This window comes from Okeania sp. SIO1H4, assembly GCF_010672695.1.
Lineage (GTDB): Bacteria > Cyanobacteriota > Cyanobacteriia > Cyanobacteriales > Microcoleaceae > Okeania > Okeania hirsuta.
On sequence record NZ_JAAHGB010000006.1, the window covers coordinates 552173 to 609843 of the forward strand.

A 57671-nucleotide genomic window follows, 5' to 3' on the forward strand; every position below is an offset into this window, starting at 1 on the left:
GTACATTAACAGGGTTATTAATAGCTCCTAGAACGGGCAAAAAAACAAGACAGTTGGTGAAAAAATCTGCATCTGCTTTTGCCCTACTTGTAACAGACTTGTCTACCAGTGTCAAATTTCAAGCAGACCGCTTTTCAGGATCTACTGCTAATTCTTGGGAGGAAACTTTAGAAAGACTAAGAGAGGCGATCGCTGCTGGATTAGAAGCTAGTCAAAAGGAGAGAGAAATATTATCTCAACTAGAAGCCAAAAACTCTGAAGTTTCAGTAGTTATAAACAGGGAAAATTAAAACAAAAAGCTTTTTTTTAATCTTAAAATACTCTACAATAGCACCTATTATTGTTAAGATTATCCAGGAATAGGAAGTTATCATTCCCCTGTTTAGGCGAAATACCTGTGAACAACCCCTTGTTTTGGCTTGGATTGTCCCTTTTCCTGGTTGCATTGAGCCTCACTACTGTTTTAATTGTCACCTTACCTGCGATGTTGGCATTAGCAAGAGCTGCTCGTAGTCTAGAAAAGTTAGCAGACATCCTAGCTCGCGAATTACCACCAACTTTAGAAGCAATTCGTCTCACTGGCATAGAAATTAGTGAGTTAACTGATGATGTTAATGATAGTGTCCAGAGTGCAGGAGAAATTGTTAAGCAAGTCGATCGAAGTATTGGTAATGTCCGTCAACAAACCAAGGAAGTTAAAACTACAACGAAAAGTATTTTTACTGGTATTAAAGTAGCCTGGAAAACATTTAATTTAAAACCAAAAACAAAAGAAAATACGAGGAGACCATTAAAGCATTCTTTATCATCTTCTCATAAAAATGTCGCTCAAAGCCATCTTTACAAAGATATTCCTCCTGCTTCTGCAACTGAGGATTCTACTCTAGATGATAAACCTTAGACAGAGAAAAGTTTTCTCCCCTGTACCCTATAGCAATGTGCGCTGACTTATGTACAAAAAACAAGAACTGTCCAATAGCTAATAGTTTTATATTATCGGTTTTTTTATTCCCCCTGTTGCCTGTTGCCTGTTGCCTGCGCACAGCACTATAGTTAGGTCTTGCTGATTAAATATCAAAGCATTGACTGATATTGGTTTTAGCATTTTTTGGTCTCAAAGAGTATCAGCTTTTCAGCGGAAGAAGTTCATGCATGCTAGTATTTTAGGACGATTATGGCAGAAAAATCACTCTTACAATTTTTCCGACTACCTCCTCTATAATTCCCATTTCTCCTGTCTCCTGTCTCCTGTCTCCTGTCTCCTACCCCTACTAAAATACTTTTTCAGCAAACCCTAGTTAAAAGTTATTAACTGCCAAACTACTTACTATCATTGAGCCAACTCCAGAATCTGTAAAAATTTCCTGTAAAAGTGTATGGGGAACTCTACCATCAAGAATATGGGCAGCTCGAACTCCCTGAGCTAAACTCCGCACACAACAATTTACTTTAGGAATCATTCCACCAGATACAATTCCTTTTTCAATCAATTGTCTAGCTTCCTGGATATCTAACTTAACAATTAAACTATCTGGATTATGATAGTCTTCCAAAATTCCCGCTGTATCTGTAAGGAGAATTAACTTTTCTGCATCCATCGCAGCAGCAATTTCACCCGCAACAGTATCTGCATTAATATTGTAAGCTTGTCCTTTTTCATCTGCAGCTACACTAGATACCACGGGAATATAGCCATTATCAACTAGGGATTCTAGAATATCTATTTTGACGTTACTTACTTCCCCAACAAAACCAATACCTTCTCTTCCTTCGGGACGTGCTTTTATTAAGTTCGCATCCTTGCCACACAGACCCACAGCACGGCCACCAGCTTGATTAATTAAAGAAACAATTTCCTTATTAACCCTTCCCACTAATACCATCTCTACTACTTCCATAGTGGGCGCATCAGTAACTCGCAAACCATCCTTAAACTGCGGTTCAATTCCTAATTTACCCAACCAAGAGTTAATCTCTGGGCCACCACCATGAACCACAATCGGACGTATACCCACACAAGATAGTAGTACAATGTCCCTAATTACTTTATCTTTGAGGTTACTATCTTTCATGGCCGCACCGCCATATTTGACGACGATTTTACGACCTGCAAATTTTTGAATGTAAGGTAGTGCTTCACTTAACACTTTGACTCGGTTTATTTCTGATTGATTTTCAAAATCTGTACTTTTTAGCATAGACAGTTACTCTTTTGAATTTATAATTTGAACAATATCAATATATAGTTTATTTCAATTTAAAAGTTAACTACTTAGTTATTTTAAGGTTTCCACAATTGACTGAGAGGAAAATAAATAACAGGAGCCCAAAGACTACTAATAACAGCAGAACCCAAAGCAACTTGCTTATAGTAAACCCAAATTTCTCCAAAGGTTTGATTGCCGATTAATCCTAACTGAATTGCCATGAAAGTTTCTGCAATAATTGCCAGAATAAATGTTACTAAAGCTATGAAAATAAAATCTTCTTGAATAAAGCGTTGCTTCTGTAAAAACACTATGATAAATCCTGCAAAAACTAAAGGAATAACATGAGTGGGATAGGGAGCTGTGATGCCATCTTGAATTAATCCTAAAACTAAGCCAGCGACTAAAGCTTCTATAGTTGAACTCTGGCTACTCCAAGCAACTACCCAAATTAATAACCAGTTAGGTCTTATGCCAAAAATCTCCATTCCTGGAATACGGGTGAACAATAATAGTGCACAAACTAGTGCAGAAGCAATAGTGATTAATGATTTTAAAATAGCTTGCTGAGATATATTAGACATCTGAATTAAGAAAATAAATTTAATAATTTGAAAGTTGTTGAGGATAAGTTAATTTTTCAATTTTTAACCAGGAGAAAATTTTTAGGCTCTTGGTAATTTATACTATTTTTTTTTGCTGCAAAAAACACCTATAGAGTTTCTCAAATTACTGAGGTAAAGTTGTTTTTATTCTTTTGATTTTATTTTCCCGAATTATACCAATTTGGAAAAAGAATGTTACGAATAATCAGGGCAGTTAAAAGACTTTAAAAGAGATGCCCCTTGGACTAAAAAGATAAATTACAACCTAATAAATAGTATCAAAGCTATTCATTCTGTACGTCGCTAATCCGACGGCTCTCCTACCTGACTCGGTCCTCGGTCCTCCTAAGAAATAACCTAATTATTTGTAGCAAATATTTATCAAATTGGTATTACTCAGACCTACGGACGTTGCATGCAACGTCTCTACCTAAAACAAACGAATTTTTTGCCTCACGCTTCTTGGGAATTACTATATAGAGTTTTTTCCAAGTCAATGATAATTTTCATTTGTCTTATGTAAAAGATAATTAGGTAAAAAGAGTCTTTGTAACAGAAGAATTACCATTATTGAAAATTAATAAAAATGGGAAATCAAATAACTGTGAGCAGAATGAGACTGATTTCCTAATAATTTTAGGTCGTGCAAATTATGAATATTTTTGCATGATTTTAATTATGGCAGTCTTAAATTAATTGTCAAAAATTGGAAAGCCTTACCCCTATTCCCTAATTCCCAGATATTTTCTGCAAAATTAAAGTATGACTGCTATATATACTGTCTCTGTTGAATAAAAAATTGACCAATCAAAAGCTTTTAATTTTTATTAAATACATCCAATAACCAAATAACTCAAGAAAGACAACTAAAGAAAAATTAAAAAGTCGATCATTGATAGTTGAATTACTTTTCTGTTTCACTTTGTTTATTTTGATAAACAGTCACCCATTCCAAAGTATTAAGTGGTGCTGATAATTTAACCTTAGCTTGTGGAGCAGGAGTATTATTCAAATTAATAGATTCAACTTTTCCGATAGCCAAACCTGCCGGGAATAATTGACTATAAGCAGAAGTAGATACAAAATCACCAACCTTAACATCAGGAAGATCGTTAAAAAATTCTAAGACAACTGTATCATTACCCTGACCCTTCATAAAACCCATCTGACGACTGCGAATAATTCCTGCGCCAACTTTACTGGTAGAGTCACTTACTAATAATACCTGGCTAGTATGGGGTGTAACGCTAGTTATTCTACCTACTATACCACCAGTTCCCATCACAATAAAATCTTTTTGAATACCATCTTTACTACCTCTTCCTAGAGTTACTTTTTGCCACCAATAGTCTGCACTTCTACCCACTACAGGAGCTACTATTCCTTTTGTTTTTTTAGTTTTTGTATAATTAAAAAGTTGCTTGAGAGTATTATTTTGTTTCTCTAATTCTTGTAATTGAATTTCTAGTTCTTCTATACGAGCATTCACTAATACTTCTTGTTGAACAGGACTAGGTTGAAATGGTAAACTCAGCCAATTATAAATTTCAAAAAGTAAAGAACCTTGAGTTTGTCTAACCCAAAAAGCTGCACTTACTGCTAAAATTAATAATGCAGCTTTTCTGATGATTTTTAAGCTTCGACGACGCAATGTTTGCATTGGTAAAACCTGAAAATTTGCTACTACTTTAAACTTTATTACTACTAATTTATATTCAAAACAGAAACTTCTGTATAAGGAGTCAGAAGTCAGAATTCAGAAGTCAGGAAAAATGGGAATTATAGAGGAGGTAGTTGGAAATTGTCCCCTGATTTTTCTGCCCAACTCTTGCCCAAAATGCTAACATTCATGAGCTTCTGAGCAACCGAAAGCCTTGTAGCTTTTTTCACTCCAAAAAGGCACTTGCCTTTATCTGTTAATGCTTTGATAGTTAATCAGCAAGCCCTAACTAGCTAATATTTGATTATTGAAATCGCAATTAACCATGAGTTATTAGTAATTAATCTTCTTACTGAATTTCGAGATTTACTAATTTACTAATTTTAAAAATACAGAGTTTTAGAGAAATTAGGAAAAATGGGTCAGTGATTAAACTTGTATCTCACAGTTCTCAAAAGTTCTGTAAAATTATATATCTATAGGTTATTATCATCAGAACGCTTTTCAATAGGTACTCAAATATAGCAGTACTCACAAAAGTTAGGAATTATAAATCAAGACAAAACTAGGAAATACAAATAATTAACCTTCTACCCCCTATAATTTGGCTACAAAATAACTGAATTTTAGCGCATCTGTCCACTGAAAACCCTTTCCAGTTGTTTAAAATTCTCCAAGACACGACCAGTACCCAAGACTACGCAGGAAAGTGGGTCTGCTGCAATATGAGTGACAATTCCAGTTTCATGGCTAATTAAAGTATCTATCCCATTTAATAAAGCACCACCACCAGCTAGCATAATACCTCTATCTATAATATCTGCTGCTAGTTCAGGAGGAGTACGTTCCAAAGTTCGCTTAACTGCCTCTACAATTATTGATAGAGGTTCTGCCATACTTTCTCTCGTCTCTGCAGATTTGACAGTAACAGTTCTGGGCAAACCTGATAATAAATGTAAACCCTTAACTTCCATCGTTGCCTCATTGTCATCCAAAGTAGGATAAGCTGAACCCAATTTCATCTTGATATCTTCAGCAGTTCGCTCGCCTATTACCAAGCTATGGACTTTTTTCATATACTGAGTAATAGCATCATTCAATTCATCTCCAGCTACACGGACAGATTCACTAAGAACTGTACCTTGTAAACTTAGAACAGCAACTTCTGTAGTCCCCCCACCAATATCCACAATCATATTACCTGTAGGTTCAGCCATAGGTAATCCTGCGCCAATAGCAGCAGCAACTGGTTCATCAATTAATCGTACCTCTCTAGCACCAGCATGAGCTGCAGCTTCCATTACAGCTCTTCTTTCTACACCAGTTACTCCGCTCGGAATGCCAATTACAATTCTTGGAGATACCAAGGTTTTTCCTTCATGAACTTTTCTAATAAAATGCTTTAGCATTAATTCTGCTATATCAAAATCAGCAATGACCCCATCCCGTAAAGGTCTGACCGCAATTACATTAGCTGGAGTTCGCCCCAGCATCCTTTTCGCTTCTTCCCCTACTGCTATAGAAGTTTTTTGCTCCTGGTCAATAGCTACCACAGATGGTTCTTGAAGAACAATACCTTTACCAGATACATATACAAGGGTATTTGCAGTACCCAAGTCAATTCCCATGTCCCGAGACAAAGAAAAGCGATTTATCCAACCCACTGACTTTTGACCCCCAAAATTCAATCTTAGTTTGTGTAATAATTTATCTAGATATATTGCTGAGGTATTCTATTTTGTTTTTACTCCTCAGTCTATCAGGACTATACAAAAATTGATGCAAGCAAATTTAGCTGTCCTTGATTTTATACTGCAACAGGATAGGGACAGAATCTGGAGGAAGTGTTAGATTTAATCAATGGTTGAATAATTAGTCCTCTTGAGATATTCTTGTAGATAATCAGACTAGAATTTAATTAATCATATAATCATATATATAATCATATATATAATAGTTTATGAGTCTAAATATTGTTACTTTGGTTGGTAGGGCAGGTGGAGACCCTAATGTTAAATATTTTGAGTCTGGTAGTGTGGTTTGCAATTTAACTTTGGCAGTAAATCGTCGTTCTAGCAAGAGTGAGCAACCAGACTGGTTCAATTTAGAAATTTGGGATAGAACTGGAGAGATTGCTGCTGACTATGTTCGTAAAGGTAGTTTGATTGGGATAAAAGGTTCTCTAAAGTTTGATTACTGGCAAGACCGTAATACAGGGACAAATCGCTCTAAACCAGTAATTAGAGTATACCAATTAGAATTATTAGGCTCTAAACGTGACGATGCACAAAATTATGATGAATTTTAATTTGATAGGTCAACGAGTCAGGAGTCAGGAGTCAGGAGTTAGGAATTAGGAGTTAGGAGTTAGGAGTCAGGAGCGGGGGAGTAGGGGAGTGGAGGAGAAGTAAACATCAGAATAATTAATACTAACTGGGGTGCTAATTATCAAAAATTCGATCCTGTTTGTGTTAATTACTTAATAATTAAAGTGCTACTTAATTTAAGCATTAATGGATGGTAATTGGTATTAGCAGTAGAGGATAGCCAAAAGACAAGTCGCTCCCCTTGAGCAAACCCCAATTTTAGCAGCGGTCGGTACTGATAATTGATAACTGAAATGACGGTGGGACTTTAAGTTTTCCAGATAAGCAAGGATAGAAATTATTAGACATAGGCGTGAAAATCCAAAATAAAATCAACAGGACTTACGCACAGACTCTACATATAGCGAGAGCAAATACCATTCGTCCCTACAAATGGTGCTTTAAAAGTCAATTTGCGTAAGTCCCGATCAATTATTATCTATAAATTATCAATTATTTCCCCATACTCCCTATTCCCTCTTTTGGAGGAGATGTCAATATGAGTGAGTCTACTCTAGAGCAAATTCTTAAATTAGCTACTCAGAAAGCTGAAGCTGTAGAAATTTATTATTTGTCTACTCAGGAAACACCAATAAAATTTGAAAATAATTGTTTAAAGTCTCTACAAACTAAGGCTCAACAAGGAGTAGCTCTCAGATTAATTTATCAAGGTAAATTAGGTTTTGCTAGTTCTACAGATTTGACAAGAATTGAGGATTTAGTTGAAGGAGCAATTCAAACAGCAAAAGTTAGTGAGACTGCACAATTTAAATTTGCTTCTTCATACAATTTTAATTACCCAAAATTAGAGTTTAATTTACCTCAAGTTAATGAATTAATTACTTCTGGTGAAGAAATTATTGAAAAGATTCATAATTATAACCCCGATATTCTAGTCAATATAGACTTTAATATTCAGAACAAAAATATTAAAATTTTGACTAATACTGATGTTTATGCTCAAAGGTTTAATCAATTAGTTAATGTGAGTATTTCCGGTAACTTAGTTCGGAATGAAGACTTTCTGCAAATATCTACTTCAGATGCAATAAGCGATCGAACCTTAGATATCAATAAACTACTAGAAAAATTAATCCAAAAATATCGATGGGCAGAAAATTCAGCTAAGATTACTACTGGAAATTTTCCCGTATTTTTTACTCCCACAGCAGTAGGAAAGACGATCGCTAGATTATTTAAAACTGTTTTATCTGGACAGCTTGTGGTACAAAAAGCTTCCCCTCTTACCAATAAAGTGGGAGAAACTATGTTCGATCCTCGTTTTACTCTCTTTGAAGACCCAAATATAGTCCTTTATGCTTGTCCCTTTGATGACGAAGGTATCCCAACTACGGTCAAGACTTTTATAGAAGCAGGCACTTTAAAAAGTTTCTATTGGGACCAACAATGGGCTGCTCGTGCTGGACGTAAGTCCACTGGGAATGGTTTCCGAGATGGACTATCTCAACCAACTCCTAGTTTAGTAAATTTGAGTATTAATCCTGGCCAAGCTTCTCCAAGAGAATTGATTAGTAATATAAAAGAAGGTCTAATTATAGACCAGGTATTAGGAGCTAGTAAATCTAATCAATTAGCAGGAGAATTTTCTGTCAATTTAGATTTAGGTTATAAGGTAGAAAAAGGTGAAATAACGGGTAGAGTTAAGAATACAATGGTGGCAGGTAATATTTTTGAAGCATTTCAAAATTTGGTAGATATAGGCAATTTTCCTGAATTAGTTGGCAATAGTTATTATTTGCCATGTATTGTATTTCAAAATTTAGGTGTAGCAACAAGGGAGGCTTAGATATGAAAGTCCTTAAAGTTATTTTGATTAGTTTTTTAGCAGTTTTACTATTGAATGGATGTGTTCAATATGAAGTTGGAATAAATTTTGAGAGCCAAAACCATGGTGAAATTGTGCAACATATTAAATTAGCAGATGAGTTAAAGAATTTCAGTGGGAAGATAGTTTCTGAATGGTTAAGAAGTATAGACACTAGAGTTAATCAATTACGAGGAAAAACTCAAAAAATATCTTCTCAAGAAATTTTAGTTACAATTCCTTTTAATAATGGTGCGGAATTAGAAGAAAAATTTAATCAATTTTTTAAACCTATAGATCCACAAGAATCTAATAATTATGCTGCCGATGTTACAGCAGATTTACCTAAATTTGAATCTCAGATTGAAGTAAGTCAGAATAATTTCTTTTTAGTACTGCGGAATAAATTGAGCATTAATTTAGATTTGCAATTATCTACATCTAATAGCAAAGTTATAGTTAATCCAGATGAGTTATTAGATTTAGAGTTTCAGTTAACTACGCCTTGGGGTTTTAACAACATTCAAGCAACTGAAAATGATGCAATAACTTATCTAAGCGATCGACAAATTGTCTGGAAATTAAATCCAGGAGAATCAAATTCATTAGATGTAGTCTTTTGGATTCCTAGTCCCATAGGAATAGGTACAATCTTAATTGGTTTATTTGTTTATTTAGGTATAGCTTTAAAATATCAAGTACTGCCCGCTTTAGGAATTATTAAAAAATAGATTAATCAATATTGATTTTTATACTATATAATATTGCCTAAAATTTGAGGATTAAAAAATTAAGCTACTGCATCAAAATTATAAAATATATGTAAGCATTTCCTGCGGAATGCGCAAACAACTATTAGCAGTCAGCTAGCTTACTGGGTCGGAACTACATTAACAGCAATTAATAACAAATAATTACTTCTAAGGTTTGGGAAGGATACTTTGACAGTAACTTTTTATTCTTTCTCAATTTCAAGGGTTGCTTTTACCGAAAAGTCCTGGTATAAAGCCTCCCTTTTAAGGGGATAAAAAAAGATAATATTCCTGATGTCAAGCCTCCTTATTGGAGAGGTACTGATAACTGAAATGACCATCCCCAAAATTAATAGCTGATAGCTAATAGCTGACGGCTGTTTGCTTACAAATATATTGTTGTCAATCTATACTTTATCTGGTATAAATTAAGTATCGGTAGTTGTCAAAATAAATCAAAACAAAAATAATGAGACCGATTAATTTTTTGCTAATTTTTTTAGTTTGTTTAGCTTTGGTTATATTCAGTTTACAGAATACCCAATTAACTACAATCAAACTTATTCAAGGCATTGAATTTGAAGCCCCTTTATCTGTAGAACTTGTAATTGCCACAGGGTTAGGAGCTATTTTGGCATGGCTATTTAACTTGTGGTCAAGAATGCAACGTACCATCACAACTTTGGGAGAAATGCGAGAAATTCGTACCAGAAATAAACGCATTAAAGAATTAGAAAAAGATATGGAACGCTATCAAGAGGAACTGATTCAAAGAGCTAGTTTACCAGCGGCAGAAACTTTATCTGAAACAGGGAAATCTACTGAAGCAGAAACTTCTAAATAAAACCATAATTAGTTAAGGTAGCAGAAATATAGTTTCAGATTGATTGAAATATTTTTCTATATGGATATTTGTATTTGAATCATACTAACCTTCCCATTGTTCAAATTAGTTACTCTAATATAGTCCTGCGCTTACTAGAAAGTGTGAGTTCTTAGGTTAACAAGTTTCCAAGTTAATCTGAGAATTATTTATATAAAATATAGGAAAAAACGATAGACATGACAGTTGGAGTTCCTCAAGTTTCAGAAACAGTTTCAGAAGGAATTGCTTTACTCACAAACTTAGCAGAAAAGGGAGAAATTAATCCTTGGGATGTTCAAGTAATTGACGTAATAGACCGCTACTTAAGTAAACTAACTCCTGAATCAAATATTTCTGCAAGTGATGACTTTACAAATTTGTCTCAGTCAGGCCAAGCATTTTTATACGCATCTATTTTAGTATGGCTAAAAGCAGATCACTTAGCTAATTCAGAATCATCTGAAACAAATTCAGAGATATCTGAAGAAGTCCAAATTCCAGAAGCAGAAACTTTTGAAACACCAAAAATACCACTGAAATTAGAACAACAATTGCGTCGTCGTGCTGTTGCTCCTTCTCAGCGCAAACGTCGAGTCACCCTTCAAGAATTAATCGAGCAGTTACAACTGATCAAATCTACTATAGAAGATAGAAAAGTACGTCCCCGTATTCGCAAAACTAGCTCAAAAGCAAGAGAGCAAGCAGCTAGAGCAATTGCAGAATTAGCCCACCAGGAAAATTTAGTAGATACAGCTAGTGACTTAGAAAAGTTCCTTCTAGAAAAATCATCACAGAGCAGTGAAGGTTGCTTTGAATTCGATCGCCTTTTGGAATTGTGGTCTTCAGTATTACAGTCTAAAGCTGAAAATGAATGTACTAATGTCCAAGTAAACTATGACCGAGTAGGTGTATTTTGGGCATTACTACTCCTTTCTGCTCAGTCTAAAGTTGAATTATCCCAAGAAGAATTTTATCAAGATATTAGAATCCGTACTATTTCATCCACTTCCGAGGGGCGATCGGTTTTAGAGAAGAATATTTAATGCCTTCTTTCCTAAAACTCAAAATTTGGAACTTTAATTTATATCTGAATAAAACTCTTATTTATTAACTTTTCTCTGAAAAAAAAGCGTAGTATAATGATGTACACTTAAAATCTCTATCTTTAAAAGAAGTAAGAAGTAGGAAAGAAGTTGACAGCATATAGTTGTGGTTAGTCCATAACGATATTTAATCTAATTTAAAAAGTTGGAGATTGACCCCCTTGCTCTCCTAAGCTTCTACCTAAGGATCAGGTTACACGGTGTCAAAAATATTACTCAACCTTCTTCTTTTTTCCCTCTTTCTTACTTCCTCCTAGTTAAATTAAAACCATCAAGCTGAAAATTAGAAAACATCCAAGGAAAATTATTTCTCCGGTGTTTATTTATATATCAGCGAGAAAAATGTGTCCATTAGTTCAATGTTTAGCCAAAGATAAATAAAATATTGGTAGATAAAAATTTATCGATCTACCTTTAAATAGGGAAAGTGAAAAATTCTCATTTTGCTCTTCTCTCTGTTAATCTGAGATTTTAACGGAGTGAATTGTGTTAATTGAAAACACAGATATAAGTATTTTTGATATTTCAAAGGTGGAGGAAACTTAAATGAAGGCCATGATTCTGGCAGCCGGTAAAGGAACTCGTGTTCGTCCAATTACTTATCGCATTCCTAAACCAATGATTCCTATTCTGCAAAAACCAGTAATGGAATTTTTGGTAGAGTTGCTTCGTCAACATGGTGTTAACCAAATTATGGTCAATGTTAGCCATTTAGCAAAGGAAATAGAGGATTATTTTCGTGATGGTCAAAAGTTTGGGGTAGATATTGCTTATTCTTTTGAAGGACGAATTGAGGATGGAAACTTGATTGGGGAGGCACTGGGTTCTGCTGGTGGTATGAGGCGAATTCAAGACTTTTATCCTTACTTTGATGATACTTTTATAGTCCTTTGTGGTGATGCTTTGATAGATTTGGATTTGACCGCAGCACTCAAATGGCACAAAGAAAAAGGATCGATGGCTACCGTTATTATGAAATCTATTCCTCGCGAACAGGTTTCTAGTTATGGTGTTGTAGTGACAGATGAAACAGGGCGAATTCAATCTTTTCAGGAGAAGCCAAAAGTTGAAGAAGCTCTTAGTACCGATATTAATACTGGTATTTATATTTTTGAGCCAGAAGTGCTTGATTATATTCCGTCTGGTGTTGAATTTGATATTGGTAGTCAGTTATTTCCCAAGTTGGTGGAGATAGGAGCGCCGTTTTATGGTGTGGCAATGGATTTTGAATGGGTGGATATTGGAAAAGTTCCAGACTACTGGCGAGCAATTAATGATGTACTTATGGGGCAAGTCAAAAATGTTTCTATTCCTGGTAAGGAGGTATTTCCAGGAATTTATACAGGCTTAAATGTAGCGGTTAACTGGGATAAGGTGGATATCCAAGGGCCTGTATATATCGGTGGTATGACCAGAATTGAAGATGGAGCAAAAATTGTTGGGCCGAGCATGATTGGTCCGAATTGCTGGATTTGTAGTGGAGCTACTGTTAATAGCAGTGTAATTTTTGAGTATTCTCGCTTAGGCCCAGGAATTCGTTTGATTGATAAGTTAGTATTTGGTCGCTATTGTGTGGATAAGACTGGAGCATCTATTGATGTTCAAGCTGCTGCTCTTGATTGGCTAATTACTGATACTCGTCATCCTGATCCTCCTCAAGAACATATAGATATTAAGGATTTTTTGCAAGAAAATGGTGGTTAATTTCTAATGAAGAAGGAAGGGTTGATAATTTTTTTGACTGTGTGTTACCTCTTCTATAGATGAGAATTCTAGGAAACAAGAGTTGTTCACTTATTGAGTTTAAACTTTAGAAATTAGCAGAATATAGTTTATATCCACAATAGTATATGAGCAATATTTTCCTGGCTGTACAGCTGCTGTTTGCGGAGTATTGTATCAGTAAAGTCACTACTGGATTATTCAGAAAGAAGTGGCAATTTCTAATAGATTCAAACTGTGAAAACAATAAAAAACCTAATTCTCAGAAGTTTTTAGGGGAGATAATAACAAGCTAAACGGTTTAGCTAATGTTTGTTATTGTCAAGAAAAATAAGTAAGTTGCTTCATTCAACTTTCTAAAGTTTATAACATAAGTTAAGAAGTAAGAAGGAAGAAGGAAGAAGGCCTTTAGTTATCTAGGCGATTAGTTATCTAGGAGAGGACTGAAGTTGAAAAAATCTGGCGTTGTCTGAGTTTTAAGCTTTTGATATGTCTTAACCTTTCTTTCGACTGCTATATTTCAATTGCTGCCCTTTGCACGACTAATTGGGGTTTGCTGAAAAAGTCTTTTGGCAGGGGTAGGTGTTAGGAGGAACGACTCAGGAGTAAGGAGGAACGGGGAATTTAGAGGAGGTAGTCGGATATATTTATCCCTTTATTTTTTTTGCCATAGTTAGCCCAAAATCCTAACTTTTTGCTTGCTCAAGCTTAAAAAATTGCACTTTGTTTCGCTCTAAAAAGGCTAAAACCTTTATCTATAAATGCTTTGAGATTTAATCAGCAATCCCTAATTGGTACAGTAAAAGAGTAAAAGTATTGAGTAAATAATAAGATTTCATTTTGATCTTTGCTTATTGCTTTGAGCATTTTACCTAATCGTTCTACAAAGTTCTATATATTAGTTTCTGAGTAGTATAATTCCTAAAGTTAGTATGGGCAAAAGGTATTTTACTCCTACTATATTAACTCTTATTACTAAATGCTGAATTATATCAATGCTAGGGGATTTGATATTAGTTCGTAGAGTTTAAGTTGAAGGAAGAGGGAAAGAGGTTGATTAACTTTTTTTTGACTTTTGAATTCTGTGAAGTAATTGTCTGAAATTTACTCTTAATATCATGTCCGTTTAATAGCGCTCAGGAAAAACTTTTTTCTTCTCTTCCTTATTCTTCCCTCCTGACTCATTACTCCTTCATCTTTGATTTATAAGTATTTAACCGGACATAATATAACTTCTTCCTTCTTGCTTTTTAATTCCTTTTAGTAGTCTTTCCGATCCAAATCATTCCTTAGATTAGATAAGTGTAACTGCTGAGACTATTCTCATAATTTTGCAGCAGCATTCGCGACTCTTTAATGGTAATTTTCTCTTCTTGTAAAGCTTGCTCAGTTTGACGACGAATACTTTCTACTAAACCATCAGAATTATACTGAACATAATTTAATACTTCTGTCATTGTGTCACCTTTAACAACGTGTTCGATTTTGTAACCTGAAGGGGTTAATTTAATATGCAAAACATTAACATCACCAAATAGGTTATGTAGATTACCCATTATTTCTTGATAAGCACCTCCAAGAAACATTGCTAGATAGTAAGGTTTAAAGATAGAAGCAATTTCTTTTGAGGAATTTTCTAATGTTTGACTTGCGAAATGTTCAGAATATTTCTCACTAACTTGAGTTTGAAGAGGATGTAATTCTAATAATGATTTGACATCTCGTAAATCGATAAATTTCTCAATTTTTCCATCACTATCGCAGGTAAGGTCAGCTAATATAGCTCTTTCTGTAGGTTCTTCATCTAACCTGTGAATAGGCATAATTGGAAATAATTGATTAATCGCCCAACTATCAGGAGCAGATTGAAAAACAGAAAGATTAATGTAATAAATAGATGCCATGATTTTTTCTAGTTCTTCTAAATCATCTGGAATATATTCAGAACCTTTTAATATCTCTTGAATTTTCCGAAAACATCCCCAATACAGTTGTTCTACTTTGGCGCGATCGCTAATACTCAGATATCCAAAATTAAATAGACTTATAGATTCTTCTTTGAATTGAATTGCATCGTGATATGCTTCCTGGTAATTATTTTTGTTAATAGATTGATAAGTTTCGTAGAGGTTTTGTAGAATTAAATGCTCTTCTTTTCCAACAATTTTAGGTTCTTCTTTTGGAACTTGACTAACTCCTAAAACATCAAAAATAAGAACTGATTGATGAGATGCAACAGCTCTGCCACTTTCACTAACTAATATTGGTGGTAATATATTTTTCTCTTCACAAGCTTCTTTAACTTCTGCCACAATATCATTGGCATAGTTCTGCATATCATAGTTTTTGGAAGCATAAAACTTACTTTTTGAGCCATCATAATCAACTGCCAAACCACCGCCGACATCTAAGTATTTCATATTAGCTCCTAGTTGAGCTAATTCAACATAAATTTGACTTGCTTCTCTAATAGCATCTTTAATTACACTAATTGAAGAAATTTGAGAACCGATATGAAAATGTAAGAGCTGCAAAGAATCTAAAATATCTGCATTTTTTAACTGATTAACAACTTGAATTATTTCCGGAATACCAAGACCAAATTTAGCGCGGTCGCCTGTAGTTCCTGCCCAACGACCGATACCTTTAGTGCTGAGTTTTACTCTAACTCCTACTACTGGTTTAATATTTAATTTTCGACTAGCTTCTATTACTAACTGTACTTCTTCTACCTGTTCAATCACAATTATTGGTGTTTTTCCTAATCTTTGAGCTAGCATTGCAGTCTCAATGTATTCTCGGTCTTTATAACCATTACAAATTATTAGTGAATCAGGAGTATTCAAAGTCGCGATCGCAATTAATAATTCAGGTTTTGAACCTGCTTCTAAACCAAATTTATGAGGCTTACCAAATTTAACAATTTCTTCTACTAATTGACGATTTTGATTACATTTTACTGGAAATACACCACGATAAATATTTTTATATTTATAACGAGCGATCGCCTTAGAAAAACAAGCATTTAAGCGCTCAATTCTATCTTCAAGGATATCGGAAAATCTAATAATTAAAGGCAATCCTATATTTCTTTGTTTAATAGATTCAATCAGTTCAAATAGGTCTATTGAACCTCCTAGATCGCCTTTAGGAGAAACTGTAATATGACCAGCAGAATTAATTGAGAAATAGGGATTACCCCATCCTTGAATTCTATATAATTTCTCACTATCTTCAATAGTCCATACTTTTTTTTGTTGAGAGTTTATCCGCTCGATTTCTGTTTTAGAAGTATTAGTTAATGATGTGTTATTTGAAATATCAGAAGTATTTTGATTTATAGTTGACTGTAAATCCATGATGTGTTTTACTTTTAATATACTAAGATTGCAATAATTGTAACTTAATTATCTGAATTTACAGGTAATTAAGCATCAGCGCTAGATATAGTAGCCAAAAACTATAGCACTATACTACAGGTAGTGTTTACTCTCATGCTAACCCATTGGAGACCTATTTAAAAAGAGATGGGGATATAGAGAGTATTTTTCAACAACGATTGACAACCAAAATCGTAAGCTATGGTGGGACAGTAGTGCTAGCTGACCAGTGGTTTCAATCATCCAAAACTTGTCATTATTGTGGTCGTATTAATCAAGAATTAAAGTTAAAAGACCGCACCGGGGAATTGTCCTCACTGTGGAATGAGAATAGACCGCGACTTGAATGCTGCACTGTTGTTATCTCAGTATGGGGAAATTAATCAATTTAATAGGGTAGGCTGTACCCGAATTTACGCTTGTGAACTGGAAGAGGGTGGCCTCCCAGGTTGAAGCAAGAAGCAAACATCTTTGACTGGCATTACCAGGTTTTACCGAGTTTTGCCGGAATTGTGTAGGTATTGTACAGCAGAGCGTCAAATCAGGTTAATCTGTATTGTGTATTCAGAAAATTTTTGAGGAGTATCAGTTTGGAACGCACCTTCATAGCTATTAAACCCGATGGTGTCCAAAGAGGACTTGTTGGCCAAATTATCAGTCGCTTTGAAACAAAAGGTTTTACCCTAGTTGGTCTAAAAATTATGAGTGTAAGTAAGGAACTAGCTGAAAAACACTATGAAGTTCATAAAGAAAGACCATTTTTTCCAAGCTTAATACAATTTATTACATCTGGCCCTGTAGTAGCAATGGTTTGGGAAGGTGAAGGGGTTGTGGCATCTGCGAGAAAAATTATTGGGGCAACTAATCCTTTGAGTGCTGAACCTGGTACAATTCGTGGTGATTATGGAATTAGTGTTGGCCGTAATCTAATACATGGTTCTGATGCGATTGAGACTGCTCAAACTGAAATTAGTCTTTGGTTTAAAGAGGAAGAGTTAGTATCATGGCAGCCAACTTTAACTCCTTGGATTGTTGAATAATATAGAGAAATAGAGAAAATTTTTCTTGTCTTAAATGTCTATGAGTTAGCTCCCTGATTTAGAGAGCTAACTTTTTCAATGCCATATTGAAATCTCAATAAATTTCAGCTTTATTTGCTCAATTTAGCAGGAATATTTGTCTGAAGAAATCCCTATCCTGTATAAATATAGAAATACTTAAAATATCAATTCTTAACTATTCTGAATAAACTATATATTTGGTTGATAATTCTAACTAATATAGCGACCTTAAATAGCCTTTGAATAAACGTTAGTCTGAGAAAATATATCTAAGTAGTCAAGCAAAATTAATTGTATATTTGACTCTCAGGTTCAAGTAGTTCTGTATCGTCATGGCAAATTAGGGCTGAAACACCTACTATACTAATTATCAATACTAATGACCACTTACCGAATATTAATAGTAGTTTAACTAATTTTATATTCTTGAAAATAATTTCTTTTTTGTAAACTTATGTTGACTTATATTAAGAATCTTATGAGATGTTTCAGGCAAGAGCAAACCCCGCAGCTAAATACATCAAATGCGTAGTGTAGAAAGAAGAAAAAAAATTAGTGTTTGTTTACAAGTTGTAAATTTGCCAATTACGGGTAAAATATGGAACATTAACTGCAAACTACAAATACAAACATTAGGAGTTTTGAACTATGCCTCTATCTGACACTCAAGTATTAGTTGCTCTAGTAATTGCTCTCATCCCAGGAATCTTAGCATTCCGACTCTCAACTGAGCTTTACAAATAAAATCTCGGTCAATTATCAAAATCTAAATTTGTCCTAACAGTTGCTTCTCAAGATACAGTAAAATTTTTGCTTTTTAGCAAAACTAAGTATGATAGAGAAGTTGCTATGTTAAAAACTGTTGGGACAAATTTTTTATGGAGATGGAATAGGAATCTTCAAAAAATTTCTTTGCTGTGAAAACCAAAGGTAATTAAAATCAAATTCAAATACGAACCAATTATTTATCTGATTTTTCATACTACAGCCTTTTTATCTGGGATGTGGATACTAAGTGCTATGAAAAAAGTATTGAGGTAGTAGAGGATAGGGAATACTAAAGGAGGGAAAATAGCATTAAAGATTAGTACACACAAGGATATATGGTACTCAACACAGCACTTTTTTTATTATAAAAAAACTCAATCTATATTTACATATCAAATCAAAACACTATAATAGTCCTTTTAGATGAGTTGTGCAATCTTGTTAAATCATTTTTTCAACAATAATATTCTTAATTAGCTTTCACTTGTACTTGTTCACAATAATCGCAGTTTACTTCAATATTTAATTTTATTTTGACATCTTAAATGTAAACTCAATCGATAGATTAATATCTAAATAGAAAAATATTCTAATTGATGAAGCTATCTTGACTAAATTTTATGCAAGCTACTAAACCTGTAACATTTTCACCAGTTTCTCACAACACTCCTACTCAGGTAAAACCTCAAATATTTTCCAAAAGAATCAAGTCTTCTTATCTAGGAATAACAATTGAAACTACAGTCAAATTATTTACTAATATTGTAATTTCTGTTTTTGTAACATCAGCTTTCTTGAAATTGTGGCCTCATTACCAATCTATTCAAGAAAAGCTACAAGTAATTGAATCTGAAATTGAAGCCACAACTGAAAGACTTAATCAAGAGAAAGCAGATTTTACTCGTTATTTCGATCCTAGTCAGGCCAAAAGTATTATGCAAGAGCAAAGCAACCGAGTAGGCCGTCATCAAATACCGATAATTTGGCTAAAAGATAATGGTGTTAAACCAAATTCAGAATCTACTAGCTCTAATGGAAGAAGTAGTTAGTATTAGCTAGGGCAAAACTTAAGTTAACACCCCTAAAGTACGACTGATAATGGGAGCGATGGGGATTTATAACAGTTTTCACATAGACTACAGTGGCCAAAGCATTTTTCTAGGATCTAGGGACGTTGTATGCAACGTCCCTACCTACCCCCTACTACTCCTCCCTTCCCTTGGGCAAAAAGAATTTTGTAGTCCACTTAAATGAAAATTGCTGTAAACCCCACCAAACCCATTGAAATTGCCGTTGACGCGCGTGGGTATTAACCCATCAGGAATCAAGATAATTATCTGACAGTGATGGAAACAAAGTAGCTAATCCTAAAAATCTCAACAAGTTGCACAAAAAATTAAGGTTAGCTCAAAAGTCTCTATCTAGGAAAACCTTTGGGTCAAATCATGATCAAAAAGCCCGGTTTAAAGTAGCTAGGATACACGCAAAAATTAAAGATTCAAGAGGAGACTATACTCATAAGCGTGCCTACTCAGCTAATCAGATAAATATAAAATTATAGCCACTCGAGCTCTTTCAACATTACTCTGATAGTATTTAGAGTTTTGGATTAGGGATACTCTACTTATAATTTGTACAGAACTATCAGCTTTTTGAAATAATGATGAATATTATTTAGAAACACAAATCCTGAATATTTACCTCTACCAAAAATATGGATAAAAAGTCAATTAGGCTGCATTTGCTAATGCAATTTCAGATGTAAGAATTTCTACTGCAGCTTGATATTGTTTGTCAGCTTCTGTGGTAATTTGGTAAGGCCAAATCGGGTCTTCTTCCACCACAACATCAGGCATAATTCCCTGTTTATTGATATCTGTATGGTTTGGTGTTTCATACTTGGCCACCGTCACAGCCAACCCCGAACCATCAGACAAATCAAACAAAGACTGAATTAACCCTTTGCCAAAAGTTTTTTCACCTACTAACAAAGCACGGCCATTATCCTGAAGAGCACCTGCAAGAATTTCACTGGCACTGGCAGTACCCTGATTAGTTAATACAACTAATGGGGAATCAGTTATGGCTAGTCCTTCAGCAGAAAAACTACCAAGAAATCTTTGTCTATTAACCGTGTAAACAATAGTACCATCATCCAACCATAGACGAGCAATTTCTATGCCAGCTTGTAATAGTCCACCTGGATTATTTCGTAAATCAAGCACATAACCAATAACCCCCTGCTGCTCAAAACTTTCTACTGCCTGGCTGACTTCTGTCGCAGCATTAGCATTAAATTGACTCAGACGAATATAACCAATTTTTCCTGTTTCCGGGCCATACTTTAATTCAGCATAGACTGGGTTAATTTCAATAGTATCCCTAATTAGTTTAATTTCTTGAGGTTGGTCGTTGCTTTCTGTCAAAATTGTCAATACTACTGAAGAACCAACAGGACCTCGCATTCTATTTGCAGCTTCATCCAAAGTAAATTCTGAAGTTGATTGGCCATCAATTTTGAGGACGCGATCGCGAGGTTGAATACCAGCAGCTTCAGCAGGAGAGCTCTCCAGGGGAGAGATGACTATTAGTTCTCCTGTTTGAGGGTCCAAAGCAATTTGTAAACCCACTCCGGTTAATTCTCCAGAAGTATTAACCTGCAAATTATTGTATTGTTCTGGTTTGAGAAGTCTGGTGAAGGGGTCTTCCAGACTTGCCAACATTTCTTGAATGGCATTATAAGTATCGTCTCTGTTCTCAAGGGGTTTCTTAATCAATTTTTGACGTACAAACCACCAATTCTGATGATTGAAAGAATCATCAACATAAGCCAAGTTAACTATCCGCCAAGCTTCGCCCAATAAACTCTGTTCCTCTGTCAGTGCTGATGCAGATGATGTCCAAAATCCACCACTCAGAATCACTGGTAATATTAATAGAAATATAATTCGAATAAATCTTTTTTTCATAAATACAAAAGTTATTGCCTCATAGCATTATTGGGTAAAATTTACAGTATAAATCAAAAATACTTAATATCTCAAACTTGATCAAAGCTGACACGTTAAGATATCAGGAGCTTGGTAGCCCTCTTCTTTTAAGACAGGGTCGAAAAGCGACTCGTGCGGATTTATTTTCAGTAAAAAATGATACAATTTAACCAAGCAAGTTAAGAACAACTATCTACGCTTTGAGGCATTCCTAGTAAGGTAAAATTCCTGCAACGAAGAACCGAATGTACAGAGTATGAAACCACTATACGAGCAAGTAACAGCAGGGTGTTGACCGTATCTACTGACATCGTCATGGACTCGGAAAGCGTAAAAAAATTAACAAGTAAGCGCAATTGCTGTATTGGTAAATCAATAATCGTTTTGAGCGTCTAGGGGGATATTTGACTATTCCTTTTAAATCATTCTTAAAGAATCTGCCTCTCTTCGGAGCGCAGAGTGTCAACTTGATGAAATTTATCCATAAGTTATGTTAAATTTTTTAAAGGGAGGGTAGAAAAGAATTAATATTTGTTTCTTAAAGTTAAGGTAGACTTGTCTGTGAATTGCTTTACCAGTTGGTATGATATTTTGTATTGCTGGTTAAAGGTTTGAGGTAAGTATATCTTCCTAACTACCCAGAACCATCGATTAAAAAACAGCAATATTCATCTAGGATTTTTGGCTTCATGTTCACAAAACAGGTAACTGATTCAGCAGCTTATAAGTGGTTCGATGAGCGCTTAGAAGTTCAAGCGCTCGCTGACGATATCTCCAGCAAATATGTCCCACCCCATGTAAATATTTTTTACTGCTTGGGTGGTATTACTTTGGTTTGCTTCCTCATCCAGTTTGCTACTGGGTTTGCTATGACTTTCTACTACAAGCCAACAGTAACAGAAGCACTGGCATCAGTTCAATATATTATGACTGAGGTTAACTTTGGTTGGCTAATTCGTTCTATCCATCGTTGGTCGGCCAGTATGATGGTGCTGATGATGATTCTTCATGTTTTCCGAGTTTATCTCACAGGTGGTTTCAAGAAACCCCGGGAACTTACTTGGGTAACAGGTGTAGTTATGGCTGTAATTACGGTTAGTTTTGGTGTTACAGGTTATTCTCTACCTTGGGACCAAATTGGTTACTGGGCTGTGAAAATTGTTTCTGGGGTACCTGATGCAATTCCATTTGTTGGTCCATTTATTGTAGAATTAATGCGTGGTAGTACAAGTGTTGGTCAAGCAACTTTAACTCGCTTCTACAGTCTTCATACTTTTGTACTACCTTGGTTAATTGCAGTATTTATGTTACTGCATTTCTTGATGATTCGTAAGCAAGGTATCTCTGGACCTTTGTAAGTTAACCTATACGAATCGTGATGATGTAGCTATAGCATAAATCATCAGAAATATTAGGATTAATAGTGGCGGGACAGACCGCCCAATAAAAGTACAACGCCTGCGCTGAGGTTTACTTAGGGTAAAGACGGAGAAATAAAGCTTCTAGAGATGGTCTGACAGAAATGCAACTTAACTTGTTTGATACGAGTTTATGTGCATCTAGTTATAGAGTCTGTGAAGCAAGAATATCCCACTATAATCTTTTATTTAGTGGTGATAGTGTCAAAAATAATCAAATACTAGCTCTCGGTGATTACGGAGAAAAAAAGATTATGTCCACTTTAAAAAAGCCGGATCTGAGCGATCCTCAATTAAGAGCTAAGTTAGCTAAAGGTATGGGTCACAATTATTACGGTGAACCTGCTTGGCCTAACGACTTACTCTATATATTTCCAGTCGTAATTGTTGGTACATTTGCTTTGTGTGTAGGTCTAGCGGTACTAGATCCTGCTATGGTTGGCGAACCAGCAGACCCATTTGCTACACCTCTAGAAATTCTGCCTGAATGGTATTTCTGGCCAGTGTTTCAAATTCTGCGTACTGTACCTAATAAGTTGTTGGGTATTGTAGCAATGGCTTCTATTCCTCTGGGATTAATGTTGGTTCCTTTCATTGAAAGTGTAAATAAGTTTCAAAACCCTTTCCGTCGTCCAGTAGCGACTGCTGTTTTCTTGTTTGGTACAGCAGTAACTCTGTGGTTGGGTATTGGTGCTACTTTACCAATTGAGAAATCCTTGACTTTTGGTCTATTCTAAGAATGAGACTTCTAAAATAAGATTTTACACCCTTTGTTGATTTTCTTGATGAGTACATTTGTAGTTGTGTACTTGTATAAATTTTCAAGGGGTTTTACCTCTCCCCGCGCTTAAAAGCGCGGGGATTCTAAACTGTTGCTACGATTAGGGGATAAAGCCAAATCTGGTAGCTTTTTTAGTTTTGGTTTCCCAGATAGGAAATCTGGAGCGCGAGGGTTAAAACTCGCCTACAGACCTTGACTAGGCTTAGATCTAATTGTGTCTCTACTTTACGTTCACGAAGCGTGCCGAAAGCAAGTATATTCGCTGCACCATTTAAGTCAGCTTTGACCCACAAACCTTTACCAGTGTGGTATATCCCACGTTTAACTCGTTTCCCTGATGGTTTCCAACGGCAGTCGCTACAACGGGGGGAACCCCCGCAATGCGCTGACTCCCCTTCAGGTTTTTCACCGAAAGTAGGTAGAAAATCGCCATCTAGAAAACTAGCCTTGCTGGTATATGACTCTTCAGTTTCAACAAACTTAATCCCGTACTCAAGGCACAGTTGTTTAACTCATTCTTTAAGTTTAGTTGTGGGAATTTGTACGAATGACTGTGTTGTTTTACCTAGCTTAGACTCTACTATTAACTGAAAAGCATTTTATATTTATTTGGCTAAATTTAGGTTTCATAGCTTGATTCACCAACGCACCATTTTTGCAGCTTTATTAACTGCATCTCTCATCTGGCGATTACGTTTTTCTGTGATGTGGGCTAATTGCTCATCCGAATAACCCTGGGGTTTACCCTCTTTGAGAGTGGAAACCCATTTATTATACCACTGGTTAAGGCTTTTAACCTTACGCCCATCAATAATCAAGCTAGTACCAACGTTAGAAACGCAACTTAGGAGCCTGTAAAAATAACTTGAACAAATTACTCCCAAAGCTAAATAATCAAAGTATCACGTTTATTGTTGGGTAATATGTCTGATCACTCTGTAGTCAAAACTATTCAAGACAAGTATGAATTGTTGTGGCCTTACTTAAACGAAAAAAACACGACGTATATGGGCAGCCATTGAAGCTCAAAGCCTGGGTTGGGGAGGTATCACCTTGGTAGCCAAAGCAACTGGACTTTCCCGGACAACAATTCATGCTGGTATGGATAATCTCTGTAAATCAGATGGAACAACAAGATCGGACTACAGCGATCGAATTCGTGAATTTGGTGGTGGCCATAAACTACTAGAAGAAAAAGACCCAACTCTGTGAACAGATTTGGAATTACTGATTGAACCCGCAACTTTAGGAGACCCAGAATCTCCTCTGAAATGGACCTCAAAAAGTGTAGCTAAATTAGCAGCAGGATTGAATCAAGGGGGACACAGAATCAGCCCTAAAAGTGTTGATCATTTACTGGAGTCTCTTGGTTACAGCCTACAATCAAATCGTAAGACTCGCGATCGCTCATCTCACCCAGATCGAGATGCTCAGTTTTTACATATTGCTCAATAAATATTTCCAATCTGAAAATCAACCAGTCATTTCTGTTGATACCAAGAAAAAAGAATTAATTGGGGATTTTCAGAACTCTGGTCATGAATGGTGTGTTAATGGACAACCAGTAGAAGTACGAATGCACGACTTTGCTGACCCAAAATTAAGTAAAGCAATTCCCTATGGAATTTATGACTTAAGTTTTAATACTGGATGGGTCAATGTTGGTATCGACCATGACACAGCCTGCTTTGCAGTGGAGTCGATTCGCCATTGGTGGTACTCAATGGGTGAAGAACTTGATCCAGATAGTCAAAAGATCATGATGGCAGCCGACAGTTGTGGTAGTAATAGTTATCGCTCCCGACTGTGGAAGTTAAAACTACAAGAATTTGCCGACGAGATTAATCGGACTATTCATGTGCCTCATTTTCCTCCCGGTACAAGTAAATGGAACAAAATTGAGCATCGCTTGTGTTGCCAGATCACCCAAAACTGGCGTGGCAGACCTTTAACTAGCTTGCAAGTCGTGATTAATCTTATTAACAATACTACTACCACACAAGTATTGAATGTAGTTGCTCACCTAGACGAAAATTTTTACGAAACAGGAATTAAAGTAAGTCGCGAAGAATTTAATGCCATTAGAATTGAGCCAGACTTTTTTGGTGGTGAATGGAATTATGTGATTAAGCCGAGAACAATAACTTAAATTGTTCAAGTTATTTTTACACGGCTACTTAACCAATTATTAATTCCGGGGTCTACACCCAAGACGTTCTTCGGGTTTAACTTGTGTTGAATTACAATCTCTTTTTGATCAACAAACTCAGCATAAAAACACTGATTGTGTGGTAGTATTCACAAATGTTTGATATCTGAAAACTGTAGACTTAGATGGCATGGGTATCAAAAAACTGTCTAATTTAAATCATCATTTTACAGTTCCAGAGGCATTATCATGTTATCCTCAACAATTCTTAAAGCTTGCTTGGGATAAGTCACCATTGCTAAACCATCTTTTTTACGATAGCTAGGAACCCTTGGTTTAAAATGCAGATTGCCTTTTTTGTATTTTTTGTCTAACTCCTTAAATTACTTAAAAGATTCAGCGACAGACCTAAGTATTTGCTGTGCTGCCTGTGAATGCAAAACTTGATAATGTTTATTTGATTTGTACTCTTTTTCTAGGTCATACTTACCAATTATTTTCTTAGCTTTAAAAAACAATTGACGGCCATAATAAATACCACAATTGGTTAGCTTGTGGGATTGAGAACAAATAAATTCAAGAATTGATTTTAAGTCATCATCGGGCTTGATTAGATTTTGCTGACAGCCATACAAATAAATCACCTGCTTAATTTTATATATATTATGAATTATCTCATTTTTATGTTTTTGTAATGTTAAAATTATGTGGATACTGCGGGATTTGTCTCCCAGTGTCCGTTTTCATCCCCTCTCTAAAGGGTAGGGACTTTCAAAGTTCCGCTAGTTCTTTTGTAAAAGTTTTTTTTGGTTGCACATTATGGAATAAAATTGCCAAAAGTCCGTTGATACTTTGACGAAAAAACCTAATATTAATTGTTATAGCAATTCTCGAATATACAATGCTTTTCATCAAAAATATTAAATAATTCATAAATAGATCCCACTATTTTCAATATGCTTATTTGTTTAAGTCAAATATGTTTGAAAAGTTTGATTTTTCATTTTTAACTCTCAAAATATTTAGGGTTTTTAGCAAAAATATTATTACTGGCATAGGTCGATCGTTGTGGAACGCCTTTTTTTGAGTTGTAATTGTAATATGATCGCCAAAAGTTAGATAAATTATAATTTATAGTTTATATTAATTATCATTAATTATCCCTGGTCAAAAGTTACATATAATTGGCTTTTACGAGGTTGTGCTATAAATAGTATCTAGAGGTGCTTGGAAATAAAAAATATAAATAATAATGTGGAGATTAAGTTGGCTAACAAGATTAATCAAAAAAAAGGAAATACATTTGTTTTTCTGGAAATTTTATCTCGTGAAGGTGGCATTCAATCTTATGTTAGAGATATTTTCCAGGCTTACCAAGACCTAACAAATTCTACAAATGCTTCTGATTCGGTTCTAGATACTGATATATTATTACTGAGAGATGGATTAGAATGTGAAAATCCCTATCAGTCGAAGAATATAAATTTCTATTATTTAAAAACTCAGCCTCTTTGGTTAGGGCGTTTTAGGTTAGCAGCAAAATTATTATGGTGTTTGCTGAAAAAACAACCTCAACAAGTTTTTTGTGGTCATATTAATTTAGCTCCCTTAGTTCAAATTTTGTGTGTACCTCTCGGCATTCCCTACACAGTTTTGACTTATGGTAAGGAAGTGTGGGAACCACTACCAAACAAATATCAACAGGCATTAAAACAAGCAGCTCGTATTTTAACTATTAGTCGTTATAGTCGCGATCGCTGTTGTGAAAATAATCATCTAGACCAAGAAAAGTTTCAATTGTTACCTTGTATGGTGGATGAGAATACTTTTATTCCTCAGCCTAAACCGAAAGATTTGATTGAGCGTTACAACCTGGAAGGGGCAAAGGTGTTAATGACTGTCGCTAGACTTTGGTCAGGAGACCCCTATAAAGGTGTTGATGTTACTATCCGTGCCCTTTCTAAGATACTACAAATATTCCCAGAAGTAAAGTATTTAGTCATTGGAAGAGGAGACGACCAACCTCGGTTAGCCAAGTTAGCTCAAGATTTAGGGGTGGAGAAACAAGTTATATTTGCTGGGTTTGTGCCTACAGAAGATTTGGTCAGACATTATCAAGTAGCTGATGCTTATGTGATGCCTTCTCAGGAAGGATTCGGTATAGTTTATTTAGAAGCAATGGCCTGTGGAATACCAGTATTATCAGGTGATGCAGATGGATCGGCAGACCCTTTACAGGATGGAAAATTAGGATGGCGCGTACCCTATAGAGATCCAGAAGCAGTAGCTAATGCTTGCATTGAGATGTTGAAGGGAGAGGACCGAAGGTCTGATGGTAATTGGTTGCGAGAAGAAAGCGTAAAAGTGTTTGGTAGGGTTGCTTTTACTAAAAGGGTCAAACAACTTTTAGATTTGTGATTAGGATATAAAAAGGATGGATATTTAAGGAGATCATGAAGTGAATCAAGGCAATTCAAAGGTATTTAAATTAACACTGGCCAGTATTGGTAATTGGATAATTGTTTTAGCTGTTGTTTGGCTTTTAGGGTCTGTAGGGTTAGGATGGTTAGTTAATTCTGTTTTGATATTAATTGGTTTTATATTGATTGCACCTATAATTGCATTTATTGGGTTACGTTGGTGGTTGAATCGTAATTTAATTATAGATAAATGTCCTGTTTGTAGTTATGAATTTACTGCTTTAAATCAGACTCAATTTCAATGTCCTAGTTGTGGAGAACCACTTAAGGTTGAAGGGGGTAATTTTAGTAGGTTAACTCCTCCTGGTACTATTGATGTATCTGCGGTGGAGATTAATGCAAAACAAATTGAAGAGTATCGGTCAAAAAATTGATTTATTTGAGATTAATTTGATAGTGGAGCCAAGTTAAACAATTAATAATTAATTATTAACAATTACCTATCCTTTAAGAGAAGAGGATTGAAGCTTAAGTAAAATTTTTTCTTTTTTCTCCTTTAAAGAAGAGGCTTTAAACTTTAATTATTCGGTAGAAAATTTTCTCTGAAAGAAAAACATAAGATCTTGGTTAACTAAAATATACTTACTTTCTTTGAGTTAGTTTTGAAAATTAACATTGAGATTTTTTTTAGCTAAATTTATTTTATTTCTAGAGATAGATTCTAGTTAGTCTTGTCAAAGTAGTGATATTAGTTGGCACATATCCTTAGTTATTAAGAACTAATCTACAAAGACCGCTACTTAATTTAATACAAAATGAGCGAGACAAAATGAAAGAGGCAATACTGACTTAAGATGGTAAGTTAATAGCTTTTTATTCTGGTTTAACTAATGCTAATTTGCTATGACATCAATAAAAATTTAATTTAGATAATGAATATAAGCTTTGATGTATTGTAGGAAAAATTCATTGGAAACGGAGCAGAAAACTGAACCTTATATCATGTCCGGTTGAATATTTATAAATAAATAAATGATTAGGGAGTAGAGAGTAGAGAGTAGAGAGTAGAGAGTAGGGAGCAAAAAGAGATTTGCGATCGCTAGTGAAAGGATAGTTTTTTTGATAACTAATTATCTGGGCATGATATTATTAATTTCCTGATTTACTAATAAATAAATCTGTAATTAAAGGGAGATGATCTGAACCTAAATTTAAACCTGAATTAGCTCTGGTATTAACGTTTACAACTTTAATTTCTGAACTGATTAAACAATGATCTATGGGAATTTAAAAAAATCTAGATAAAATATACAAGAGTACAGAGTTATTAAATCTTGCAGGCCAAGTGGGAATAATACCAAAACCTAAACGACTATTTCTTAATCCAGTTTCTTGTTCTAATTTGTGATAATCAGGAGACCACATAGTTATATTCAAATCTCCTGCAAGAATAACTGGATGATTTAATTGTTGAATATATTTACTAAGTTTTTTTAATATTTGATTGCGTTGTTTAAAGGTGCTTCTATATATCGGAACAGTAGGATGGGTTGCTATTAAATAAATGGTTTGCTGATTAATGTTGAAGTTGGTAATAATAGTAGGTTTGTTGGGAGCAAAAAATTCTATTGAGTAATTATTGAGAGGAAATTTGCTGTAAACTGCAACAAGTCCATAGGGAGGAGTTCCATAGGTAGACTGAGAAACAGAATTAATTGAATTAGGTAAAATATCAGATAATCTTTGTAGATTTTTAAACCACTTATTAGTAGGTTCTAAAAAAATTGCTATATCTGGATTTTCTTGTCTTACCATTTTGGTGACTTGTGAATATTGAGAATTTCTGCCTCCGTAAAGGTTATAAACTAAAATTCGCAGGTTAGGAGTTTCTTGGCTAATACCATTTTTATGAATATACCAAGGTAAAATTGGGGTGAGGTTAATAATTGTGCAAAATATGCCTACTAATAATAATCTCTTTTTGCCTGTTATACCTAAGCAGCACAACAAAATTAAGCTGATTACAAAATATTGAACTTTAAAATGAGAGATTAGCTCGAAAATGATACCTTTTTGCCAATAACCTCCTAGAGAAAACAGAGTAGTAATAATAATTCCTGTGGTTAATAAGTAACTGAAGATTTGTTTCAGTCGATAAAAGCTGGAGGTTTCCATAAAGGTCAAGGCTTTCCAGATAGAGGTAGTCAATCGACTATTAATAATTGATAATTATTCTACTAATTATAATCAAATACACCTTTATTCTAGTTGAATAAAAAGTCATGTATATAGACGAGTTACATCCAATAACATTACAATACCACAATTTTTAAATTATTACAGCTTGAGATGCTTTTTTCCTTTTGGAGCTTTGCAAAATGTTTTTTTGAGAGCTAATTAATTTAATTGATAATTATTTTTTCTATAGTATCTTTGTTGACTAAAAAAATCAATTAAATATACAAATTACATATAACAACATTACGATACCACAAATTTTAAGTTATTATAGCTCGAGATGTATTTTTTGCTTTTGGAGCTTTGCAAAATGATTTTTTTAGGACTAATTAAACATTAAACAGATTTGATATTAATCATAAGTAGCGAGGGAAAATTAAACACAAAATAGCTGTATTTTTCCCATCTGACGGCTACCCTACTTAACATCTCAAGAGTCAAAATTAACTTGATTGATGAACAGGCACTTATTTAACTAAAATGTCTGACAAAAACATTAAAAGAATCCGCAAAGTTTGAAGATTCTAATTTTAATTCTTAAAATATAGACTGTTAGTTTTCCTATATCAGGATTTGAAAAAAATGGCACGTTTAGCATTACTCAGCACATCAGATAAAACAGGTCTAATTGACTTAGCAAAAACTCTAGTTACAGAATTTGACTATGAAATAATTAGTAGTGGCGGTACTGCTAAAACTCTGAAAGAAGCAGGAATTTCTGTGACAAAAGTATCTGACTATACGGGATTTCCAGAAATTCTTGGAGGTAGAGTTAAAACCTTACATCCTCGGATTCATGGAGGTATATTAGCAAGAAGAGATTTAGAGCAAGATATTGAAAACTTAAATGCTAATAATATTCGACCTATCGATCTAGTTGTAGTTAATTTATACCCGTTTGAACAAACAATTTCTCAGCCGGGAGTTACCTTAGTAGAAGCAATTGAAAAAATTGATATTGGCGGACCAGCAATGTTAAGAGCATCAGCTAAAAATTTTGCTCATCTAACAGTTTTATGTAAGCCTAATCAATATAATTCATACTTGGAAGAACTACGGAAAAATCAGGGTGAAATATCATTAGAATTTCGTCAAAAATGTGCCTTAGCTGGATTTAAACATACAGCAACTTACGACCAGGCGATCGCTACTTATTTACAAGAGCAACAAACAACTTCTGAACAGGAAAAAGAAACATTTTTCCTCTCTGGTAAAAATATTAAATCTCTGCGTTATGGAGAAAATCCTCATCAATCTGCTACTTGGTATCAAAGCGGAATTATTCCTAGTGGGTGGGCGGCAAGTAAAATTCTTCAAGGTAAAGAATTAAGTTATAACAATTTAGTAGATTTAGAGGCAGCGAGACGTATTATTACGGAATTTTCTGATGCTCCGACTGTGGCAATTCTTAAACATACAAATCCTTGTGGAATTGCAATTAGTGAAACTCTTTTGGAGGCTTATGAAAAAGCTTTTGCTGGAGATTCGGTTTCTGCTTTTGGGGGTATTGTTGCTTTGAATAAGTCTATTGATGCTCCTACTGCGACTGCTATGACTAAGACTTTTTTGGAATGTGTAGTTGCTCCGGGATGCGAACCAGAAGCGGAGGAAATTTTTCAGAAAAAATCTAAATTAAGAGTGTTAATTTCACCTGATTTAAAACAGAGTCCGTCGGAAACTATAAAGGTAATTGCTGGTGGTTTTTTAGTACAAGATAGTGATGATGCAGTAGAAAATTCTAGTGATTGGAAAGTTGTTACTGAAAAACAACCGACTCCGGAAGAAATGGAGGAATTAATGTTTGCTTGGAAGGTGGTAAAGCACGTTAAGTCTAATGCTATTGTGGTGACTAAAAATTTGGCAACTGCTGGTATTGGTGCTGGTCAAATGAATCGAGTTGGGGCAGTAAAAATTGCTTTGGAACAAGCAGGAGAAAAGGCTGTTGGAGGAGTATTAGCTAGTGATGCTTTTTTCCCTTTTGATGATTCGGTAAAAACGGCAGCAGCAGCGGGAATAACTGCTATTATTCAGCCAGGAGGTAGTATGCGAGATAAAGATTCTATTGCTGCTGCAAATGAGTTAGGTTTGGTAATGATACTAACTGGAATGCGTCATTTTTTACATTAATAAAATAGGGAATAGGGAATAGGGAATAGGCGGAAATAATTGATAATTTCTGTACAATAAGTACCTGGACAGAAATATTTATCAAAAGAATTGGGTCGCGCAACCCCGCCTTTTAAGGCGAAATATTTTTGGAGCGAAGCTCAAATCCTCCTTACAAAAATAACTTCTGACTTCGTTAAATACTGGGTTATTCGTAAGTAGATAAAGGTTTGAGTTTTAATTTTCTGTAGTTGATTTTGTCTGCCTACTTATCAGAACTTTTGAGATGAGAAAAAGGTAAAATTTTTAGCCTATAAAATCTTAATGCATGACTTTTTACTTCTGTTGTAGGAGAAATAACCGGATTTGGTATAAGTAACCCAGTAAAAATCTGTATGTATAAGTATAAAAGTCGCCATTTCAGTTATCAGTTGTCAGTGAGAATTCATATAATTTTTCTGACTCTTGGTTCTGGAAGTGGCAAGGCAAAATATAGTCTACTTAGGATGAGAAAAAAGTCGGATGTGGTTTGAAGTATTACACAGTATTAACCAACTTAATATCAAATATTACGATTATAGCGCTACACATTAAGGCTAGGACATAAATAAAGCTAAAACCCTTTTGTATTTTCCTGTTGCCTATTTCCTGTTGCCTTGCATGTAGCGCTATAACTTTTTTTGTAGTTAGGGAAGACCTAGATTTGGCATATAGGAAAATTAAATAAAGAGTAAAAGTTTTTCATACTCCCTACTGCCCTACTTTCATACTCCCTACTCTTTAAAACAATTGATTATTTGGCAAAAATTATGACATTTACTCCACCACAAAATTTACCTCAAGAAGTAAAAATTAACCTATTATTAACAGGAGGACATCAATATACTATTTATCTCAAATCTGATGCACCATTACTCCAACTTTTAGCCAAAACACTATTATCTAAACATCAAAAAACAGAAAATTCTACTCTATTTCAAATTCCTATAGGAGAAGGTCATTCTGCTTTATGTTTTCCTAGCGAACATTTAGTCGGAATGGTGACGGAACCACCAATATATTTGCAGCAGTCAAAGTCACAAGATACTCAATCTAATATCAAAATTTCTACTCCTCCTCCACCACCGAAAATAGACAATTTAGAATCTCGTTATTTACTTATAGAAAATTTTCTCACCCAATCAGAAAATCAACAATTATTTAATTATGTTTTGCAGAGACAATCTGATTTTGTACCAACTACAACATCAACTAAGGCAGAAAATTATCGTCGCTCTTTAGTATTGCACTCGTTCCCAAAATTCAGAGAATTAATAGTCAACAGAATTCAAGAAGTTTTACCTGATGCGTTAAAAAAGTTAAATATCCCAGAATTTTCAATTGCCGAAATTGAAAGTCAGTTAACAGCTCATAACGATAATAATTTCTATAAAATTCACAATGATAATGGTTCTCCTGATACTGCTACTAGAGTTTTTACTTATGTCTATTATTTTTATCAAGAACCTAAAGCATTTACAGGTGGTAATTTAATAATTTACGATAGTCAAATTCAAGGAAAATATTATGTGAAAGCTGACACATTTAAAACTATAGAACCTAAAAATAATAGTATTATATTTTTTCTAAGTCGTTATATGCACGAAGTTTTATCAGTAAGTTGCCCCTCTAAAGCTTTTTCAGATAGTCGATTTACTATTAATGGTTGGATACGGAGAAATAATGAATAATGAATAATGAATAATGAATAATGAATAATTACAGAATATTTCGGGCAAACAAAAAGTAAGCATTTCCTGCGGAATGCTGCACAAAAATCACTTTTCATTCTCCTTGAATACTAATTCGTTCTTCCAAGATAATGACTTAATAGCTGATAGCTGACTGCTGAATGCTTGCATATTGTGTTGTCTGAGTTCTCAGCTTTTGATATATCTGCGCCTTTCGCTTCGACTACTATATAATTCACCAATAAATAATCTATTAGCTGCCTGAAAATTTCTTTGATATTGAGTCTTTAAATAGTAAAAGATTCTAAATTTAAATTAATTATGGTACTTTATTTGTAGCTTTTGATTATCAAACTTGATTCTCATAACATATCTATAAAATTGGTATAACTAATGATGCTCAGTGACAAAAATAATCAAAATCTGATTAAATCAAAATGTGTGAAAATTGATAAATTTTTAACAGAAGTAGAAAATCAAAAAATTCTAGCATCTGTAATTAAACTAGAAGCATATTTTGAAAAAAGTACTACTAGCATAAATGACTCTGACTTTCGCAAATCAAGAGTCTTACATTTAGCGCCTATTTCCAAAGCTAGAATTAGTAATCGAATTAAATTAGTTTTACCTCAAGTTTTATCGAAACTGAGTCATCAAATATTTCCCATAGCTAAAATAGAAGGGCAAGTAACAGCTCATAATCATGGTCATTATTATCAAGCTCATAATGATAATGGAATGCCTGAAGTTGCTAAAAGAGAAATTACCTACATTTACTATTTTTACCAACAACCTAAAAAATTTTCTGGTGGAGAATTAGTGCTATATGATGGAAAAATAGATAATAATTATTATACTCAGGCAAATTCATTCAAAAAAATTGCACCTATAAATAATACTATTATTTTCTTTCCTAGTCGTTACTGGCATGAAGTTTTACCAGTAAATTGTCCTTCTAAAACTTTTGCAGATAGTCGCTTTACTATTAATGGTTGGATCTGGAGAAATTAAACTGTTAAAGATAGGCTATGAACAATTAATAATGAACAATTAATAATTAATAATTAACTCTACTTCAAACAAGAGAATTGACTAAAAATATTTTTTTTCTTTTCTCTTTCTCCTTGTAGGGTCAAAGTCCGTGGCGCTGTTAAAGAGAGACTTGATATAGTATCCGGATAATTAGTTATCCAATGATTAGCGGAAGACGGAGTCAGGAGTCAGGAAAAAGGAAGGATATGAAAATTAATAATTAACAATTAATAATTAATAATGACCTCTACTTCAAACAAGAGAATTGACTAAAAATATTTTTTTATTTAATGAGGTAAAAAAATTTGGTAAGCATTCACCTATTAGCTGTCAGCTCTCAGCTCTTATAAGGAGATAATATATAGACTTTAAAGCCAGTTTTTAGGCGTAAAATTTAATTCTCACTCAATTAGTAAAGCTTTTATCTAGAACTAAAAAAAGTAATAAATGATGGCTGATAGATGACGGCTGAATGCTTACAAAATTTGATGATTTCCGAAAAAAAACCTACTATTGCGAGATAATATTTAGATAAATTATGAAATACTTTTTGTCTGTCATTTTGTCCGTCATTTTTGTGACAATAAAATCTCTCTTATAGCAATTCCTATGCTGGTGAGGTACAAAATTCCTTTTTTTTAGGGAGTAGGGAATAGGTAGTAGGGAGTAGGAAGTAGAAAATAAGAAAAACAACTATGCCTCAGTAACTTGAGAAACGTTATATTACCTAAAAATTGTGGTATAAAGCCTCCTATTTTAAGGGGATAAAAAAATAGAATATTCCTAATGTCAAGCTTCCTTATTGCAGTAGGTACTGATAACTGATAACTGATAACTGAAATAACCTTCCTTTATTCTCCGTTTATATCTCAAATGTCAGCTTTGTATATGCTAAAATGCTATTTCTGAAACCAGAGAAATTATAGAATTATGGTAAGTAGATTTTCAGCAACTAAAATGTTTAATCTGTCTAGTAAACCAACTATTTCAATGCAGATGATGTGGGTAGGCTTAATCATTACAGTTTTATTTATATTGATGGCTATTTTATCTCCACCTTTAGAAAATTTAGACTTGCTCCAAGACCCACAAGAATTTCTTAGTAACCCCATTCATCAATCACCATCTTTTGAGCATTGGTTTGGTACAAATCGTCAAGGTTATGATGTATTTTCTCGAACATTATTCGGCGTACAAGTTGCTTGGCAAGTTGTAATTTTAGCCACAGCATTAAGTTTAATTATTGGCGTACCTCTAGGAATGGTAAGCGGTTATCTTGGCGGTAGAATTGATAAAGTTTTAATATTTTTTATGGATACTGTTTATACTTTGCCAGGATTATTACTTTCAATAACTCTAGCTTTCGTTGTTGGAAAAGGAATATTAAATGCAGCGATCGCTCTGAGTATTGCTTATATTCCACAATATTATCGAGTAGTTCGTAACCATACAGTTAGTGTAAAAAATGAACTTTTTATTGAAGCAGCAAAAGCGATGGGTGCTAATACTTGGAGAGTATTAACTCGTTATTTATTTCTTAATGTTATTCAGAGTGTGCCTGTGTTGTTTACTCTTAATGCTGCAGATGCAGTTTTAGTATTAGGAGGATTGGGATTTTTAGGATTAGGATTACCTCCTGAAACTGCTGAATGGGGAAATGATTTAAGGTTAGCTTTAGATGCTTTACCTACAGGTATTTGGTGGACTGCTTTTTTCCCTGGTTGTGCTTTAACTTTAATGGTAATTGGTTTATCTTTATTAGGGGAAGGATTGAATGAATTTGTTAATCCTAAGTTGAGAAATTAATGAAGAAGGAAGAGGGAAGAGGGAAGAAGGAAGAGGGAATAAGGAAGAAAAAAGAAGGTAAAAGGAAGGTTGATTATTGATATTTTGTTGTTTTAGATATTCTATAAGTCAAGAGTAGTAATGGCAGTTGCTATAAAACCTATTATTGGACTGTTTAATCTTAAATATTGCAGTAGCAAATTTTTAACAGATAACTTCTTCTATAGCGTTTTCAAATGAGATTTCAAACAAGAATTGGTTATTTACTAACAGTAAAAAATTCGGCAAACCTTCTTATACCAATTTGATAAAAGTGCGAGGTTTTAGGTGGTAATGGTTCAAAAATTTAGGATTTTTGTCAAGAGTTGGGCAGAAAAATCAAGGGACGATTCTTCCTACTATCTCCTCTATAATTCCCATTTATCCTGAGTTCCCCTCCTGGGAGGGGTTAGGGGTGGGTTGACTCCTACCCTCAGCCATAAGACTTTTTCAGCAAACCCTAATTATTAATTATTAATTGTTGAAAATTACCATCTACCAAAAGCACCCCATACTGCCCCAGAAATCATGCCCCAAATTGACCCAATACCTGCACCAATAATTACTCCTCTAAGTAAAGTAACTTGACGAATAATTCCTAAACTTAAAAAGAAATCATCCCCCATAGTTGTAGACAAAATAGCTCCAATAATTCCCCAAGCGATCGCTGTCAAAAAACAACCCCAAATTGCTCCAACAATTGCACCTCTTATCCCAATTAATTCTAATGCTAAAGGTAAAGGAGGAGCCATAATTAATCCACCTAATATAATTCCAGATATTGCTCCACCAATAGCACCATTACCACCACCAAAAATTACTGTAGCTATTAATAGTTGAGGCAAGTTACTAGAAGTAATATCAATATTTGCTTGACTCCAAAACAATAAGCAAACTGTGGCAATTATACCTATAATTGTGCCAAAAAAAGACCCCCAAATTGCACCTAAAATTGCTCCCGACTTACCCCAAATTCTCGCACCTCCCAAAAACATAGGAGGTTTAAATAAACTCCAAACAAAACCAAAACTTGCTCCCAAAAATGCTCCTGATATATATGCTTTACCAACATTAGCATCCCGATTTAATATTGCTAACATTAATCCTCCTATAACGCTGCCCAGGAAAAAGCCACCAATAATTCCAAATATTATATAATTTTTGCTAGATTCATCCTGTCTTCCCATTAATGATTTCCAAATTAGGCTAATAACTGTACACCACAAGATACCCATTAATAATGCACTTACAATAGTGACTAAATTTTGATTAATTCCTATGGATAAACCAGCCAAAGTAGCACCAAATAAAACACCCCAAACAGTACCACCAATTGTGCCCCAGATTATCTTATGAACTATATTTGTTTGATTGCTAGGTAACTCTCTCATAATTTTTATTCTTGCTACACTATATCAGGTATTAGATGTTAAGTTTTAGGTGGCTCAACTTTTTTTACCTCATACCTACTACCTAAGACTTACAATCTTATTTTCACTTTAACCTACTACTTAAAATCTTCTTCAATAAACTACTAGAAATCCTGAAAAATTATCTTTACTATCAGGAATTAGAGCATAAGAGGATGCACTACGACAATGCCTAGCACCAATATTCCAAGAGTGTGCTCTATGAAATTTTATATTAATTTTTTTGACTTATATTCCCAAACCTTACCATTTGATAGGGAAAAATTATAATCATTATGCCAACAATTAGCGGATTATTTCTAAACATTTCTGTGCATATAGCAGAAGAAGGAAGGAATAGGGAAAAATTTGGCGTTGTCTGAGTTTTAAGCTTTTGATATATCCTAACCTTTGCTTCGACTGCTATATCACATAAACTAAAAGCATTATCTGAAAAACTATCGATTTTTGTTGTTTGACAATATTTGATGACTATAGAGACTTTTTCATCAGTAGAATTTCCACTTTAATTAGGTAAAAAGGTGTAGTTGTATTTGCACGGACAGATATATTCGCATTCAGCTTCACTAAGTAAACTATGGTTTTTAATTAAGTAGGTAGGTGTTAAAATTTATCGTACTTAGGAAGGCAGAAGGCAGAAGGGAAAAGGCTTATAAACTACTTTACTTTTTGTTAAAGACTTAATTTTTTTCATGCCTATCTACTTATTTTCTAAGATATTCTGGCACAAAATTCATTAGCTTTATATCTTCATCTGCTTTCTACTCTTCAAAAATTAATAATTATCTCTCGTTAAAAATGAAGCAATAGTAACTTGATATTGAGGTCTTTCACTCAATAATTTTTTAGTCTATATTTTGGAAAAATTAAGCATAAACATATCACTTGGAATTAATATCATTTATATCAAAAGCTCACTCTAGTAATTTAATTTGATTTGGGTTAAAAAAAACTAACGCTTTTAGGCAACAGGCAAGAAGGTTTGCCGGATTTTTTACTGTTAGTAAATAACTAACTTTTGTTTGACATTTAATTTGAAAATGCTATCTATAAATATGTTTTTATGAAAAATTATTTTAGACATTTTTTCAGTTTTTTCTATCTCTATACTGGTCGCATTAATTAGCTTGAAAACACCCATGTTTCTGATTAAAAATAACAGGTTCATCTTTGTGGTGGTTCAGCCATTCCTGATCGTACAAAAAATCGCTATTAAGGCAGTTACCCTAAAGAAGGCTAACTGATTCAATGCCTCTACTATCAAGCTTTAATATTTAATATTAAAAAGTATTATTTGAAGCGTTACTAAGATTGAATTTTTGTAGATTAGTTGATTAGTATAATTTTTATACAAAAACAAGGTGCAACTCAAAATAAGACGTGCTATACCTAAAAATTTATCAAGTTTCGCCCATCGCTCATAGTGTTATTTAATTCATTTATGGACTGGCAAAAAATCAATAGCTCGAGCTGTAGAAGTATCTCTAATTATCATTTTATAGAAGATAGACTTTAATCAGCTACCTTTTATTCAGACAAAGATGATATGATAGTTAAAACTTATTTTTGATGATATTTTATGCACAATCAAGAACCACCCAAAATTATTAAACAACGTCTGCAATATCAGGGTAGAAAATTTAACTTTGACGTTAACCATCTACGTCTACACAATGGAGTTGAAGGAGACTGGGAATGTATTCGTCATCCGGGTGGAGCTTTATGTATTCCTGTTACTTCAGATGGAAAATTAGTCTTAGTAAAACAATATAGATTTGCCATTAAAGATAGGATTTTAGAGTTTCCAGCAGGTACAATAGAAGAAAATGAAAATCCTGCTGATACTATCAAACGAGAAATAGAAGAAGAAACAGGTTATCGCGCTCATAAATGGCAAAAGTTAGGAGAATTTCCTCTCGCTCCTGGATACTCGGATGAATTTATTTATGCTTTTTTAGCAGAAGATTTGGAAAAGTTGGAAAGTCCTCCAGCACAAGATATTGATGAAGATATAGAAACAGTTTTAATGACACTTCAAGAATTAGAACAGGCTATCTTTGATGGAGAAATTGTTGATGCTAAGTCAATCTGTAGTTTATTCTTGGCTAAACCATTTTTATTAGGAAATAAGAAGTAAGAAGTAAGAAGTAAGAAGGAAGAAGGAATAAGGCGTTTAGTTATCTAGGCGATGAGTTATCTATAACAGAAGGAAAAAGCTTGGGTTCTCTGAATGTTAAGTTTTTGATATTTCCTAAGCTTTGCTTTGACTGCTATATTAACCAATAATTTAGTATCAACGCCTGAAAATTGGTATTAAGCTTAAAATGAAATTTTTCCTTTGAACAAAGCAAGCAAATAACAAAAATGAAGACTGTAAAGGAGTAGCGAAGTAGAAAAAATTAATTTGCAAAACCTATTTGATTTGACAAATAGAAATATTTATTAGCTAAACTACAGTTCAAAAATTAACAGTTAACAATTATTGAAGGAGGAAGAAGATATTTAGTTATCTACCAGAATGGAGTGGGAGAGTAATACCATTTCTCAAAAACTTTTCTACATTTTCTTGAGCTGGGGAGTTGGGGAGTTGGGGAGTTGGGGAGTTGGGGAGAAATAAAAATAATAATAATTAATATTAAATTGACTCAAATTAGCAAAAAGTTTATTAGGATAGTTTAATTACTTAATAACTGAAGTGTTACCTAAGTATAGCATTACTTTTGGTAATTGGTATAAGGGACTCAGGGAGTAGTAAACATAAGAATAATATGCACTTACTGGCTAATCATCGCTCTTAAGGTTATTAAATCCTACTAATTACTTAATCATTGAAGTTTTGCATCAGCATCGCATTCTTTTTGATAAATGGTATTAAACCCATAAATAAAAACGATAATTAACAATTACCGAAAAATTTTGGTCTAAAGACTCCTTATTGCAGGAGGTACTGATAACTGATAACTGATAACTGATAACTGATAACTGATAACTGATAACTGATAACTGATAACTGAAATGACCTCTCCTGAAAAATAAGAGGATTAACTAAAAAGACAAAAGAATGATTTTTTTCGTGAAAATTAGAGACTTAAAACCTAAAATAATTAATCATTAATAATTTTGTTAAAATCGAGATTATAGCTGACTTGGAATTACTATAAACGTAAGCATTCCACAGGAAATGCTTACCTATAAACAAAAATTTTCTAATTAACAGTAAACTGAAAATTATAGCAGTCGAAGGAAAAGTTAGGAAAAATCAAAAGCTTAAAATTAAGACAAGGTAAGATTTTTTCTTCTTCCTTTTTCCTTCTTCTTTCTTTCTTCTACTATAACAATAAAATTAAAATAAATGTCTAACTTAATCCTCTTTTGGCATCGACGCGACCTACGCATTTCAGATAATATCGGACTGACACAAGCATCTCAACAAAATCAAAAAGTAGTAGGTATATTTTGCCTTGACCAAAATATTCTCAAACGAGACGATATTGCCCCCGCAAGAATAACCTATATGATTGGTTGTTTACAACATCTACAAAAACGCTACCAAGAAATAGGAAGTCAACTATTAATTATCTCAGGAAAACCTGCCGAAGCTATACCAAAATTAGCAACTTTTCTAGAGGCAAAAGCAGTATATTGGAATCTAGATGTTGAACCTTATAGTAGAGAACGCGACCGCCAAGTTACTGAAAATTTAGAAACAGTAAATATTCAAGTAAAAACATTTTGGGATCAACTCCTTCATTGCCCAGAAGAAATATTTACTTCTACCAAAAAACCCTATAGTGTCTATACTCCATTCTGGAGAACTTGGAGCAGCAAAAAAAAATCTAACCCAGTCAATATTCCCCTACTCAAAGGGTTAACTGAAGAGCAACTTCAACAAACAAAAAAAATAGCAACTATTGATTTACCAACTGCGAAAGAATTAGGATTTAATTGGGAAAACTCACTCATTCTCGAACCCGGAGAAACTATAGCATTAGAAAAATTAGAAACATTTTGCCAAAGGGCAATATACTCATACCAAGAACAACGAAACTTCCCTAGTCTTGATGGTACATCCCAACTAAGTCCCGCCCTAAAATTTGGTACTATTGGTATTCGGACAGTTTGGGCAAAAACTCAAGAATTAATAGAAAATTGTTCTAGCGATGAAGCATTTGACAATATCGAAACTTGGCAAAAAGAAATAGCATGGCGCGAATTTTATCAATATGTTATGTATCATTATCCCGAACTAGAAACAGGTCCTTATCGCCCACATTGGAAAAATTTTCCCTGGGAGAATAATGAAGCATATTTTCAAGCTTGGTGTGAAGGTAAAACAGGTTATCCTATTGTTGATGCTGCCATGCGTCAGTTAAATGAAACAGGTTGGATGCACAACCGTTGCCGAATGATAGTTGCTAGTTTTCTGACCAAAGATTTAATAATTAATTGGCAGTGGGGGGAGAAATATTTTATGCAGAAGTTGATAGATGGAGACCTTTCTGCAAATAATGGGGGTTGGCAGTGGAGTGCATCGAGTGGAATGGACCCAAAACCGTTGAGAATATTTAATCCTTCATCTCAGACACAAAAATATGACCCAGAAGCAGAATATATTCGGGAGTGGGTGTCAGAGTTGCGGAGTGTGGATACGAAATATTTGGTTACTGGTAAAATTCCCGCAGATGAAAGAGAGGGTATAGGTTATCCTGCGCCTATTGTTGACCATAAAAAACGACAACAAATATTCAAGTCACTTTATCAGGAGCAGAAAAATTGATTCAGAATATCTTTAGGTTACTTTTTCCTAAATCAACCTAATTTATTAATACACATCTCCAGAAAATAGGGAGTAGGGAGTAGGGAGAAAGAATTGATAATTTCTGTGCGATAATTGATTCGATTTTTTATTATTGGAGATGTCTAATGAATTTGAATCATTGATTTATGTAGTTATAACTTGGCTGAAAATAAATCAGCTAATTCTCCAATATTTTTTGCTCCAGCTAGTTCAATGTGGGGGATATTTAAGGATAATTCTTCCATCACCATCATAATAATTTATGCTAGATTTACTGAATCTATCCCTAAGTTTTTAAGACTATTGGTTTAGTTTAGAGGAACTTCTTCTAATTATGATGCCACTTAACGAGTATACTTCCTAATTAACTACAATATTTTTCCTCTATTTATTATTTTGATTTTGCCCTAGTTTATTAGCTTTTTATTTTAAATTTTTAACTTTATAAATTATTTGGTTTGCCACTTTAATAAGTAACTTTTTGTTTCGCTACCTTATCAAGTATTGAGCATAACTCTTGCTGCAAGTTTTCTTGTAAATTACAGAATTATTGGCCTTAGGATAACCATTGCCCAGCTTAATTTTTTGGCAATACCTTTCTATATCCTGCTCACAAAAAAAATAGTTCACCGCAACGCCGTCTTACCTCAGCTTTTGACCTGGATAATACCAGGTGGGTTCCTCGGCTCAAGTTTAAAGTTTCTGAGTGCAAGCTCAGTTTACTGCCACTCAAACATCTAGGTCCCGATGTTTTTTGATTTGTAGGTCAAAAAAACATTTTTGGCAGTCACCAACGTCGCAGTAGAACCTAGAAACTATTATAGCCATTATTTTTTGAATGTCACCCCCTATCAGGAAACTCAAAAGTCAAAAATTAAAAGTCAAAAGTTAAAAGTCATAAATTGGAGCCTTGACACTTAATTTTTATCAAAATCATGTGGGTCTAATACCAAGCGTCAAAAAAGAATGCTATATTTAAGTGACACTTCAATTATTAAGTAATTAACACAGACTGAATATTTTTTTTGATAATTATTAGCCAGTTATTGTTAATTATTATTATTTTTACCTCTCCCCTACTCTCTCACTTCCCTACTCCCCCGCTCAATAAAATGTAGCAAACATTTATCAAATTGGTATAAAACTCCGCCTTCTAAGTCGAAATATTTTTGGAGAGTTGCTCACACATCCCCTACTTCCCCTCCTGGGAAGGGTTAGGGGTGGGTTAACTTCTGACTTCTGAATTCTTACTTCTGACTTCGTTAACTCTGCCAGATACTTTCAATTTTGTGGGCGATCGCCTCAGCTTTCTGACGGCACTTGGTGGAATTTTCCTCATGCACCAATACTGTTACATGACCCAACTTTCGTCCTGGACGAGATTCTGTTTTGCCATACCACCAAACTGAAGCATTAGGAATCTGAGCTAATTGTTGCCGTTTTGTCAAGTAGTCATTTACCGCAAATTCATAACCCAACAAATTCACCATCACTGCCCCCCTAGACTTAAAAGCGGTACTACCCAGAGGTAGACCACAAACTGCCCGTAGATGTTGTTCAAATTGAGAAGTCTCACAAGCATCCAAAGTGTAATGACCAGAGTTATGAGTTCTTGGAGCAATTTCATTAATTAAAATTGTTTGATTTTTAGTAATAAATAATTCAATACCAAATACTCCCACAACTTCTAAACTATTGAGGAGAGTTTGAGCGATCGCTTGAATTTCTTTGACTAATTCTAAATTTTCATCACATACAAAAACCCGCCGACAAACCTGATTTTCTTGTTGTGTTTCTACTACTGGGTAAACTTTAATTTCACCAGTCACTGAACGAGCAGCAATAATTGCAACTTCCCGGTCAAAAGGGATAAATTCTTGAATGAAAATATTTGAATTTCTCTGATATTTTAAACTATTAATATCTTGAATAACAGAAATACCATGACCATCATAACCATGACGACGTGCTTTTAATACTAGAGGAAATTTTATTGCTTCAGCTTCTGTTTCCCACTCCCAAAATTGGGGAACAGGTAAACCTAAATCTCGTAAATAACACAACTGTTGATATTTATCTAATAAGGGCTTTAACACAGATAAATTAGGACGAAAAATTACATTTTTTTTACTCAGAAGCGACAACTCATCTATATTAATAAATTCATTTTCAAAAGTAATCACATCACAACTATTTGCTAACTGAGCAGTTGCCCGAGCATCATCAATTTCTGCCAAAATAGTATCTTTTGCTATAGATACTGCCGGGTCATCTTTTTCAGGAGTTTGAATAATTAAATCTACTCCCAATTTTTTAGCAGCATCCGCCATCATCCATGCCAACTGACCTCCACCAATGACACCCACTCGCTGAATTTTGTTTTGGTATTTTTTTGCCTTTTCAGTACTATTCATTTTGATTACAAATTCAGTTTCAACTTTTGTATTTTATAGCAGAAGAAAGAAGGAAAAAGAAAGAAGGAAGAAGGAAAAATATTGCGTTGTCTGAGTTTTCAGCTTTTGATATGTCCGCGCCCTTTGCTTCGACTGCTATAACAAAATAAAAATAGTTTTTATCAGTTTTATTAATCTATAGCAATTCTATTTCAGTTGCGGGCAAAAATATCTTTAGGAAATCGGGAGTAGGGAATAGAAAAGAACAAAAACAACTGTACCTCAGTAACTTGGGAAACGCTACATACAAAATAGGAAGCTATAAAACATTACAAATTAATTTCGTAAGTTGAACAATAATTTTCAAGAAACTTTTAGATAACTTTTACTCTTTTTTACCTAATAGTTAATAACTGATTCCCACTAGCTTCAAGTTTTAAATTTTAAATTTTAGATAATTTTTACTTTTTTTCAATTAACAACTGATTCCCACTAGCTTCAAGTTTTAAATTTTAAATTTTAGATAATTTTTACTTTTTTTCAATTAACAACTAATTCCCACTAGCTTCAAGTTTTAAATTTTAAATTTTAGATAATTTTTACTTTTTTTCAATTAACAACTAATTCCCACTAGCTTCAAGTTTTAAATTTTAAATCTCAGATATAGCAATAGCCAAAGCTGTTAGGATTTATGCTGATGATGAATGATGAATCTTAGACTAGATAATGTTTTTTCCGCTGTTCCCAATTAAGTGTTCCCTGTTATAACTTTTACCTTCTTTCAGTTACCGAATAATTAAGGTTTAAAGCCTCTTCTTTAAAACAAAAAAAATCCTGTTCGCCAGTCCTATCAGTTTTTAGGAGAGGTAATTTCAGTTATCAGTTAACAGCGCCTCTGTAATAAGGAAGCAAGAAAATTCCGTATTTTCTTTTTTTATCCCCTTAAAAAGGGAGGCTTTAGACCACGATTTTTCGGTAATTATTAAGTAGGTAAGTCTAATTAAACGTTAAAAAAATTGTATGAGCGGATTTAACCAAAACGAAAGCTTTGACTTAAGCACGCTCGAGTGCTAAAAACCCGCCCTCTAATATTGTGTTTATTTCTGCTCACCTACCTAATTAGTCATTATTAATTATTAATTATTAATTACTTAAATCAGCTCTTAATTTTTTTTCTGCTTCTACTTCATCTAGTTTTGATTGTTCAATAAACTCATAAAATATTGCTTTTTAAATCTTAGGAAATGTAGGGCTAGTTTCAACTTCAACATATTTTTGATTTTGCAGTTTATAAATTAGTAAAACTTCTCCGTTATAACGCCAAAATTCTGAGATTCCCATGCTCGCATAAAGATTAACTTTATTAATATCGGTATGAGTAATATCAACTTCTACTACTAAATCAGGCGGAGGATCTTCAGTTAAATCAATTTTTTTTCCTGCCACCTTTGATTGATTTTGAATGTAATAACAATTGTCAGGTTCTGCACCTCTGTCTAACTGTGGATAATTCAAAGTCGTCGAACCTAAAGTTTTAATTTTTAAACCCATTTCAAAAACTAAAATTCTGATAAATAAACCAATTATTTCTCTAGCAAATTCATGTTCTTCCAGAGGCATAGTAATTTCCAATATTCCTTGGTCATATATAATTCTGGCATTGCGATTTTCTCCCAGAGCTTCAAGAATTTTTTGGTATTTATGCCAATTCAAGTTATAGAAAACAATTCTTTTTTCAGGAAGAGTTAGAGCAACAGTATTAATCATTTTTTCCTATCAAACCATTTTGTTCCCATTTCAGTCATAGCTGAGAATACTAGATAAAAAATCAAAATACTTATACCGATAAGAAATGGTACTAAATCATCCGGCATTTGTTAATCCCTAGTCAATTTTATCCACCGATGATAACATGAATAACGTTTTCGGCTGTCGCCGACATATTTGCGGAGCATTCCGGAGGAAAACCCTTAACCTTACTTCAGAAGTATCTCTATCTACATTTCAGTTAATAACTATAGCAATATGATTTGAGTTGTTAGATATTGAAAACTTTTAGGGAACAGGGAACAGGGAACAGAGAAGAAGAAAAAACATATCATATGAATATAATAATTGCTATATTCTATACTTTTAAGGAACATCTCAATTCTCACAACTCATTCCTGATTGCTATATGAACATTATCAACTTTATCCTAATTTTTATTGTGCCTCTAATTGCGACTAGCTTAATTATTTGGCGCTTTTATCTAGATAGGGAGTAGGGAGTAGGGAGTAAGGAATAGAAAACAAGAAAAACAACTTTACCTCAGTAACTTGAGAAAGGCTATATTTCAGTTAATAACTATGAATATTATCAATTTTATCCTGATTTTTATTGTGCCTCTAATTGCGACTAGCTTGATTATTTGGCGCTTTTATCTAGAACCGAAAATAACTATGTTTGATGATGATAAAAGGGTAAATAATTTCCGCAATATGGATCGGGTTTTTCCCAGTAAAATTATTTATCGTTCTACTCAACCTTATAATTTTCAAGAAAATTTGTACAACCTGAATACATCCTATCAATTTCAGGGTGAAACTCGGACAATGAAAGACTTTTTACAACGCACAGGCAATACAGGATTTTTAATAGTTAAAAATGATGTAATTGTTTATGAAAAATATTCTCAAGGTTATACAAAAAATGATAAAAAAACTTCTTGGTCAGTGGCAAAGAGTTTTATTTCTGCCTTAATAGGTATTGCGATTAATGATGGTTATATTCACAGTATTGATGACTCAATTACTAAATATATGCCAGAGTTAAAAGCATCTGGATATAACAATGTACCAATTAAGCATATTCTACAAATGTCTTCTGGAATAAATTTTAGTGAAGCCTACGAAGATGATAATTCTGATATTAATAAACTTTTGTATAAATTATTTTTGTATATGCGACCGATGGAGAAGGTGATTTTAAATTATCCTGCTAAAGAACCATCAGGTAATTACTTTGAATATATCAGTTTGAATACTCAGATATTAGGTTTATTGTTGAGGCGAGTTACTGGGCAAGATATTGTCAGTTATTTAGAAAAGAAATTATGGCAACCAATGGGAGCAGAATCAGATGCTTATTGGTTAACTGATAATTATGGAACTGAAGTAACTTTTTGTGGGATGAATTGTACTTTGAGAGATTATGCAAAATTTGCTTTAGTTTATTTGCATAATGGGTATTTTAACGGACAACAAATTATTCCTAAAAGTTGGGTAAAGGAGTCAACAATTCCTGATACTCCTCACTTACAACCAGGGGCGACAGATGAGCTTTATTTTAAGTGGGGTTATCAATATCATTGGTGGATTCCTGAAGGTTCAAATGGTGATTATTGTGCGACTGGTGCTTGGGGACAATATATTTATATTAATCCAGAAAATAATTTTGTTGGGGTAAAAACTGGTTCTAGTAATAATATTTTGAGGAGTATTGATGATGTGGAAACTGTTGCTTTATTTCGCGCGATCGCTGATGAGTTAAATTAATTAAATAGGGGTTAGGTTAACCTCAGAAATTCAACAAATTAATTCCGATTATTTATTCTCAATTTGTTTGGTGGGCAAATATAGCGCTACGCGCAAGTCAGAAGTCAGAAGTCAAAAGTCAGAAGTAATCCCTGACTAACTTTGAGCATTTATATATGTCCTAACCTATTTGCGTAGTGCTGTATAAGCTTGACTATAATGCTTTATCTATAGCTCCCATAACTTAAAATCTCAAATTATGTAGGTTTTAAGTTTTAGTTATAAGTTTGAGTTTTTAGTTTGAAAATTTTAAACTTTGTCATTAATCTCTGACAAAAAAGGAGAAAAATTTTTTCTATCAATTCACGAAATTTCAATCTTTTTAGCTCTTTTGCTCAATTTTGTAATATTATAAATAGTGATATAATCCATTGGTATTTTATTACTTAACAAGATTTTGAAGCTGCAAATGCCTATTATGTCGTTGTTTGGGGAGCGATCGCTCTTAATTTACTTTGAGATGAATGACTAATTTTCCTCTCTTCATTTTTCGATGGGTTGATAGATTTGCCGTTTTGTGATCAGGAAGTTTTTATTTATACCAATACTTTAATTTGAGCAATACTATTGTGAAACGCTGTCCCACTACTTGGTTGAATAAAAAATCATGCGTGTATACGAACAACCCGCAATTTTTAAATCGGAGCGCGAATTTTTGGAAAGTGCAAGGGGAAAAATCTTTGCAACGCGGTTTTTTGGAGCTTCACAGAATGAATTTTTCCTCTCTTTATAACCTAAGCGTACACTTATCCTATGCATAGAAGAAGAGGACAATTATGCTGTTTGCGCAGCATTCCGTAGGAGAGGAAAAATTCTGCTTTGTCTAGGTTTTAAGCTTTTTGATAAGCTTTAACTGTTTTGCAAATAATATATCCAATTTTTGTCAAAGGGAACAAGGAACAGGGAACACCAGATATGGGAACATAGAATCTAAATGATTCAAAGAACAAAAGGAAAAGAGCAGACCAGAATACTAAGTGGAAAAAATGAGAGACTAAAATGACAAACAAATCACCCGGAAACCCACATTGTTAATGCAAATGTTTGTATCATCCCAGTCACGATCAGCGCTCCGACACCACCAGGGATAATCATTCCAACTACCTCCACAGAGTACTCGTAACTCAATACTTTCGCTACTTTCCCAAGCACTGCCATCAGTGGGTAGACCTTCATAGCTATTATGCCAAATATCCTGACACCACTCGTCTACATTCCCATGCATATCATATAAACCAAAAGCATTGGGAGGAAAACTTCCCACATCAGTAGTATGTTCTCGATATAGACCTTTAGGCGCATTGCCATAAGTATAGTTGCCATTGTAATTAGCTAAATCAGTCGTAATAGTAGGGCCAAAATAAAAAGGAGTAGTCGTACCAGCGCGACAAGCATATTCCCACTGACTCTCACTGGGTAGTCTGTAGGTTTTCCTAGTCTTCTGAGATAGCCTTTGACAAAATTCTGTAGCGTTATGCCATGTCACTCTCTCTACTGGACGGTTTCCTCCTTTAAAGTAGGAAGGATTTTCCCCCATAATGACTAAATATTGGTCTTGAGTAATGGAGTATTTACTCATACAAAAAGGTTGAAGAGTTACTTGACGCTGGGGATTTTCTTTATCAGTTCTTCCAGCTTCGTTTTTCGGTGAACCCATGAGAAAACTACCACCAGGAATATAAACTATTTCTAATTTAATACCATTACCTAAATCTTCTATTTTTTGCCTCACATTTCTCTGGGTGCGCTTGATAGTTTTGCCAGATTTGTTGACCGTCACAACCTCAAAAGTAAACATTTCTTCTTTTGTAAATATTGGAAATATTTTGGGTTTATAAGTAGAGTTAATTTTTTGTTGAGATTTAGGGTTAACAACCGATAATATCTCTCCTACATTTTGAAACCTTTTCTTAGTCGCTCCCATAATCATTTTATCTAACAGTTTAGCAACTTCATCACTTACGGTAAACTTTAAATATTCTCGCCACACCCATTCACCTTCACTCACATCAAATAAATCAAAAGGTTCCACCTGAGTTAATAAATGAATACAAGTCACACCCAAACTATAAATATCACTAGCAAAAGTTGCTTTGCCTAATGCTTGTTCTGGGGCAGCATATCCTGCCGAACCAATTACAGTTCCTGTCACAGCTAAAGCAGTCTTTGTTGCATATTTAGCTGCCCCAAAATCTACTAATAATAATTGCTTATCTTTCCTTCTCCTAATAATATTCTCTGGTTTAATATCCCGATGAATTACCTGTCGAGAATGAATAAATTCCAATACGGGCAATAAACTTTTTAATAACTCCCAAATTTGCCTTTCATCAAAAGTTCCTGACAAGTCTAACTCCTGTTGTAAATTTTGCCCGTCGATAAATTCTTGCACTAAATACTGTCTGTTATCCTGAGTAAAATATGCCAAAAGTTCGGGAATTTGTGGATGTAATCCTAAACTATCTAAACGTTCAGCTTCTTGGGCAAATAATGAGGAAGCTTTTTCTAGGTTTTTGGTTCCTTGAGCTTGAGGAAAAAATTGTTTAATTACACAAAAAGGTTTTGATGGTCTGTACTCATCTACAGCTTGAAAAGTTCTGCCAAAACCACCTTGCCCAATAATTTTTAGAGCGCGATAACGTTCGACTAAAATTAATTTTTCACCGCAGCTTTGACAAAATTTTGTTTCTGGTGGGTTGGTTTTTAAACAATCTGGGTTTAGGCATTGGGTCATGGTTGCTCTCCTGATTTTATCTTCTTAGTTTCTACTTCTTCCTGCTTCAATAGAATTCCCGATAGGTATTCAACAATTAATAATTAATAATTAATAATTACCTCTTCTTATAAAGAAGACGATTTGCTAAATATCACCAACTTTTAAGAGTTGACATTCTATTTCTTCAGCCACTGATTCCCATTTGTTACTATTTAATCCTATATGTACTTTCTTATCGACAATAAACCCTCCACTTAATCTGACAAAAATTACCAACAGTCGATTCTGGCGATTCTCCTGCGGTGAATAAATTGTGACTTTTATTGGCTCTAAACACAATTCTTTAAATCTGCAAACTGTAAATTTATCTTTGCAAAATAACAAAACATCATCGTCATTTTTAAGTACTTGAAAATTATCATTCATATTAACCAACTCATCTCAACAAGCAATCTTTACTATATCAACTTAACTACCTATCCTTATTTTTAGTCAGACTTTGATACTTTATTTAAAATTTAACTTTCTCTTCTTGATAACTAATAACAAATCTGGTTATTATAGAGTGATTATAGGGTAAGGCATAACATAGATATCTATAATCAACTTTTCTAAATCGGATTTAGCATAAAGTATTCTCTCTTAGATAACTAAAGTATTCTTACTTTTTACTTCTTCCTTCTTACTTCTTCCTTCTTAACTTAAAAAACGTGAAAATATTAATAGTAGGTAACGGTGGTAGAGAACACGCGATCGCCTGGAAATTATCCCACTCTTCCCAAGTTCAACAAATATTTTGTACCCCTGGTAACGGCGGTACTGCCACCTTGCAAAAATGCCAAAATATACCCATTCCAGTTGAAGACTTCTCAGCCCTCAAACAACTTATTGCTGACCAAAATATTTCCCTAGTAGTAGTTGGCCCAGAAGTACCCTTAGCCCTGGGCATTACTGACTATCTACAACAACCAAACCTCAAAATATTTGGCCCCATCAAAGCAGGAGCCATTCTCGAAGCTAGTAAATCATGGGCTAAAGATTTCATGGCCGAAGCAAATATTCCCACGGCCAAATCAGCCACCTTTACCAGTGCCGAAACTGCCAAAGCTTACATCAAAGAAGTTCCCATAGTGGTTAAAGCAGATGGTCTAGCTGCAGGAAAAGGAGTTACCGTCGCCACTACAATTGAAATGGCTCATCATGCCATAGATGCCATCTTTCAAGGAGAATTCGAGCCAGATACCCAGTCTGTGATAATCGAAGAGTTTCTCACAGGTCAAGAAGTATCGGTTTTAGCCCTCACTGATGGATTAACTATTCGTCCCCTATTGCCAGCTCAAGACCATAAACAAGTGGGTGAAGGAGATACCGGACTCAACACTGGAGGTATGGGCGCTTATGCTCCCACTCCCATCATTACACCAGAACTAATGACCAGAATTCAACAAGAAGTTCTAGAACCAACTTTGACTAATTTACAAAAACGTGGTATAGACTACCGAGGCATTGTTTATGCTGGATTAATGATTAGTCCTACAGGAGAGCCAAAAGTCTTAGAATTTAATTGTCGGTTCGGCGATCCAGAAACTCAATCTATTCTTTCTCTGCTAGAAACTCCATTGGAAGAGTTATTTTTGGCCTGTTGTGAACAGCGTTTAGCTGAGTTGCCTCCGATAAATTGGAAACCAGGAGTAGCAGTGTGTGTAGTTTTAGCCTCCGGGGGTTATCCAGAAGCTTATGAGAAAGGTAAAGTAATTTCTGGAATAGAAAAAGCTGAAGCTACTGGAGTAACTGTATTTCATGCCGGAACTAAATTACAGGAACAACAGTTAGTAACTGATGGTGGCCGTGTATTAGGAGTAACAGCAATAGGGTCTGATTTTTCTGAAGCTAGGACAAAAGTTTACAATGCTGTAGATTCTATAGAGTTTGACCAAATGTATTATCGGCGGGATATTGGCGATCGGATTTTTGGATCTGTTCATTAATGGATAATGGATAATTGATAATTACCTCTGGTTCAAACCGTTACGGAATTGAATATCAGGAAATATTATTTCTTCTCTTGCTTGATTGGAGATGGCGAGGAGAACCGCTCTTGACAGAACCCCTTCGCTAACGCCATCCCACCCTACGGGAAACTGCGCTAACGACCGCTTTTTTACCCTTAAAAGGGGAAGCTTTAAACCATAATTATTTAATAATAAATAATTAATGATTCGGTAAATCAGGTACATCTCAATTTTGAATAAAGCCAAAAATTTATCGCTTTTAGGCAACAGCTCATCTGGAAACAGGGAATATCAAGTATATAGGAAAAAAGTATTTTTGCAAATATTATGAGATGCACCCGGCCAATTCAGAATATAAATAAAATAAATCTGAGCTTTCAAGAATTCTTAGTTATCCTAATTAATAATATAGTCAAAAATGCCTAATAAATTTTGACCTTTAACTTTATAACTTTATTTAAACTTTTGACTTAAAAAAATGCTTGCCCTCCTAAAAAAAATCGGAGAAATTATCGCTAACTGGTGGTCTGAGTTTACCCTCCAGACCAAACTCATGGCAGTAGTCACTCTTATGGTGTCTCTACTAATGAGTAGTTTTTCTTTCTGGGCAGTAAATACTATTCAACAGGATGCTCGTCTCAATGATACTCGCTATGGTCGAGACCTGGGACTATTATTGGCTGCAAATGTCGCTCCTCTAGTGGCAGAAGGCGATCGCAACGAAGTAGCGCGTTTTTCTCGACTTTTCTACAGCAGCACCTCTAGTGTTCGTTATATGCTCTACGCCGATGAGGAAGGAAAAATTTTCCTTGGTCTGCCTTTCTCAGAATCAGAGGTAAAGACGTCCCTGACTTTACGCCGTCGCATTCAACTACCAGAAGATTTTATGGCCAATGTAGAGGCAGGAAATTTGTCTGTCCTACCGATGGTGCGACAACATTTAACTCCTAATGGAGAATTAACAGATGTTTTTGTGCCGTTAATTCAAGAAGGTAAATATTTAGGAGTTTTGGCAATAGGAATTAATCCTAATCCTACTGCTGTTATTTCTTCAAATCTTACAAGAGATGTTACTTTGGCAGTGTTTGTTTCGATTTGGGCAATGGTAATTTTAGGGGCAGTATTTAATGCTTTGATTATTACTAAACCCGTTAAGGAATTATCAGAAGGTGTGAGAAATATTGCCCAGGGAAATTTTAAGCAAAGGATTGATTTACCATTTGGAGGAGAGTTAGGGGAACTAATTTTTAGCTTTAATGAAATGGCGGAGCAGTTAGAGAATTATAAGAAGCAAAATATTGAAGAATTAAGAGCAGAAAAAGCTAAGTTAGAAACTTTGGTTTCGACTATTGCTGATGGTGCTTTATTGTTGGATGCTAATTTACAACTTATGTTAGTTAATTCTACTGCTAGGCGAATTTTTAGTTGGGAAGGAAAAGATGTTGTGGGTGCAAATATTATTGATTATTTTCCTGTAGCTGTACAAATGGAAATTAGTAGACCGCTTTATCAAATAGCTGGAGGAGAAATAGAAGGTGGTGAATATTGCTGTACTTTGGATGAGCCAAATAAACGTACAATTAGAGTGTTATTAACAACGGTTTTGTTACATAGAGCACCAGGTAAAGAGTCTCTTTGTCAAAGTTGTATTTATGATGCAGATGATACTTGCAATTCTATTGAACGTCCTGAAGTTATTGAATGTACTCTTTATGAACATAAATTAGAAAAAGGTTTAAATTATCAGTACCGAGATAGTCTGAAAGGAATTGCTATGACTGTGCAGGATATTACTCGCGAAGTAGAGTTAAATGAAGCTAAAAGTCAGTTTATTAGTAATGTGTCTCACGAGTTAAGAACTCCTCTATTTAATATTAAATCTTTTATCGAAACTTTGTATGAATATGGGGAAGATTTAAGTGAAACAGAAAGAGGGGAATTTCTGGAAACTGCTAATCACGAAACAGACCGTTTGACTCGTTTGGTTAATGATGTTTTAGATTTGAGTCGTTTGGAATCTTGTCATATTTATCATCTAGATGCTGTTGATATTGCTCAACCTATAGAACAAACTTTAAGGACTTATCAACTTAATGCTAAAGATAAAGGAATAGAGTTAAATTATGAGATAGAACCTAACTTGCCTTCTGTAGTGGGTCATTACGATTTATTGTTACAAGTATTTGCTAATTTAGTCGGCAATGCTATGAAATTTACTGAAGCAGGGGGGAAAATAATAATTCGAGCATATATATTAGAATCTGACTCAGAAGTTTGCAATATTGAAGCTCAACAAATTGAAGAGGGAGGATGGATAGTTTCTCCTCCTCCTCCTCGACCAATAGATTTACATTTACCCTCAGAATCAAGTTGTCAAAAGTTTGTTAGAGTTGAAATTTCAGATACGGGAAGTGGTATTGAACCTGAAGACCAAGAGGCTATTTTTGAGAGGTTTTTCCGAGTAGAAAATCGAGTTCATACTTTGGAAGGAACTGGTTTGGGTTTGTCTATTGTCAGGAATATTATGGATAAGCATTATAGTAAGGTTCAGTTAGTTAGTGAACTTGGTGTAGGTACAACTTTTTGGTTTGATTTACCAGTATTTCAGCAAAGTATAGTATCAGAAGAAAATCAATTGTTAGATGTAACTCAACTTTAGAATAATTCAAAAGTTAAAATTCAAAAGTCAAAAGTCAAAAGTCAAAGGAAGAATTCAAAAGTTAAAATTCAAAAGTTAAAAGTTAAAATATTACGTTACCTTTCCTTCGACTTCCATACCAGTTTTTGAGTCATATATAGTATCAGAAAAAAATTAATTATTTAGATTTGACTAAACTCCATAACTAGGGAACAAGAATCAGAGTTTTAATTTTTTTATATATTGAGTGATTAATGACTGGAGTATCAGAAAAAAATTAATTATTTAGATTTAACTAAAATCCAGAATTAGGTAACAGGAATAAGGGTTTAAAATTTTTTATCTTATTGAGTAATGACTGAAAAATTATTCAATATGACTATATATACTGGGTACAATTTTCTGGTTTGATTTATAGCAGAAGGAAGAAGGAAGAAGGAAGAAGGAAAAAGAAAAAAAATTACGTTTTCTGAGTTTTAAGCTTTGGATATATCCTAACCTTTATTTCGACTGCTATACCAGTTTTTGACCCAGATATAGTATCAGAAAAAAATTAATTATTAGATGTAACTAAACTCCAGAACTAAGGAACAGGAATTAGAGTTTTAAACTTTTTATATATTGAGTAATGACTGAAAAATTATTCAAGATGACGATATATACTGGGTAAAGTTTTCTGATTTTATTTACCAGTTTTTTAGCCAAATATATAGTTATTTCATTTGATATTGAGACAAGGATTTATGGCTTTGAAAGAGTTTCACCTAAAAAAGTGTTTCATTCTTATTTTAAATGACTATAGTATCAGAAAAAAATTAATTATTTAGATGTAAATAAACTCCAGAATTAGGGGACAGGAATCAGGGTTTAAAATTTTTTATATATTGAGTAATGACTGAAAAATTGTTCAAGATGACTATATATACTGGGTACAATTTTCTGGTTTTATTTATAGCAGAAGGAAGAAGGAAGAAGAAAGAAGGAAGAAGGAAGAAGGAAAAAAATTACATTGTTTTAATTTTAAGGTTAGAACATATTCAAAGCTTTCCTTCCACTGCTACACCAGTTTTTGAATCAGATATAGTATCAGAATAAAATTAATTATAA

At 34.1% G+C, this 57671-nt stretch carries 42 protein-coding genes, 1 other RNA gene and 2 pseudogenes (2 of these 45 running past the window's edge); 28 read left to right on the forward strand and 17 right to left on the reverse strand.

From position 1 onward, the window contains the following. Both F6K06_RS06705 and F6K06_RS06710 read left to right on the forward strand, forming a co-directional pair. Nucleotides 1-290: the 3' portion of a YtxH domain-containing protein gene (locus tag F6K06_RS06705; RefSeq protein ID WP_124144991.1), read on the forward strand. 58 nt of this gene lie to the left of the window's left edge; 290 of the gene's 348 nt are visible here — the last part of the coding sequence; its start codon lies beyond the left edge, outside the window; its stop codon occupies nt 288-290. 107 nt (nt 291-397) lie between these two features. After that, complete coding sequence (locus tag F6K06_RS06710; RefSeq protein WP_124144992.1) at nt 398-901, forward strand: DUF948 domain-containing protein; 504 nt, start codon at nt 398-400, stop codon at nt 899-901. A gap of 397 nt (nt 902-1298) precedes the next feature. On the opposite strand, the gene argB is transcribed toward F6K06_RS06710, so the two are convergent. The 4 genes from argB to F6K06_RS06730 all read right to left on the reverse strand — a co-directional run bounded on the left by argB (nt 1299) and on the right by F6K06_RS06730 (nt 6100). After that, on the reverse strand, nt 1299-2198 hold the full coding sequence (gene argB / locus F6K06_RS06715) for an acetylglutamate kinase (RefSeq protein ID WP_124144993.1): 900 nt from the start codon (nt 2196-2198) through the stop codon (nt 1299-1301). A gap of 83 nt (nt 2199-2281) precedes the next feature. Further along, complete coding sequence (gene mreD, locus F6K06_RS06720) at nt 2282-2791, reverse strand: rod shape-determining protein MreD (protein WP_124154517.1); 510 nt, start codon at nt 2789-2791, stop codon at nt 2282-2284. Nucleotides 2792-3716: 925 nt separating this feature from the next. After that, entirely contained in the window at nt 3717-4472 is a 756-nt protein-coding gene (gene mreC / locus F6K06_RS06725; RefSeq protein ID WP_124144995.1) for a rod shape-determining protein MreC, read from the reverse strand. 626 nt (nt 4473-5098) lie between these two features. Next, nucleotides 5099-6100 carry a rod shape-determining protein gene (locus tag F6K06_RS06730; RefSeq protein WP_124145045.1) on the reverse strand — a complete coding sequence of 334 codons (1002 nt, stop codon included), beginning with the start codon at nt 6098-6100 and terminating at the stop codon, nt 5099-5101. Nucleotides 6101-6432: 332 nt separating this feature from the next. On the opposite strand from F6K06_RS06730, the gene F6K06_RS06735 reads away from it, so the two are divergent. The 6 genes from F6K06_RS06735 to F6K06_RS06760 all read left to right on the forward strand — a co-directional run bounded on the left by F6K06_RS06735 (nt 6433) and on the right by F6K06_RS06760 (nt 13087). Next, nucleotides 6433-6780, forward strand: a complete 348-nt coding sequence (locus F6K06_RS06735; RefSeq protein ID WP_124144996.1) for a single-stranded DNA-binding protein — start codon at nt 6433-6435, stop codon at nt 6778-6780. 557 nt (nt 6781-7337) lie between these two features. Continuing rightward, entirely contained in the window at nt 7338-8645 is a 1308-nt protein-coding gene (locus F6K06_RS06740; protein ID WP_124144997.1) for a TldD/PmbA family protein, read from the forward strand. A gap of 2 nt (nt 8646-8647) precedes the next feature. Further along, the gene (locus F6K06_RS06745; protein WP_124144998.1) at nt 8648-9394 is read left to right on the forward strand and encodes a DUF3153 domain-containing protein; all 747 of its coding nucleotides are present in this window, start codon (nt 8648-8650) and stop codon (nt 9392-9394) included. A 490-nt stretch (nt 9395-9884) separates the two neighbouring features. Beyond that, nucleotides 9885-10259 carry a lipopolysaccharide assembly LapA domain-containing protein gene (locus F6K06_RS06750; protein WP_124144999.1) on the forward strand — a complete coding sequence of 125 codons (375 nt, stop codon included), beginning with the start codon at nt 9885-9887 and terminating at the stop codon, nt 10257-10259. A 218-nt stretch (nt 10260-10477) separates the two neighbouring features. Then, on the forward strand, nt 10478-11323 hold the full coding sequence (locus F6K06_RS06755; protein WP_124145000.1) for a segregation/condensation protein A: 846 nt from the start codon (nt 10478-10480) through the stop codon (nt 11321-11323). Between the two features lie 606 nt (nt 11324-11929). After that, nucleotides 11930-13087, forward strand: coding sequence for a sugar phosphate nucleotidyltransferase (locus tag F6K06_RS06760; protein WP_124145001.1), 1158 nt, complete (start codon nt 11930-11932; stop codon nt 13085-13087). 1307 nt (nt 13088-14394) lie between these two features. On the opposite strand, the gene speA is transcribed toward F6K06_RS06760, so the two are convergent. After that, on the reverse strand, nt 14395-16464 hold the full coding sequence (gene speA, locus F6K06_RS06765; RefSeq protein WP_287238716.1) for a biosynthetic arginine decarboxylase: 2070 nt from the start codon (nt 16462-16464) through the stop codon (nt 14395-14397). A 200-nt stretch (nt 16465-16664) separates the two neighbouring features. Between speA and F6K06_RS06770 the strand changes: the two genes are divergently transcribed. From F6K06_RS06770 to F6K06_RS06790, 5 genes and pseudogenes are all read left to right on the forward strand, one after another. Then, nucleotides 16665-16868, forward strand: coding sequence for a zinc ribbon domain-containing protein (locus F6K06_RS06770; RefSeq protein WP_161564523.1), 204 nt, complete (start codon nt 16665-16667; stop codon nt 16866-16868). A gap of 207 nt (nt 16869-17075) precedes the next feature. Then, nucleotides 17076-17525, forward strand: a complete 450-nt coding sequence (ndk, locus tag F6K06_RS06775; RefSeq protein ID WP_124145004.1) for a nucleoside-diphosphate kinase — start codon at nt 17076-17078, stop codon at nt 17523-17525. A 669-nt stretch (nt 17526-18194) separates the two neighbouring features. Beyond that, nucleotides 18195-18290, forward strand: coding sequence for a photosystem I reaction center subunit XII (gene psaM / locus F6K06_RS06780; RefSeq protein WP_071525264.1), 96 nt, complete (start codon nt 18195-18197; stop codon nt 18288-18290). 644 nt (nt 18291-18934) lie between these two features. Further along, nucleotides 18935-19363, forward strand: coding sequence for a hypothetical protein (locus F6K06_RS06785; RefSeq protein WP_124145005.1), 429 nt, complete (start codon nt 18935-18937; stop codon nt 19361-19363). A 302-nt stretch (nt 19364-19665) separates the two neighbouring features. Beyond that, nucleotides 19666-19875, forward strand: a pseudogene (locus tag F6K06_RS06790) (transposase); the annotation flags it as partial. Nucleotides 19876-20044: 169 nt separating this feature from the next. Here F6K06_RS06790 and ctpA read toward each other — a convergent pair. Beyond that, entirely contained in the window at nt 20045-21283 is a 1239-nt protein-coding gene (gene ctpA / locus F6K06_RS06795; protein ID WP_124145007.1) for a carboxyl-terminal processing protease CtpA, read from the reverse strand. A gap of 710 nt (nt 21284-21993) precedes the next feature. On the opposite strand from ctpA, the gene petB reads away from it, so the two are divergent. Continuing rightward, nucleotides 21994-22662, forward strand: a complete 669-nt coding sequence (gene petB / locus F6K06_RS06800) for a cytochrome b6 (RefSeq protein ID WP_124145008.1) — start codon at nt 21994-21996, stop codon at nt 22660-22662. A gap of 314 nt (nt 22663-22976) precedes the next feature. Beyond that, nucleotides 22977-23459, forward strand: coding sequence for a cytochrome b6-f complex subunit IV (petD, locus tag F6K06_RS06805; RefSeq protein WP_124145046.1), 483 nt, complete (start codon nt 22977-22979; stop codon nt 23457-23459). Nucleotides 23460-24141: 682 nt separating this feature from the next. On the opposite strand, the gene F6K06_RS06810 is transcribed toward petD, so the two are convergent. Beyond that, nucleotides 24142-24321, reverse strand: coding sequence for a hypothetical protein (locus tag F6K06_RS06810; RefSeq protein ID WP_287238723.1), 180 nt, complete (start codon nt 24319-24321; stop codon nt 24142-24144). 105 nt (nt 24322-24426) lie between these two features. Here F6K06_RS06810 and F6K06_RS06815 point away from each other — a divergent pair. After that, a pseudogene (locus F6K06_RS06815) lies at nt 24427-25652 on the forward strand (ISAzo13 family transposase). Between the two features lie 383 nt (nt 25653-26035). Here the strand turns inward: F6K06_RS06815 and F6K06_RS06820 are convergent. Beyond that, on the reverse strand, nt 26036-26287 hold the full coding sequence (locus F6K06_RS06820; RefSeq protein ID WP_192901121.1) for a hypothetical protein: 252 nt from the start codon (nt 26285-26287) through the stop codon (nt 26036-26038). Nucleotides 26288-26918: 631 nt separating this feature from the next. Between F6K06_RS06820 and F6K06_RS06825 the strand changes: the two genes are divergently transcribed. Together F6K06_RS06825 and F6K06_RS06830 are read left to right on the forward strand one after the other, a co-directional pair. Continuing rightward, nucleotides 26919-28070 (forward strand): glycosyltransferase family 4 protein, encoded by a 1152-nt coding sequence (locus F6K06_RS06825; protein ID WP_124145009.1) that lies wholly within the window; start codon nt 26919-26921, stop codon nt 28068-28070. A 40-nt stretch (nt 28071-28110) separates the two neighbouring features. Continuing rightward, nucleotides 28111-28506: a hypothetical protein gene (locus tag F6K06_RS06830; RefSeq protein WP_124145010.1), complete on the forward strand. Its 396-nt coding sequence runs from the start codon at nt 28111-28113 to the stop codon at nt 28504-28506. Nucleotides 28507-29359: 853 nt separating this feature from the next. Here the strand turns inward: F6K06_RS06830 and F6K06_RS06835 are convergent. Further along, the gene (locus tag F6K06_RS06835) at nt 29360-30280 is read right to left on the reverse strand and encodes an endonuclease/exonuclease/phosphatase family protein (protein ID WP_287323195.1); all 921 of its coding nucleotides are present in this window, start codon (nt 30278-30280) and stop codon (nt 29360-29362) included. Between the two features lie 612 nt (nt 30281-30892). Between F6K06_RS06835 and purH the strand changes: the two genes are divergently transcribed. From purH to F6K06_RS06855, 4 genes are all read left to right on the forward strand, one after another. Beyond that, nucleotides 30893-32437 (forward strand): bifunctional phosphoribosylaminoimidazolecarboxamide formyltransferase/IMP cyclohydrolase, encoded by a 1545-nt coding sequence (purH, locus tag F6K06_RS06840; RefSeq protein WP_287238734.1) that lies wholly within the window; start codon nt 30893-30895, stop codon nt 32435-32437. A 788-nt stretch (nt 32438-33225) separates the two neighbouring features. Next, complete coding sequence (locus F6K06_RS06845; protein ID WP_287238736.1) at nt 33226-34146, forward strand: 2OG-Fe(II) oxygenase; 921 nt, start codon at nt 33226-33228, stop codon at nt 34144-34146. 393 nt (nt 34147-34539) lie between these two features. Then, entirely contained in the window at nt 34540-35157 is a 618-nt protein-coding gene (locus F6K06_RS06850; protein WP_124145014.1) for a 2OG-Fe(II) oxygenase, read from the forward strand. A gap of 978 nt (nt 35158-36135) precedes the next feature. Further along, the gene (locus F6K06_RS06855; RefSeq protein ID WP_287323197.1) at nt 36136-36984 is read left to right on the forward strand and encodes an ABC transporter permease; all 849 of its coding nucleotides are present in this window, start codon (nt 36136-36138) and stop codon (nt 36982-36984) included. A gap of 506 nt (nt 36985-37490) precedes the next feature. Here the strand turns inward: F6K06_RS06855 and F6K06_RS06860 are convergent. Beyond that, complete coding sequence (locus F6K06_RS06860; RefSeq protein WP_124145016.1) at nt 37491-38393, reverse strand: hypothetical protein; 903 nt, start codon at nt 38391-38393, stop codon at nt 37491-37493. Nucleotides 38394-40011: 1618 nt separating this feature from the next. On the opposite strand from F6K06_RS06860, the gene F6K06_RS06865 reads away from it, so the two are divergent. Together F6K06_RS06865 and F6K06_RS06870 are read left to right on the forward strand one after the other, a co-directional pair. After that, complete coding sequence (locus tag F6K06_RS06865; RefSeq protein WP_287238741.1) at nt 40012-40569, forward strand: NUDIX hydrolase; 558 nt, start codon at nt 40012-40014, stop codon at nt 40567-40569. Between the two features lie 1215 nt (nt 40570-41784). Continuing rightward, nucleotides 41785-43209 (forward strand): deoxyribodipyrimidine photo-lyase, 8-HDF type, encoded by a 1425-nt coding sequence (locus F6K06_RS06870; protein ID WP_124145018.1) that lies wholly within the window; start codon nt 41785-41787, stop codon nt 43207-43209. A gap of 643 nt (nt 43210-43852) precedes the next feature. Here F6K06_RS06870 and ssrS read toward each other — a convergent pair. The 3 genes from ssrS to F6K06_RS06885 all read right to left on the reverse strand — a co-directional run bounded on the left by ssrS (nt 43853) and on the right by F6K06_RS06885 (nt 47390). Next, nucleotides 43853-44038: non-coding RNA, 6S RNA (ssrS, locus tag F6K06_RS06875), on the reverse strand. A gap of 454 nt (nt 44039-44492) precedes the next feature. Further along, nucleotides 44493-45644 (reverse strand): 5-(carboxyamino)imidazole ribonucleotide synthase, encoded by a 1152-nt coding sequence (locus tag F6K06_RS06880; protein ID WP_124145019.1) that lies wholly within the window; start codon nt 45642-45644, stop codon nt 44493-44495. Nucleotides 45645-46853: 1209 nt separating this feature from the next. Further along, a complete protein-coding gene (locus tag F6K06_RS06885) occupies nt 46854-47390 on the reverse strand; it encodes a Uma2 family endonuclease (RefSeq protein ID WP_205127369.1) in 537 nt (178 codons plus the stop codon). 581 nt (nt 47391-47971) lie between these two features. Here F6K06_RS06885 and F6K06_RS06890 point away from each other — a divergent pair. Beyond that, complete coding sequence (locus tag F6K06_RS06890) at nt 47972-49159, forward strand: serine hydrolase (protein WP_124145020.1); 1188 nt, start codon at nt 47972-47974, stop codon at nt 49157-49159. A gap of 1033 nt (nt 49160-50192) precedes the next feature. On the opposite strand, the gene F6K06_RS06895 is transcribed toward F6K06_RS06890, so the two are convergent. Next, the gene (locus F6K06_RS06895; protein WP_124145021.1) at nt 50193-51932 is read right to left on the reverse strand and encodes a bifunctional serine/threonine-protein kinase/formylglycine-generating enzyme family protein; all 1740 of its coding nucleotides are present in this window, start codon (nt 51930-51932) and stop codon (nt 50193-50195) included. 126 nt (nt 51933-52058) lie between these two features. Continuing rightward, the gene (locus tag F6K06_RS06900; RefSeq protein WP_124145022.1) at nt 52059-52340 is read right to left on the reverse strand and encodes a hypothetical protein; all 282 of its coding nucleotides are present in this window, start codon (nt 52338-52340) and stop codon (nt 52059-52061) included. 284 nt (nt 52341-52624) lie between these two features. On the opposite strand from F6K06_RS06900, the gene purD reads away from it, so the two are divergent. Next, a complete protein-coding gene (purD, locus tag F6K06_RS06905) occupies nt 52625-53902 on the forward strand; it encodes a phosphoribosylamine--glycine ligase (protein WP_124145023.1) in 1278 nt (425 codons plus the stop codon). Between the two features lie 21 nt (nt 53903-53923). Here purD and F6K06_RS06910 read toward each other — a convergent pair whose 3' ends face one another. After that, the gene (locus F6K06_RS06910; RefSeq protein WP_124145024.1) at nt 53924-54193 is read right to left on the reverse strand and encodes a hypothetical protein; all 270 of its coding nucleotides are present in this window, start codon (nt 54191-54193) and stop codon (nt 53924-53926) included. 211 nt (nt 54194-54404) lie between these two features. On the opposite strand from F6K06_RS06910, the gene F6K06_RS06915 reads away from it, so the two are divergent. Both F6K06_RS06915 and F6K06_RS06920 read left to right on the forward strand, forming a co-directional pair. Then, nucleotides 54405-56585, forward strand: coding sequence for an ATP-binding protein (locus F6K06_RS06915; RefSeq protein WP_124145025.1), 2181 nt, complete (start codon nt 54405-54407; stop codon nt 56583-56585). An 870-nt stretch (nt 56586-57455) separates the two neighbouring features. Then, nucleotides 57456-57659: a hypothetical protein gene (locus tag F6K06_RS06920; RefSeq protein WP_124145026.1), complete on the forward strand. Its 204-nt coding sequence runs from the start codon at nt 57456-57458 to the stop codon at nt 57657-57659. A 6-nt stretch (nt 57660-57665) separates the two neighbouring features. Here F6K06_RS06920 and F6K06_RS06925 read toward each other — a convergent pair whose 3' ends face one another. Beyond that, nucleotides 57666-57671, reverse strand: partial view of a zinc ribbon domain-containing protein gene (locus F6K06_RS06925; protein ID WP_124145027.1) — the 3' end only. Its footprint extends 348 nt past the window's final position; the window shows 6 of its 354 coding nt (coding positions 349-354); its start codon lies beyond the right edge, outside the window; the stop codon is at nt 57666-57668.

Bases quoted from the DNA above. Each gene is read 5' to 3' on its own strand.
- argB (WP_124144993.1), bottom strand. From the start codon at position 2,198: ATGCTAAAAAGTACAGATTTTGAAAATCAATCAGAAATAAACCGAGTC.
- mreD (WP_124154517.1), bottom strand. From the start codon at position 2,791: ATGTCTAATATATCTCAGCAAGCTATTTTAAAATCATTAATCACTATT.
- mreC (WP_124144995.1), bottom strand. From the start codon at position 4,472: ATGCAAACATTGCGTCGTCGAAGCTTAAAAATCATCAGAAAAGCTGCA.
- F6K06_RS06730 (WP_124145045.1), bottom strand. From the start codon at position 6,100: ATGGGAATTGACTTGGGTACTGCAAATACCCTTGTATATGTATCTGGT.
- F6K06_RS06735 (WP_124144996.1), top strand. From the start codon at position 6,433: ATGAGTCTAAATATTGTTACTTTGGTTGGTAGGGCAGGTGGAGACCCT.
- F6K06_RS06740 (WP_124144997.1), top strand. From the start codon at position 7,338: ATGAGTGAGTCTACTCTAGAGCAAATTCTTAAATTAGCTACTCAGAAA.
- F6K06_RS06745 (WP_124144998.1), top strand. From the start codon at position 8,648: ATGAAAGTCCTTAAAGTTATTTTGATTAGTTTTTTAGCAGTTTTACTA.
- F6K06_RS06750 (WP_124144999.1), top strand. From the start codon at position 9,885: ATGAGACCGATTAATTTTTTGCTAATTTTTTTAGTTTGTTTAGCTTTG.
- F6K06_RS06755 (WP_124145000.1), top strand. From the start codon at position 10,478: ATGACAGTTGGAGTTCCTCAAGTTTCAGAAACAGTTTCAGAAGGAATT.
- F6K06_RS06760 (WP_124145001.1), top strand. From the start codon at position 11,930: ATGAAGGCCATGATTCTGGCAGCCGGTAAAGGAACTCGTGTTCGTCCA.
- speA (WP_287238716.1), bottom strand. From the start codon at position 16,464: ATGGATTTACAGTCAACTATAAATCAAAATACTTCTGATATTTCAAAT.
- psaM (WP_071525264.1), top strand. From the start codon at position 18,195: ATGCCTCTATCTGACACTCAAGTATTAGTTGCTCTAGTAATTGCTCTC.
- F6K06_RS06785 (WP_124145005.1), top strand. From the start codon at position 18,935: ATGCAAGCTACTAAACCTGTAACATTTTCACCAGTTTCTCACAACACT.
- ctpA (WP_124145007.1), bottom strand. From the start codon at position 21,283: ATGAAAAAAAGATTTATTCGAATTATATTTCTATTAATATTACCAGTG.
- petB (WP_124145008.1), top strand. From the start codon at position 21,994: ATGTTCACAAAACAGGTAACTGATTCAGCAGCTTATAAGTGGTTCGAT.
- petD (WP_124145046.1), top strand. From the start codon at position 22,977: ATGTCCACTTTAAAAAAGCCGGATCTGAGCGATCCTCAATTAAGAGCT.
- purH (WP_287238734.1), top strand. From the start codon at position 30,893: ATGGCACGTTTAGCATTACTCAGCACATCAGATAAAACAGGTCTAATT.
- F6K06_RS06845 (WP_287238736.1), top strand. From the start codon at position 33,226: ATGACATTTACTCCACCACAAAATTTACCTCAAGAAGTAAAAATTAAC.
- F6K06_RS06850 (WP_124145014.1), top strand. From the start codon at position 34,540: ATGATGCTCAGTGACAAAAATAATCAAAATCTGATTAAATCAAAATGT.
- F6K06_RS06855 (WP_287323197.1), top strand. From the start codon at position 36,136: ATGTTTAATCTGTCTAGTAAACCAACTATTTCAATGCAGATGATGTGG.
- F6K06_RS06860 (WP_124145016.1), bottom strand. From the start codon at position 38,393: ATGAGAGAGTTACCTAGCAATCAAACAAATATAGTTCATAAGATAATC.
- F6K06_RS06865 (WP_287238741.1), top strand. From the start codon at position 40,012: ATGCACAATCAAGAACCACCCAAAATTATTAAACAACGTCTGCAATAT.
- F6K06_RS06870 (WP_124145018.1), top strand. From the start codon at position 41,785: ATGTCTAACTTAATCCTCTTTTGGCATCGACGCGACCTACGCATTTCA.
- F6K06_RS06880 (WP_124145019.1), bottom strand. From the start codon at position 45,644: ATGAATAGTACTGAAAAGGCAAAAAAATACCAAAACAAAATTCAGCGA.
- F6K06_RS06885 (WP_205127369.1), bottom strand. From the start codon at position 47,390: ATGATTAATACTGTTGCTCTAACTCTTCCTGAAAAAAGAATTGTTTTC.
- F6K06_RS06890 (WP_124145020.1), top strand. From the start codon at position 47,972: ATGAATATTATCAATTTTATCCTGATTTTTATTGTGCCTCTAATTGCG.
- F6K06_RS06895 (WP_124145021.1), bottom strand. From the start codon at position 51,932: ATGACCCAATGCCTAAACCCAGATTGTTTAAAAACCAACCCACCAGAA.
- F6K06_RS06900 (WP_124145022.1), bottom strand. From the start codon at position 52,340: ATGAATGATAATTTTCAAGTACTTAAAAATGACGATGATGTTTTGTTA.
- F6K06_RS06915 (WP_124145025.1), top strand. From the start codon at position 54,405: ATGCTTGCCCTCCTAAAAAAAATCGGAGAAATTATCGCTAACTGGTGG.
- F6K06_RS06920 (WP_124145026.1), top strand. From the start codon at position 57,456: ATGACTGAAAAATTGTTCAAGATGACTATATATACTGGGTACAATTTT.